This is a genomic window from Burkholderia sp. WTPI3 (assembly GCF_021483755.1).
Taxonomy (GTDB): Bacteria; Pseudomonadota; Gammaproteobacteria; order Burkholderiales; family Burkholderiaceae; genus Burkholderia.
Genome location: NZ_JAGIXF010000040.1, coordinates 1 through 57671 on the forward strand (window position 1 = coordinate 1; position 57671 = coordinate 57671).

The window sequence follows — 57671 nt, forward strand, 5'->3', positions numbered from 1 at the left end:
TTCGCCGCGCACGCCGCGCTCGCGGTGTTCGTCGGCGTGTCGGCCGGCCCCGAATGGCTGTCGCCCGCGCGCTGGTCCGCCGCGCTGTCGGGCCACGATGCCGTCGCGCGGATGCTCATCGACCTGCGCATGCCGAGGTTGCTGTGCGCGCTTCTCGCGGGTGCGCTGCTCGCCGTGAGCGGCGTCGCGATGCAGAGCGTCGTGCGCAACCCGCTCGCCGGCCCCGAAGTGCTCGGCGTCACGCAGGGCGCGGGGCTCGTCACGTTGTTCGCCTTGTCGACGTGGCCGTTGGTGGGGCACGTGACGCTCGCCGCGGCCGCGCTGATCGGCGGCGGCTTGTCGCTCGCGATCACGCTTGCGCTGAATCACCGGCATCGTTATGCGCCGCTGGCCGTCGCGCTGACCGGCATCGCGATCGGCGCGCTGTGGACCACGCTCGCGCAGTGGCTGATCACGCAGCAAAGCGTGCAGCCCGCGCGCTTCGTCGTCTGGCTCGTCGGCGGCACCTATGGCCGCAGCTGGGGCGAGGTGTCGATGCTGCTGCCGTGGTGCGTGCTGGCGGTGCCCGTCTTCGCATGGCTCGCCCGGCCCCTCGACATGCTCGCGCTCGGCGACGACCAGGCGGCCGCGCTCGGCCTGCCGGTCGCCGCGCTGCGGCCGCTCGCGCTGACGATCGCCACGCTCGCCGCGTGTGCGGCCGTCGCGGCCGTCGGTCCGGTCGGTTTCATCGGGCTGATGGCGCCGCACGTCGCGACGATGCTCGGCGCACGCCGGCACCGCACGCGCCTGTGGCTCGCGGCGGCATGCGGTGCGCTGATTCTCGGCTTCGCCGATCTGGCGGCTCGCACGGTGGTCGCGCCGCGCGAAGTGCCGGCCGGCGTGCTGACCGCGCTGATCGGCGCACCGTATCTGCTCGGACTGCTGATTCTCGAGGGGCGCCGCGCCCGGCGCGCGGGCCGATGACGCCGGCGCTCGACGGCACGCGCGCCACGCGGTTCTCGGCGTTCGCGCCTGCGGCGTTCGCCGGGCATCTCGACGTCGTGTGGCTCGGGATGCCCGATGACGCCCATGCGCCGCCGGGGCGCATCGTCGTGCCCGTCAGCGCGTTGCCCGAGCATCGCGAGGCGGTGCTCGACGCGATGGTCCGTCACTATGGCGGCGACCCGGCCCGACATGCGCGTGCGCTGATGTCGCAATGGAGCAAGTACTACTTCGGGCGTGCCGCGCCCGCCGGTGTAATTGCCGCGCTGACGCTCGGCCGGCCGCTCGACATGGCGCCGGAGCACACGTTCGTCGCGCTCGACGACGGGATGCCGGCCGCGCTGTATTTCCCGCGGGACGCGCTCGGCGCGCCGTGCGACGAACCCGCATTGCGTTACGCGGGTCTCGTCGCGCACCTCGGCGCGGTGATCGACCTGCTGGCGGCGATGGGCCGCGTCACGCCGCGCGTGCTATGGAGCAACGCGGGCAACCTGCTCGACTATCTGCTCGACACGTACCGGTCGCTGCCGTGCCGCGCGGACCCGGTGCGCGATGCCGACTGGCTGTTCGGCGCGGCCTGCGTGCACGGCGAGCCGAATCCGCTGCGTCTGCCGGTGCGCGATGCCGTGCCGCGCTCGTCGCTGCTGCCGACGCCGTTTCGCGCGCGCCGCGTGTGCTGCCTGCGCTATGAAATTCCTGGAGAAACGCAACTGTGTGGAAGCTGCCCCCTGCTACTGACGATGGACGACTCGGCGCTGGCTGGGCAGGACGCGATCCGGTGAAGCACGCCGGCCGCCGTCATGCGCTCGGTGCGCTGGCCGCGCTAGGCGCTGCGTGCTGCGGCGCGTTCGTCGCACCGCAGCACGCAGCCGCCGCCGCGGATGATGCGCGCGGCACGGCATCGCAACCGGGTCGCTCTTCGCTCGCCGGCAATCCGGTCGTGTCGCAGGCAAGCAAGACGATGCCCGTGCGCCCGCAACGCGTGGTCGCACTCGACTTCATGTTCGCGGAAAGCGTGATCGCGCTCGACATCGTGCCGGTCGGCATGGCCGATACCGCGTTCTATCCGGGCTGGCTCGGCTACGAGAGCGACCGGCTCGCGCACGTGACCGACATCGGCTCGCGACAGGAGCCGGGGCTCGAGGCGATCGCCGCGGTGAAGCCCGATCTGATCATCGGCGTCGGTTTCCGCCATGCGCCGATCTTCGACGCGCTCGACCGGATCGCGCCGACGATCCTGTTCCAGTTCAGCCCGAACGTGTCGGAAGACGGCGTGCCCGTCACGCAGCTCGACTGGATGCGGCGGATTTTCCGGACGATCGGCGCCGTGACCGGCCGCGATGCGCGTGCGCAGGCGGTCGACGCGCGACTCGACGCGGGCCTCGTGCGCAATGCGTCGCGGCTCAAGGCGGCGGGGCGCAGCGGCGAACGCATCGCATTGCTGCAGGATCTCGGGTTGCCCGACCGTTACTGGGCCTATACGGGCAACAGCACGTCGGCGGGCCTCGCGCGCGCGCTCGGGCTCGAACCGTGGCCGCGCAAGCCGACTCGCGAAGGCACGCTGTACGTGACGTCCGCCGACCTGCTCAGGCAGCGCGACCTGGCCGTGCTGTTCGTCACCGCGACGGGGATGGACGTGCCGCTGTCGGCGAAGCTCGATTCGCCGGTGTGGCGTTTCGTGCCTGCGTTGCGTGACCGCCGGATCGCACTGATCGAGCGCAACATCTGGGGATTCGGCGGCCCGATGTCGGCGCTGAAGCTGGCTGACGTGATGACCGATACGATGCTGAAGCTGCCGGCCGTGCGCTGAATGCGTGATTGAACGCCAGCGGGCGGAGCAGCGGTTTGACGGGAAGGTGGTGCCTCGTCGTGCCGGACGAACCGGCACACCGCCCGCGCACCGCAATCACGGCGCGCGGGCGATAAACCTCTTGCTTACGCGCTCAACGCGTCGACACCATTCTGCGCACGCGAGCGCGCAGGTGTCGTATCGCTGACGATCTGCCCGTTGTCGAGCTTCAGCAACCGGTCGGCGAGACCGAAATAGCGGTCGTCGTGCGTGATCACGATCACGGCCTTGCCGCGCGCGCGCAGTTCGGGCAACAGTTGCTCGTAGAACACGGCCTTGAACGACGGATCCTGGTCGGCCGCCCATTCGTCGAACAGGTAGAACGGCCGGTCTTCCAGATACGCGACAACCAGCGCGAGCCGCTTGCGCTGGCCGGTCGACAGCGCACGGTTCGAGAACGCGCCGTCGACGACCTTCACCTTGTGGTCGAGCGCGAGCTTCGCGACGAGGGCGTTCGCGCGCGCATCGGCCTGCGCACGCTCCGGATCGTCCGGATCGACGATGCCGAGCAGCGCATCGAACAGGTGGAAATCGTTGAACACCGCGCTGAAGCGCTGCCGGTACGCGGCACGCTCGCGCCAGCCGATCGGGCGGCCGTCGACCTCGATCGCGCCTTCCTCGGGCTCGTAAAGCCCCGTCAGCACCTTCGCGAGCGTCGTCTTGCCGCTGCCGTTGCCGCCGACGATGAACACCAGTTCGCCCGGCTGGATCGTCAGGTTGATCGGCCCGATCCGGAACATCCGTTCGTCGCGCTCGTGGAAATACGCATGCGTGACGCCGCGCAGCGTGACCGCGCCGGCCGGCGGCACGTCGGGGGCGTCGCTGGCGGGCGGCACCGTGCGCAGCGCGCCGAATTCGGCCATCACGCCTTCGATCCGGCCGAGCGACACGCGCGCCGCGTTGACGGTCGGCAGGTTGTTCAGCAGCCCGTCGAGCGGCACCAGCATGAACAGGAACACGACGACGTAGCCGGCCGCGGTGCCGGCATCGGCATGTACGCCGAGCTGCGGCCAGAACGCGGCCGCACCGAGGAACACGTAGAACAGGAAGATGATCCAGCCGACCCCGACCGCATACGCGCTGAACGCGCGGCGGCGGTGATCGCGCACCTCGCCGATCGCGGCGCCGAGCTGGCCGTCGACGAACTGGCGCGCGCGCGCGTCATGCAGCTTCAGCTCCTTCGCCCCGGAGAACAGCGAGCCGAGATAGCCGAACAGGCGGTCCTGCGCCTGGCCGGCCGCTTCGAGCGACGCGATCGCGCGACGGTCGCCGGTGTGGTAGCCGAGCGAGCCCGCGACGATCGCGGTGAGCGCCAGCAGGCAAACGGGCCAAGACAGCCATGCGAGGTAGCCGAGGCAGCCGAACACGATCGAGCCGTGCATCACCAGGTTCGGCAGCGCGAAGAACAGCATCGACACGTTGGTCGCGTCGTCGGTCAGCACCGACTGCACGGGGGCGGCGCCGATCCGCTCGATGTCGCGCAGCTCGGCCGCGCCGACGCGCCGCGCGAGGTGCACGCGCAGCCGCGCCATCGTGTCCTGCGACAGCCGCGCGAACAGCGTGCCCGACACGATGCGCGTGACGAGGGCGATCACCGCGCATAGCGCGAAGCGCCACGCGAGCGACGCATCGGCCGCGCCGGGCTGCGCGAGCGCGCGGTTCAGCGTCGCGACGAGCAGCGCGCTCGCGACGCCGTTGAGCACGCAGGCGACGAGCGCAAGCGCGAGTGATGCGCGGCTTTCGCGCAGCAGCGCGAGGATCAGGCGCGCCGCGGGGCGGGCGGGGGAGGCGTCGAGGGACGGCGGGGAAGAAGGCTCGTGGGCGGCTGTCATCGGCAACGTCGGTAATAAGAGGGCAGGCGAAACATGCGGAAACGGAAAAACTGACGCGAAAGCAGCGCGCGAGCACGAGCCCGGTTGCGGCTTTCCTCCCTGATAGACGAACGGGACACGCAAATATTTAGTCGTTCCTTCCAGAAAGCCGCCCCGTGCGCGATTTGCACGCAAAACGGTAAAAAATCGGCCGCGTCGTTCGTCACACCAGTGAAGCCGCCCAAAGCGGCCCCGAGACTTGGCCGAAGCGGCCGGACCGAAGGACTTCACGCACATGACGAGTTTCCCGACTGCGCTGCATCACCGAATCCGCGAACTGGCGCGCGTCGCGCCCGACGCGCCCGCGCTCGCCGCACCTTTCCAGAACGATCTGCGCCTGTCGCGCGGCGTGCTCGACGCGCGCGCGTCGCAGCTTGCCCGGCAATTGCGTGCGGCGGGCGTGGGCGCGGAAGTGCGGGTCGGCGTGTGCGTCGAGCGCTCGTGCGATCTGTTCGTCGCGTTGCTGGCCGTGCTGAAGGCGGGCGGCGTGTTCGTGCCGCTCGATCCGCGCCATCCGGCCGCGCGCCTCGACTGGATCGTCAGGGATGCGCAATTGCGGCACGGCATCGTCGACGCGGCCGGCCGCGTGGCGCTCGGCATGCCGTTCGAGCATGCGTTCGATGCGGCGGCCGTGGCGGCCGATCGCGCGCAGGCCGCAGCCTTCGGCGATGACGACCACGACGACACGCCGGTGCATCCGCGCTCGGCCGCCTACATGATCTATACCTCGGGTTCGACCGGCACGCCGAAGGCGGTCGTCGTCGAGCACGGGCCGCTCGCCGCGCATTGCGACGCGCTTGCGGCCGCGCTGCCGATCGAGCGCGACGACTGCCTGCTGCATTTCGCGTCGGTCAATTTCGACGCCGCGCACGAATGCTGGCTCGCGCCGCTCGCGGTCGGCGCCAGCGTGACGATTGCGCCGCCGCAGCCGTTCGCGCCGGACGCCGCGCATGCGCTGATGGTGCGCGAGTCGGTCAACGTCGCCGCGTTCCCGCCGGCGTATCTGCGCGAATTCGCGGCCGTGGCCGCGCGCGACGGCGTGCCGCCGGCATTGCGCGTGCTCGCGTTCGGCGGCGAGGCGCTGCCGCAGCAGGCGTTCGAATTCGTGCGCCGGATGTTCCCGTCGGTGCGCCTGATCAACGGTTACGGGCCGACCGAGGCCGTGATCTCGCCGATGCTGTGGCCGGTCGAGCCGGGCGAAACGCCGGTGCTCGCGGCGGACGATGTGTATGCGTCGCTGCCGATCGGTCGCGTGATCGGCCCGCGCGTCGCGCGTATCGACGGCGACGAAGCGCGCGAGGGCGGCGAATTGCTGCTCGGCGGCGTGTGTCTTGCGCGCGGCTATCACGGTCGTCCGGCGTTGACGGCCGAGCGCTTCATTCCCGACGCGGATGGCGAGCCGGGCGCGCGCATCTATCGCACCGGCGACCTCGCGCGCTTGCGGGGCGACGGCGCATTCGACTACCTCGGCCGGCTCGACGATCAGGTCCAGGTGCGCGGCGTGCGTGTAGAGCCTGCGGAAATCGCCGCATGCCTGCGCACGCATCCGGCTGTTGCCGATGCAGCGGTGATCGCCGAAACCGGCAACGGGCCGACGCGGCTGATCGCGTGCGTCGCGCTGCGCGCGGCCGCCGACGATGCGCTGCTGAAGGCGCACGTGGGCGCGCAATTGCCCGCGGCGTGGCAACCGCACCGGTTCGTCCGGTGCGACGCGCTGCCGTATACGCTGAACGGCAAGATCGACCGGGCCGCGCTGCGCGAGCGCATTGCCGCCGCCCGCGATACGGCGCAACGCGAGGGTGACGCGCCGCACACGCCGACCGAGCAGCAGATCGCCGGTGTCTGGCAGACGCTGCTGGCTCTCGACGTCATTCCGTCGCGCGCTGATCGCTTCTTCGCGCTCGGCGCCGATTCGCTGGCCGCGATGCAGCTTCAGGCCGCGATTCGTGCTGCATTGCGCGTGAACCTGCGCCTCGACACGCTGTTCGCCGATCCGTCGCTCGCCGATCTGGCCGCGCACGTCGATCGCGCGGAACGCGAGACAGGCGAGCCGCTGGCCGCGATCTCCGCGCGTCGCAGCGCCGCCGTCGTGGCTGCATCGGCCGCGCCGTACGTCGATCGCGCCGCATCGCTCGCACAGCAACGTTTCTGGGTGCTCGCCCAGACGCGCGATGCAAGCGCCGCATATCACATCGCCGCACACTGGACGATCGACGGCGTGCTCGACCGCGACGCGCTGCAGCGCGCGCTCGATCACGTGATCGGACGGCACGAGGCATGGCGCACGACGCTCGTCGACAGCGACGACGGCATCGTGATGCAGCGTATCCACGCACACTTGCCGGTTGCGATCGCCACGCTGGACCTGCGCGCACAACCGCCGGCTGCGCGCGATGCGCAAGCCGCGCACGTGGCTGAACACGATGCGGGTGCGCCGTTCGATCTGTCGGGCGGGCCGCTGCTGCGCGCGACGCTTCTCGTGCTCGCCGACGATCGCCACCGGCTGCTGCTGACTGCACACCACGCGATCACCGACGGCTGGAGCTCGCGCTGCGCGTTCGACGAACTGTCGGCCGCGTACCGTGCGTATGCGCAAGGTCGCGAACCGTCGTTGCCCGGGCTGCCGATCCAGTACGCGGACTATGCGGACTGGCAGCGCGACATGCTTGCCGGCGGCGAGGGCGAACGACAGCTCGACTACTGGCGCGGCGCGCTGCGCGACGTGCCGGGCCCGCTCGCGCTGCCGGTCGACCGTCAGCCGGGCGCGACGCGCACGCTGCAGGGCGCGCGTGCGTCGGTACGCCTGCCCGACGCGGTTGCAGCCGACGTGCGGCGCCTTGCACGCGATGCGCAGGCCACGGTCTTCACGGTGCTGCTGGCCGCGCTCGACGCATGGCTGGCGCGCGTGACCGGCGAGACGGACGTGGTCGTCGCGGTGCCGGTCGCGCATCGCCAGCGTCCGGAAACCCGCGCGCTGCTCGGACTGTTCCTGAATACCGTGGCGATGCGCGTACGCGTGGCGCCGACGCAGCCGTTCCGCGCGCTCGTCGACGCCGCACGTGCGGCGGCGCTCGATGCGGTCGCGCATCAGGACGTGCCGTTCGAGCGCGTCGTCGACGCGGTGAAGCCGCCCGTCAAGCGCGGCGACGAATGGCTGCGCGTGAAATTCGCGCAGCAGTTCGATGCGCGTCACGACAGCGTGCTGCCGGGCGCGACCGCCGTGGCGACGCCGGGCCCCGATCTTGCCGCGCGCTTCGACTTCGCGCTGGATTTCACCGACGACGCGAACGGCATCGAACTGGTCGCCGCATACGCGACCGACTGCATCGATACGGATACCGCACGCGCATGGCTCGACAGCTATGCAGCGCTGGTCGCGGCCGCCGCACATGAACCGCAACGCACGACGGCCGCATTGCCGTGCGATGCGTCGCCGGTGTCGCGCCAGCCGCGTGACGGCCGGGCACTGCGTGTCGAGCATGCGGACATCGTTGCCGCGTTCGCGCGGCAGGCGGCTGCCTATCCGCATCGCGTTGCGCTCGCCGATGCATCGGCAGCGCTGACGTTCGCCGAACTCGACGACGCGTCAAACCGGATCGCGCACGCACTGAAACTGCGCGGCGTAACGGCCGAGGCGTCCGTGATCGTCTGCGTCGAACGTTCGGCCCGCTTCGTCGTCGGTCTGCTCGGTGCGCTGAAAGCCGGTGCGCTGGCCGTGCTGCTCGATCCGGCGCAGCCGGCCGCGCGACTGGCCGCCGCCGCCGCCGATTGCGGCGCGCGCTGGGCGCTCGTCGCGGACGCGGCCGCCTGGCCGGCCGGCACCGACACGCAACCGCTCGACGTCGATACGCTCGCGCAGGACGCGACGCTCGCCCATGCGGCCGGCGTACGTGTCGCGCCGCATCCCGAACAGGGCGCCTATCTGATCTATACGTCGGGCTCGACCGGCACGCCGAAGGGTGTTGTCGTGTCGCACGGCGCACTCGCCGACTATGTGCAGGGCATGCTCGACGAACTCGCGTTCGCACCGGACGCGTCGTTCGCGATGGTATCGACCGTCGCGGCCGACCTCGGCCATACGACGCTGTTCGGCGCGCTGTGCGCGGGCCGCACGCTGCACCTGCTGCCGGCCGCGTGCGCATTCGACCCGGACCTGTTCGCCGACGAAATGCGCCGCCGCGACGTCGGCGTGCTGAAGATCGTGCCGAGCCACCTGCAGGCGCTGCTCGACGCGCGCGCGCCGGCCGACGTGCTGCCGCGCCACGCGCTCGTGACCGGCGGCGAAACGCTGACGTGGGCGCTCGTCGCGCGTCTCGCCGCGCTCGCGCCGGCCTGCCGCGTGATCAACCATTACGGGCCGACCGAAGCGACGGTCGGCGCGATCGCGTGCGACACCGCATCGATCGCCGTCGACGCGCGCGATCCCGCGAGCGGCGTGCCGCTCGGCGCACCACTGCCGAATGCGCGCGCGCTGGTGCTCGATGCGTTCGGCGCATGCGTGCCGGCAGGCGCGACGGGCGAGTTGTATCTGGGCGGGCCGGGCGTGAACGGATCGCCTTCCTCGGGCGTATCGACGACCAGGTGAAAATTCGCGGCTATCGCGTCGAACCGGGCGAAGTGAGCGCGGCCGTACGCGCGGCCGGCCCGATCGCGCAGGCCGAAACGCTCGCGATCGAGTACGACGGCCGCCTGCGGCTCGCGACGTTCGTCGTGATGCGCGACGGCGCGGCATTCGACGAAGCCGCCGTGCGCGCGGCACTCGGCGCGACGCTGCCCGACTACATGGTGCCCGCGCAGTTCGTCGCGCTCGCGCGCCTGCCGGTCACCGCGAACGGCAAGATCGATCGCGCCGCGCTGCGCGAGCTGGCCGCCGTGCCGGTGACGGTCGCCGCGGGCGACGCGCCGCAGGGCCCGGTCGAAACAGCGCTCGCCGAAGTGTGGCAAGCGGTGCTGAAGGCGCCGAGCGTCGGCCGCGACGACAACTTCTTCGAACTCGGCGGCGACTCGATCCTCGTGCTGCAGGTGATCGCACGTGCCCGCAAGCGCGGCGTGCGCTTCACGCCGAAACAACTGTTCGACGGCCCGACGGTCGCCGAGCTCGCGCGCATCGCGAAGACGGTGGAGGCGGTCGCGGCGACGCCGACGCCAGTCCTGGCCGCGCCGGCTGCCGCGGCAATCCTGACACCGGCACAGCAGCGCTTCTTCGCACTCGACGTGCCGCATCCGGGCCACTGGAACCAGTCGGTCGCGTTCGACGTGCGCGGCCCGTTCGACGCCGATGCGTTCGCACGCGCATTCGACGCATTGCTCACGCATCACGACGCGTTCCGCCAGCGCTTTGCGCGCGACGCGAACGGCAACTGGCACGCAAGCGACGCGGCGAAGCCGCACGACGCGCTGCCGTTCGTCGAAGTCTCGGCACGCGACGAAACCGACGCACTGGCACGCTTCGACGCGTTGCAGCGCCGCCTCGACCTCGGCCGCGGGCCGCTCGCGTGCGCATGCGCGGCGCGGCTGCCGGACGGTTCGACGCAACTCTATCTGGCGATTCATCATGCGATCGTCGACGGCGTGTCGTGGCGCATCCTGCTCGACGATCTCGACTCGGCCTATCGGGCCGCATGCGAGCGCACGCCGGTTCGCCTGTCGCAACCGGGCCTGCGTGCGGATGCATGGGCGGCGCGGCTGGCACGAGCCGCGACAGACCCGGCATCGCCGTTCGCCGCCGAAACCGCATACTGGGCCGGGATGGCGCAGGGCGACGACCTCGTGCCCGATCATCCCGACGCACCGGCGACGAATGCCGATGCGGCCGTCGTCGTGCAGACGATCGACGCGGCATTGACCCGCGCGGCGCTGACCGATGCGCACGCAGCATATCGCACGCAGACGATCGAACTGCTGGGCGCGGCGCTCGCACTGGCGCTGACTGAAGCCGACGGCGCCGCTTCGTGCCGCGTCGAATTCGAAGGACACGGCCGCGAGGCGCTGTTCGACGATGCGGACGCGAGCCGTACGATCGGCTGGCTGACGAGCCACTATCCGGTGACGCTGCCGGTCGACGCGAGCGCACGCGACACGTTGTGCGCGGTCAAGGACACGCTGCGCGCGGTGCCGAACAAGGGGCTCGGCTTCGGCGTGCTCGCGCACTACGGCGATGCGGCGACGCGCGCGGCGCTGGCCGCCGTGCCGCGCCCGCGCGTCACGTTCAACTATCTCGGCCAGTTCGACGCGCCGCGCGATGCGACGCTCGTGCCGCGCTTCGGCGGCACCGGCACCGAGCGCGACCCCCAGGGCCCGCTCGGCAACACGCTCGCGATTCACGCATATCTGGATACCGATCGCGACGGCGCCCGCACGCTCAAGGTGCACTGGGTGTACGGCGCACCGCAATTCGAACGCGCGACGATCGATGCTTTCGCCGAACGCTTCGCGAGCGCACTGCGCGCGCTTGCCGATGCCTGCGCGGCACGTGTCGCGCATCGCGGCGGCGGTGCGACGCCGGGCGATTTCCCGCTCGCGCAGACGGCCGGCCTCACGCAGGCCGCGATCGAGCGCGCGCCGCTCGACTGGCGCACGATCGACGATGTCTATCCGCTGTCGCCGATGCAGCAGGGGATCCTGTTCCATGCGTTGTTCGCGCCCGGTCACGCAAGCTACGTGAACCAGCTCGTCGCGACCGCGACAGCGCTCGACGCCGACCGGCTCGCGGCCGCGTTCGCCGCGTCGGTCGCGCGCCACGACATCCTGCGCACCAGCGTGATGCCCGACGAAGCGGCGCCGCTGCAATGCGTGCATCGCCATGCGCAGATGCCGGTCGAACAGCTCGACTGGCGCGCGCACGGCGCCGCGTTCGACGCCGATTTCGACGCATGGCTCGCGGCCGACCGCGCCCGCGGCTTCGACTGGCGCGAGCCGCCGCTGATGCGGCTCACGCTGATCCGCGTGGCCGACGACGCCTGGCGTGTCGTGTGGACGCGCCACCATGTGCTGCTCGACGGCTGGAGCACCGCGCGCCTGCTCGCGGATGTGCTGCGCGACTATCGCGACCCCGATGCGGTGTCGCCGTTCGCGAGCCGCCCGGCGCTGCGCTATCGCGACTTCATCGCCTGGCTCGGCACGCGCGACCGCGACGCGGACGAACGCTTCTGGACCGAACGGCTCGCGCGCCTCGACGCGCCGACGCTGACCGCCGAGCGCGCGGCCGACCGTGCGGATGCCGAAATGGTCACGTGGCGTGCGACGATCGCCGCCGATGCGCTGGCGCGTGTCGCGCACACCGCACGGGCGCTGAAGCTGACCGTGAACACGCTGGTGCAGGGCGCCTGGGCGCTCGCGCTGCAGCGCATGACGCATCAGCCGGCCGTTGCGTTCGGCGCGACCGTCGCGGGCCGTCCCGATGCGCTCGCGGACGTCGACACGGTGCTCGGCCTTTTCATCAACACGCTGCCGGTGATCACGGCACCCGCGCCGCAACAGCGCGCGGCCGACTGGCTGCAGGCGCTGCAACGCGACAACGCAGCCGCTGCCGAGCATGCGCATACGCCGCTTGCCGACATCCAGCGCTGGGCGCGCGGCGCCGGCGGCGCACTGTTCGACACGCTGGTCGTGTTCGAGAACTACCCGGTCGACGACACGGCGCGCGACGCCGATCCGCGCGCACTCGCGCTGAGCGACGTGCGCAGCATCGAAGCGACCGATTTCGCGCTGACACTCGTGATCGAAAGCGGCGCCGAACTGACGATCGACTATGGCTACGACACCGCGCGTATCGATGCGCGGCAGGTCGAAACCTGGCACCGCGCGTTCGCCTGCGCGCTCGACGCGCTGGCCCGCACGCCGGACGCGCTGCTCGGCACGCTGTCGATCGCGGACGATGCGGCACGCGATGCGCTGGTACGCGCGCAGCACACCGCACAGACGTGGCCGCACGCGCAGCGCCAGCCGCTGCATCTGCAATTCGCCGACGCCGCACGCGCGACGCCGGACGCGATCGCACTCGAATACGCGGACTCGCATGGCCGTGTGCAACGCGCAACCTATCGCGAACTCGACCTGAGCACGGCGCGCGTCGCCGCTGCATTGCGCCGGCGCGGCGTGCGGCCCGACACGCCGGTCGCGCTGTGCGTCGAGCGCTCGTTCGACATGGTGACGGCGCTCGTCGGCGTGCTGAAGGCAGGCGCCGCGTACCTGCCGATCGATCCCGACTATCCGGCCGAGCGCATCGCGTACCTGCTGCAGGATGCACGTCCGGCCGTCGCGATCACGCAGGCCCATCTGCGCGCGCAGGTCGAGGCCGCACTCGGCGATGGCGCGGCGACGCAACTGCTGACGGTGGCCGATCTGCTTGCAGACGAACCGGACGAGATGCCCGCCGGCGTCGCAACCGACATCGACGATGCGCAGCTCGCGTACCTGATCTACACCTCCGGCTCGACCGGCAAGCCGAAGGGCGCCGGCAACACGCACGGCGCGCTCGCGAACCGGATCGCGTGGATGCAGCACGCGTACCGCCTCACGCGCGATGACGTCGTGCTGCACAAGACGCCGTTCGGTTTCGACGTGTCGGTGTGGGAATTCGTGTGGCCGCTCGCGATCGGCGCGAAGCTCGCGATCGCCGCGCCCGGCGACCACCGCGATCCGGCACGCCTCGCGGCCGCGATCCATGCGCACGGCGTGACGGTGCTGCACTTCGTGCCGTCGATGCTCGCCGCATTCGCCGCGTATCTCGACGATTTTGCGGCCGCCGCGCAATGCGACAGCGTGCGCCTGATCGTCGCGAGCGGCGAGGCGCTTGCGCCCGAGCTCGTCGCGAAGGTCGCGCGGCTGCTGCCGAACGCGACGCTCGTGAACCTGTACGGGCCGACGGAAGCCGCGATCGACGTGTCGCACTGGACGTGCGGTCCCGACGACGCGAATGCGATCGCGGTGCCGATCGGCCATCCGATCGCGAACCTGCAACTGCACGTGCTCGACGCGGCATGGCAACCGGTGCCGGCCGGCGCGACCGGCGAGCTGTATCTGGCCGGCGCGGGCCTCGCGCGAGGCTATCTCGGCCGCCCGGGGCTGACCGCCGAGCGCTTCGTGCCCGATCCGTTCGTGCCGGGCGCGCGCATGTACCGCACCGGCGACCTCGCGCGGCGTCGCGCCGACGGCGCGCTCGACTACCTCGGCCGCGTCGACACGCAGGTGAAGCTGCGCGGCCAGCGGATCGAGCCGGGCGAAATCGAGGCGTTGTTGCGCGCGGCGCCGGGCGTACACGACGCGGTCGTGATCGTGCGCGACGAGCAGCTGATCGCTTATATCGCACGTGGCGACGCGGGCCCGCTCGATCGCGCGGCGCTGCTCGATGCGTTGCGTGCGCAACTGCCGGCGTACATGGTGCCGTCGCAACTGATCGAGCTCGACGCGTTACCGGTCACGCCGAACGGCAAGTGCGACCGCCATGCGCTGCCCGCACCGGTGCGTGAAATGTCGGCAGCGGTCGAACTCGCCACCGACACCGAGCGCGCCCTCGCGGCGCTCTGGCAGCGCGTTCTGCACGTGGACGCGATCGGCCGCGACGACGATTTCTTCCTGCTCGGCGGCCACTCGCTGCTCGCGACGCAGGCGCATGCGCAGGCGAACCTGCACTGGGGCCTCGCGCTGCCGCTGCGCACGCTGTTCGACACCCGCACGCTCGCACGCTGCGCGGACGCGATCGATGCGGCATGCGCGGCGCGAGGCGAGACCGATGCGGCGAGCGCGATCGACGCGCTGCTCGGCGAACTGGAAACCCAATAAGGACGACGGATGACAAAGGTTCAACCCGACTGGCTCGCGCTCGCGACGCGTTTCGCGCAACTGCCCGACGCGCAGCGCGCCGTCTTCATCGACAAGCTCGATGCGGCCGGCATCGACTTTCGCGTGCTGCCGATCCCGCCGCGCACGCCGCGCAGCGACCGCGTGAGCGCATCGTTCGCGCAGACGCGGCTGTGGCTGCATGCGCGACTGATCGACGCGCCGGACGCGTATCACATCACCGAGCGGCTCGCGCTGACGGGCCCGCTCGACGCGCATGCGCTGCGGCTTGCTTGCGACGCACTGATCGCGCGCCATGAAGCGCTGCGCACGACCTTCGACGAAGCGGAGGACGGTGTCGCGCAGACGATCCATCCACCGCTGCGCTGCCCGTGGCGCGAGACCGATCTCGAAGCGCTGCCCGACGCGCAGCGCGGCGCGCGCGCCGACAGCGTCGCGACCGCCGACGAAGCCATTGCGTTCGATCTCGGCGCGGCGCCGCTCGTGCGTGCCCACCTGATCCGCTTCGACGCGACGCATCACTGGCTCGCGCTGACTGTTCACCACATCGTGTCGGACGGCTGGTCGTCGGGCGTGATGCTCGACGAGCTCGCTGCGTTCTATCGCGCCTATGCGTCGAACGAACCGGTGCCGCTCCCGCCGCTGCCGATCCAGTATGCGGACTACGCGCTGTGGCAGCGCCGCTGGCTCGACGCCGGCGAACGCGACCGTCAGCTCGCGTTCTGGCGCGAGCGGCTCGATCCGCAGCGCGGCGTGCTTACGTTGCCGGGTGCGGCCGCACGGCCCGCACGACGCAGTGCGCGCGGCGCGCGCCAGATGTTTTCGCTCGACGCGCGGATCGGCGCGCAACTGCGCGCCTTCGCGGCCGCGTCGGGTGCGACGCCGTTCGCGGTGCTGCTTGCCGCGCTCGATGCGTTGCTCGCCCGCGCGACGGGCGACGCGCGGATCTGCGTTGGCGTGCCGGCCGCGAACCGCGAACGCGCGGAGACGGGCGGCCTGATCGGGTTCTTCGTCAACACGCTCGCGATCGATGTCGACGTGCCCGCGCATGGCGATTTCTCGTCGCTGGTCGCGCGTACGCAGCGTGCGCTCGTCGATGCGCAAATGCACCAGGACGTGCCGTTCGAACAGGTCGTCGACGCGCTCGGCGTGCCGCGCAGCGCGAGCTACCATCCGCTGTTTCAGGTGATGGCCGCCTATGGCGAGCGCCGCGCGCTGCCCGCCCTGGGCGCGGCGTCGGCCGCGCTGTTGCCGTCCGGCACGCCGTCCGCGAAATTCGACCTGACGCTCGCCGTCGAGGCAACGCCCGACGGCACGTTCGACGCCGCCTTCATCTACGCGCTCGACCTGTTCGACGCGGACGCGATCGCGCGGCTCGCCGCGCGCTTCGCCTGCTCGGCGACGCTCGCGCGCCCCGACATGCCGATCGGCGATCTCGACTGGCTGCCCGCCAATGAACTCGCGCAACTCTTCGCGTGGAACGCGCCGGCGGGTGCGGCCGAGGCCGAACCGTTCGTGCCCAGGATGCAAGCATCGCCGCGCATGCGCAGGCGCGGCCCGGCGCGCGCGGCGTCGCCGACATCGATCGCGCATTCACGCGCGGCGAAGTCGACGCCCGCGCCGCACGCATCGCGCGCAATCTCGTCGCGGCCGGCGTGCGGCCCGAGATGCGCGTCGGCGTCGCGCTGCAGCGTTCGGTCGACCTGCTGGTCGCGCTGATCGCGGTGCTGAAGTCGGGTGCCGCGTTCGTGCCGCTCGATCCGGCCCATCCGCGCGAACGGCTCGCACAGATCGTCGGCGACGCGGGCATCGCGCACGTGCTGACCGACGCCGCGAGCGCCGCGTCGCTGCCCGATCTGCCGCAACTGCGCATCTGGCGAGCGGACCAGGTGGAGGCATTCGACGAAGCCGCTCAGGTCGAGCTGCCGGACGTGCTGCCCGGCCATGCGGCATATGCAATCTACACGTCGGGCTCGACCGGCAAGCCGAAGGGCGTGATCGTCGATCACGCGGCATTCGCGCGGCACTGCGTGGCGATCGCCGAGCGCTACGGCGCGAGCGAAAACGACGTTTTCCTGCTGTTCCAGTCGGTCAACTTCGACGGCGCGCACGAAGGATGGTTTTCGCAATACCTGTCGGGTGCCGCCGTGTCGGTGACGGCCGACGTGCTGTGGCCGCCGGCGCAGACCTGCGCGATGATGGTCCGCGACGGCGTGACGATGACCTACGTGCCGCCCGGCTGCGCCGCGCAACTCGCCGAATGGGCGCTCGCGCACGGCGCACCGCCGACGCTGCGTTCGCTGACCGTCGGCGGCGAGGCGACGTCGCGCGAAGCGTTCGCGATGCTGCGCCGCGCGATGCCGAACGTACGGGTGGTCAACGGCTACGGCCCGACCGAGACCGTCATCACGCCGACGTTGTGGATGTTCCGTCCCGGCGACGATCTCGCGGCACTCGGCGACGCCGCGTACCTGCCGATCGGCACGCTGGTCGGCGCGCGCACCGCGCACGTGCTCGACGAGCGGCTGCATCCGCTGCCGGTGGGCGTGATCGGCGAACTGTATCTGGGCGGCGAGGGAATCGGCGTGGCGCGCGGCTATCTGGACCGTCCGGCGCTGACGGCCGAGCGTTTCGTGCCTGACCCGTACGGCGCGCCGGGCGCACGCCTGTACCGCACCGGCGACCTCGTGAGGCGTCGCGCGGATGGCGTGTTCGACTTCATCGGTCGCGTCGATCATCAGGTGAAGCTGCGCGGGTTGCGCATCGAACTCGGCGAAATCGAGGCCCAGCTCGCCGCGCACGATGCGGTGCGCGAAGCATGCGCGGTCGTGCACGGGCAGGGCGCGCAGGCCCAGCTCGTCGCGTACGTCGAACTGAGCGCAGACGCGCAGGCCGCGGCGCAACCCGTCGAAGCCGCGACGCTCGATGCGCATCTGCGCCGCATGCTGCCCGACTACATGGTGCCCGCGCAACTGATCGTGCTCGACGCGCTGCCGCGCAATGCCAACAGCAAGGTCGACCGCGCGCGGCTGCCCGCGCCGGTGCGCGTCGAACGTGCATACGAAGCGCCGCACGACGGCGACGAGGCCGTGCTTGCGGCGATCTGGCGCGACGTGTTGAACGTCGTGCGCGTCGGCCGTGGCGATCACTTCTTCGACCTCGGCGGCCATTCGCTGGCCGCGGTGCGCGTCGCGACGCGTGTCGCCGAGCGGCTTCGCCGCGATGTGCCGGTACGCGCGCTGTTCGAAGCGCCGGTGCTGGCGCAATATGCGCGGCAGGTTGCCGACGCACCGCGCGCTGCATACGCCGGTGCCGCGGCGCCGGGCATCGCGGTGGTCAAACCCGATGCGCACGGTGTGTGGCCGCTGTCGCCCGCGCAGCTCGGCCTCTGGTTCCTGTGGCGCGCGCAGCCGGACAGCGCCGCGTACAACATTCCGGTCGCGCTGCGCGTGCGCGGTCCGCTCGACGTCGCTGCGCTGCGCGCAGCGTTTTCCGCTGCGGCAGCCGCGCATCCGGCGCTGCGCACACGGCTCGTCGTGCGCGACGGCATGCTGCCGGGCCAGCGGATCGAAGACGCCTCGACCGTCGCGTTGCCGGTCGTCGATCTGTCGGCACAGCCCGATGCGCTCGCTCGCGCGGCAGCGCTGACCGATGCGGATGCACTCGCACCGTTCGATCTCGTCGCCGATGCGCCGCTGTGGCGCGCACGCGTGCTGCGGCTCGGCGCCGATGATCACGTATTGTCGGTGACGATCCATCACATCGTGTCGGATGGCGAATCGATCGAGCTGTGGCTCGATGCGGTGCGCGCTCGCTATGTCGATAGCGTGCGCGGTGAAGCGGCATCGGCATCGACGCCCGCTGTGGAAAACCGCACGCTCGTCTTGCCTGCGCCATGCCACCCGGCCCGCGTCGCATACTGGCGCGACGCGCTGGCAGAGCTGCCGTCGTGCGTGCTGCCGCAGCGTGCGGATGCGCCGGCCGTCCCGCAATGGCGCGCGGCACGCATCGCGTTCGAGTTCGATGCGGCGCTGATCCGTACTGCGCGCGACGCAGCATCGGCCGCGCATGCGACGTTGCCGATGCTGCTGCACGCGGCGCTCAATACCGCGCTGTTCCGCGCGACCGGCGCGGCCGACCAGCCGGTCGGCGTGCTCGCGTCGACGCGCGAGTTGACGGGCGACGCGGCGCGCGATGCGCTGGGACTCTTCATCAATTCCGTCGTCGTGCGCACGCGTATCGGCGCGGCGGCCCGCCGCGCGGACGTGCTCGCCCAGGTGCGCGACACGGCGCTCGCCGCGTATGCGCATGCCGACGTGCCGTTCGCCGACGTCGTCGCGGCACTGCGCGCGCCACGCACGGCGCAGGCCAATCCGCTGTTCCAGGTGATGTTCAACTACCTGCGCCCGACCGGTGCGACTGCGCGCGACTGGGCCGGATTGTCGCTCGCCGAATTCGGCGACGTGCGGCATCGCGTCGTGTTCACGCTGGAGCTCGACGTCGTCGAACATCCGGACGGCCGCTTGAGCGCCGCGTTCTCGTATGCGGACGAACTGCTCGACGGCACGTTCGTCGACACGCTCGTCCGGCTGTATCACGACGAAGTCGCCCGTTTCGCCGGTGCGCCGGAAGCGATGCTCGGTGCGCCTGATGCGCGGGTCGCTGCACCCGCCGCGGACGCAGTCGCGCCGGTGCGCCATGCGGCGCACGGGCACGGCAGCGTCGGCCGCCCCGAACGCCGTTGCATCGCTCGCGGCGTTGTGGTCCGACACTTCGCGACGGCCGCGCCTGCGCCCGACGCCGATCTGTTCGAGGCCGGTGCGACGTCGTTCGACGTCGTGCGCTTCGTCGACGCGGCGAACCGCGCCGGTCGTCCGCTGACGGTGGCCGACGTGTTCGCGTCGCCGACGCTCGCTGCGCTCGGCGCATGCATCGGCACACCGGTCCAAACCGGCCTGGAGGTGCGCGATGCTGGCTGAAGTCCGCCCGGACGGAATCACGATGCCTGACACGCCGCCTCGTATTCGCGGGACGACCTGTTCGCCGCGCGTGACGCGGAGATCCGCGTTGCGCACGGCGATTTCATCGGCGCGCAGTCGCTGCGCGCGTAACTCGCGGACGACGGCACGCTGCGCCTCGTCGCATACAACCATCGCGCGGCGCCGGCCGACCAGCGCCGCGCGCTGCTGGCCGCGCTCGCCGCGGCGTTTTCCGACGATGTCCGCCGCGCGGCGATCCGGCTCGACCCGGCCGCGTGGCCGGCAGTCGCGCCCGACGCGCTGCGCGCGAGCGGCGTGCTCGCCGACGGTGGCCTGTGCATGCGCGAAGGCTGGGCGCAACAGGCGGACTCCAGGCGCGTCGGTGCGCATCTGCCTTGCGCGACGCTGCCGATGCTGACCGACGGCCGGCGTCCTCCGCGCCGCCCGCCGGCGCCGCGCGGCGACGTGTACGCCCGCGACCTGCCGGCGCTCGGCGTGCGCTTCACGCTGCGCGGCTGGCAGCCGGGCGAGGACGCCGCGCGCGTCGCGCGCTGGTTCGACGAGCCGCGCGTGCGCGACGGCTGGCCCGGCACGCAGCCCGGCGCGGACGGCACGGCGCCCGATGCCGATCCGCACGTAACGCCGCTCGTCGGCTGCTTCGACGGCGAGCCGTTCGCGTACTTCGAAGCGTTCTGGCTGAAGGAAGACCCGCTCGCACCGCACGTCGGCGCGCGCGACTACGACCGCGGCCTGCGGATGCTGGTCGGCGAATCGCGCTGGCGCGGCCCGCATTGCGTGGCGGGCTGGCTGCCGTCCGTCGTCCATTACCTGTTTCTCGACGATCCGCGTACCGAAGCGCTCGGCTGCGCGGTCCCGGCCGGCCACGCGCGGGTCGTCGACATCCTCGCGCGGCATGGCTTCGCGCGGCAGCGCCGTCTGGCGCTGGCCGACGCGCAGCCGCTGTGGATGCACGCGCTGCGCGAGACGTTCTTCTCCGGCCGTCATGTCTGACGGGCCGGTTTCACCGACAAGGGAGCTGAGAGACATGCAGAGAGAAACCGTATTCGACCTGATCGGCGTCGGCTTCGGGCCGTCGAATCTGGCGCTGGCCGTGCGCCTTGCCGAGCGCGGCGGTGCGCGCCCGTTCGCGCATTGCTTCGTCGAACGCCAGCCGGAGTTCGGCTGGCATCGCGGGATGCTGCTCGACGACTGCCGGATGCAGATCTCGTTTCTGAAGGATCTCGTCACGATGCGCGATCCGAAGAGCCGCTATACGTTCATCAACTATCTGTTCGAACGGGGCCGGCTGAACGAATTCGTCAACCTGAAGAATTTCTATCCGACCCGCGTCGAATTCCACGACTACCTGAGCTGGGTCGCGGAAGCGTTCGACGAGCACGTCCATTACAGCGAGACCGTCACGGCGATCGAGCCCGTGCGCGGCGACGGCGCGCGCATCGACGCGCTGCGCGTGCTGTCGCGCGATGCCGCGGGCCACGAGCGCCAGCGCGTGACACGCGCGCTGTCGGTCGGCGTCGGCGGCACGCCGGCGGTGCCGGACGCGTTCGCCGCGCTCGGCCGGGACCGCGTGATCCACTCGTCGTCGTATTTGACCGACATCGACCGGCTGGTCGCGTCGCCGGACGGCGAGCGCCGCCGCGTCGCGGTGATCGGCGCGGGGCAGAGCGCGGCCGAGGTGTTCATCGACCTCGCGCGCCGCTTCCCGCACGTCGACGCGAGCCTCGTGATGCGCGCCGGCGCGCTGAAACCGGCCGACGACAGCCCGTTCGTCAACGAGATTTTCAGCCCGGCGTTCACCGATGTCGTTTACGCACTGCCGCAGGACGCGCGCCGCGCGCTGCTCGAGCGCTATCGCGACACCAACTACGCGGTAGTCGACCGGCCGCTGATCGAGCAGATCTACGAAATGCTGTACCTGCAGCGCATCGACGGCACGCCGCGTCATGCGCTGCTCGCGAACAGCGCGATCGAAGCCGCGGTGCGTGCCGCCGACGGCCGCATCGAGCTGACGCTGCGCGACCGGATGAACGGCGCCACGCGCGTCGAGCGCTTCGACGCACTCGTGCTCGCGACCGGCTACCGGCGCGACACGCATTCGGCGCTGCTCGAAGGGCTCGCGCCGTACCTGGGAGACGCGCTCACGCGCGGCGACGTGACGCGCGACTACCTGCTCGCGACGCCCGAGCACTTCGCGCCGCGCATCTACCTGCAAGGCTGCTGCGAAGACAGCCACGGTTTGTCCGACACGCTGCTGTCGGTCCTCGCACGCCGCGCGGACGAAATCTGCGCGTCGCTCGAAGACGGGAGCGCGCCCGGCCATGACGACGGCGCGGCCCGGGCAGTACATGAACAACGACATCAAAACGGGGTGAGCGCGGGCCGGATGGCTTTCGCTCTTTGACAAAGGCGCGGTCGGAGACCGCATAAAAAACTGGAGCAGAGAAAGATGGAGTGGGCAACAGGCACGCGTTTGCGTGCGATCGCAGCCGCGGCAAGCGTGGCGTTCGGGACCGCGGCGGCAGGGCACGCATTCGCCCAGACGGCGCCGGCCGTGAACGCAGGCGCTGCGGCGCCGGTCAGCAGTGCGCAGAACGGCACGGCGGCGAGTGCGGCGGCCGGTGCATCGAGCGGCGCGGCGACCGGCACGCTGCCGGCGATCAACGTCAACGCGGGCTCGGAAGGCGACGGCACGGTCGGGCTCGTCGCGAAGCGCAGCCGCAGTGGCACGAAGACCGACACCCCGATCACCGAAATCCCGCAGACGATCAACGTCGTCACGGCACAGCAGATCGAGATGACGGGCGCGACCGACGTGAACGCGGCGCTGCGCTACGTGCCCGGTTTCTCGTCGTACGGTTCGGACAACCGTTCCGACTGGTACGCGGCGCTGCGCGGCTTCACGCCGACCGCCTACGTGAACGGGCTGCAGGTGCCGAACACGCTCAACCTGTCGAGCTGGCGCGTCGATCCATACATGATCGACAGCATCTCGGTGCTGCGCGGGCCGACCTCGGTGCTGTACGGCGCGGGCGACCCGGGTGCGATCATCGACGTGCAGACCAAGACCGCCGACGGCGAGCGCGTGCGCGAAGCCGGCGTGCAGATCGGCAACTATGCGCGCAAGCAGTTCATGATCGACGTAGGCGACAAGCTCGACCCGGACGGCCAGTATGCGTACCGGTTCGTCGGTGTCGCGCGCGACGGCAACGCGCTGTCCGGCCCGAACAACGACCAGCGCGTGTCGCTCGCGCCGTCGTTCCGCTGGCGCCCCAACGCGGATACGTCGCTGACGCTGTCCGCGACGTACCTGCAGGACTGGGGCGACATCTCGTCGAACTTCCTGCCCGCGCAGGGCACGGTGCTGCCGAACCCGAACGGTCAGATCAACCAGGACATCTACGAAGGCGATGGCAGCTTCAACTACTACCGCAAGAAGCAGTGGTCGCTCGGCTACCAGTTCGAGCAGAAGCTGACGCCGGCGTGGACGTTCCGCCAGAACACCCGCCTGATGCACCTGTCGCTCGACAACGGGTCGGTGTGGGGCGCGGGCTTCGCCGACGACACCCTGACCGACGTCAACCGCTGGGCCGGCGTGTTCCAGATGAACTACAGCCGCTTTGACATCGACAACAACCTCGAGGGCCGCTTCGCGACGGGCCCGCTCCAGCACACGCTGCTGCTCGGTTTCCAGTACAACCGCCAGACCGCGACCGACAGCGAATGGCTGGCCGCCGCACCGACGCTGAACCTGTACAACCCGGTCTATACGCCGGTCACGCTGTCGGTGTTCTCCGATCCGAACACCACGTACCGGACCAACACGTACACGACGATGAACACGTTCGGCCTGTACGCGCAGGATCAGATCAAGTGGAACCGCTGGACGCTGACGCTCGGCGGCCGCGAGGACTGGGTCAACATGCGAATGGACGACCGCGCGGGCGGCACGCAGTCGAAGGCCGACGTGACGGCGTTCACGGGCCGCGTCGGGCTGACGTACGAGGGCGACTATGGCCTGTCGCCGTATGTCAGCTACGCGACGTCGTTCAACCCGCTGATCGGCGTGAGCCTGTACGGCGGCGGCCTGCCGCAGCCGACGCGCGGCAAGCAGATCGAGGCCGGCCTGCGCTGGCAGCCGCCCGGCAAGAACATGATGCTGAACGCGGCGATCTACCAGATCAACCAGACCAACGTGCTCACGCCGACGCCGACGGATCTCGATCCGGCCGGCACGACGCAGATCCAGACGGGTGAAGTGCGCTCGCGCGGGATCGAACTGAGCGCGACCGGCAAGCTCACGCGAAACCTGTCGGTGATCGCGTCTTACGTCTACCAGGACGTGAAGAACGTGAAGGCCAACGACGATTCGCTGAACAACTGGCCGGTCGACATTCCGCGTCCGCGCCAGATGGCGTCGCTGTGGACCGACTGGACGTGGCACACGGGGCCGCTCGCGGGCTTCGGCCTCGGCGGCGGCGTTCGCTATCAGAGCGCGTCGGCCGGTGCGTCCGACAACTCGCTGTCGGTCTCGAGCGTCACGCTGTTCGACGCGGGCGTGCATTACGACATGCGTAACTGGCGCTTTGCCGTGAACGGGACCAACCTGTTCAACCGCCACTACATCAGCGGTTGCCAGTCGGCGAACGTCTGCATTTTCGGCACCGACCGCACGGTGATCGCCACCGCGAAATACAACTGGTGACGCCGCGCGCCGCGGCGTGCCGGCCGGCCTTCGGGCCGGTCCGCGCGAGCCGCGGCGGCGCCGTCCGCTTTTTCCACGACGCCTCCATGCCGAAGAAAAATCTCGTCTATATCCAGTCGCTGCGCAATGGCGCGGCCGATCGCGCCGGCCAGCCGGTCGCTTACCGGGGCGGCACGCGCTACATGAAGGCGCCGCTCGAATTCCTTGTCGAACGCCTGAACGATTCAACGCTCGGCGAGCGCTATGCGCTCCAGGGCGTGATCGTCGACGACGACGAAGGCTCGCCGGCCGACCGCGCGAAGGTCGCAGACTACGGGTTCGCGCGCACGCCGGGCCGCCCGTGGATCCTGCCGGAAGGGCTGACGGTGCAGGGCCGGCTCGTCGACGAACTGTTCTGCACGATTGCGTCGACGTATCGCCGGCTGCCGCGCGATGCGCGTGAGCGCGTGACGGGCAAGCAGGCGTTCGAGCGCCGGCTGCTCGAACGCCTGCTCGAGCTCGACGCCGACGTGGTTGTGCTCGACGGGCTGCTCGTGATCCTCGACGAGCTCGTGCGGCCCGGCGCGCGCTTTCACCGGCGCATCGCGAACATCCACCCCGGCATCACGGCCGACGATTCACCGTACCAGCGGCGCGGCGCATGGGCGACGCTCGATGCGCTGCACGGCGCGCGCGGCGAGCGCGTCGACTGGGCAAGCGGCGCGAGCACGCGCGTCGAACCCGTGACGATGACGGGTGCATCGTTTCACTACGTCGACAACGGCATCGATTCCGGCGAAGTGATCTGCGACGTGCTCGACACGCCGATCGCGCCGGACGACACGATTCTCGAACTGCGCTGGAACAACTTCCAGCGCAGCCTGTTTCCGGCGCTCGAGCGGGGGCTGCACATCCTCGCCGACCGCCACGACGCGGGAGCACTGTGATGGAAGACACGCTGACGAAACCGGCTGGTGCGGCAGATGCCGTCGAAGGCGAGGTGGCCGCGGCGCTCGACGGCGCGGCGCATGCGAGGACGCAGCCGACGTCTCCCGTCGAGCGCGCGCTCGATGCATGGCGGCCCGACGATCCGCCGGCCGCGCTGCTCGCGGAATTCGTCGCGCTGTTCAACACGGATACGCGGCACGATATGGCGACGGTGTCCGTGCCGCTGGGGAGTGCCGATCCGGCGGCCATCGCGTCGTACGTCGACCGCGCGGTGCGCGGGGGCGTGATCGACGGCGCGCAGATCGAAGGCGGCCGGTTGCGCCTGAATGCATCGCGCGCGACGTTCTGGCAGAACCCGCAACCGTGGCTGACGGCGCCCGCATCGAGCGGGATGCCGCTGCGCTACGCGATCACGAACGGCCATCGGCATCCGGTGCGACCGCCGTCGCCGGCCGGCGAGATCTATGCGCGCTACATGCCGCAGGTCGGGATGACGTTCAGCCTGCGCACCGTCGACGTCGACACGCATGCGCAGCTTTTCAGCGACTGGATGAACCTTGATCGCGTCGCGCACTTCTGGGATCAGCGCGGCACGCGCGACGAGCACGCCGCGTATCTGACGGAGCGGCTCGCCGATCCGCACATGCATCCGATGATCGGCTATTTCGACGACACGCCGTTCGGCTATTTCGAGTTCTACTGGGCGAAGGAGGATCGGCTCGCGCCGTTCTACGATGCGCACGACTACGATCGCGGGCTGCACCTGCTGATCGGCGACTCGCGGTTCCAGAGCGCGGGCAAGCTGCATGCGTGGTGGAGCGGGGTGCTGCACTACATGTTCGTCGACGAACCGCGCACGCAGCGGCTCGTGGGCGAGCCGCGGGTTGATCACGTGCGGCATATCGCATACATGCACCGGCTCGGGTTCTACACGCTGAAGGAATTCGATTTCCCGCACAAGCGCGCGGCGCTGACCGTGATGGAGCGCGAAACGTTCTTCGACACTTTCCGGTTGCCGTGACCGGACGGGGACGCGCGGCGGCCGGGTGACGTGCCTCGCGACCTGCCGGGGTGGGCATCGGCCGTTCGGGATATGGATCAGCCGGGCCGCATGAGGAAGAATGGATTTCCTTCCCATCCACGACAGGTCGTGACGATATGGCCAGTACACTCGCCACAGCGCGGGGCGCGCCTCCCGGTCCACGCCCCCGGCATTGACATATGCCAACATATGCCTGGAATGGGCGCATCGAACTCCCGAGGAGTGGCTCATGCGCACCGTTTCCATTTTCAAGACCGCCCGTAACCAGGCAATCCGTATCCCGAAGGACATGGAATTCGAGGGCGTAACCGAGCTCGAGATCCGCCGCGAGGGCGATACGCTGCTGCGTCCGGGGCGACCGACATGGCTGTCGTTCGCGAACGAACCTCTGGCCGATTCCGACTTCCTCATCGAGCGCCCGGCCGTCGTCGAAACCGGCCGTTTCGACCTGTCCGGCGCCGATCACGACGCCTCGCCGGAGTCGGGCCAGTGACGACGCTCTACATGCTCGATACGAACATCCGTTCGTTCATCATGCGCGAGCGGCCGCCCGTGGCGTTGTCCCGGCTGCAGTCGTGCGTCAATGCGCAGCACCGGATCGTCGTGTCGGCGATCACCTATGCCGAAATGCGATTCGGCGCCGTGGGCAAGAAGGCATCGCCCAGGCATGCGGAACTCGTGACGGCCTTCGTCGCAAGGCTGGACGGCGTGCTGTCGTGGGATACGGCCGCAGTCGACGCAACGACCGCGGTTCGAGCCGGGCTCGCGGCACGCGGCACGCCGATCGGCGCAAACGATGCGTCGATCGCCGGCCATGCGATTGCCGCCGGCGCGGTGCTCGTGACGAATAACAGTCGTGAATTCAGTTGCGTCGCGGGGTTGTCCGTCGAAGACTGGACAATGTCGGCCTAACGTGCGTTCCCGCAAGTGAAAAAGTCATGTCCCGGTTCGGGCGGCTGACACGTACATCGGCAGACTCGGAATGGGCTCGAACAACGCCTCGATATCGTCGGCCGAGAACTTGACGTTTCCCGATGCGTTATCGGCGAGTATGGCATCGATGGAAAAGAGGAGTCAGATCGACGACATGCACGGCATTTTACGCCCGCAAGTCTCGAGGGCGCGTCTCGCATCTTGCTGGCGCGCCCCGGACTGTTTGTCGTACTGCCGCTCATCTTCGGCATGCGGATAGATACCCGTGATAGCGATCGACGCATCATGCAGGTTCTTCCGGATGAAGCGCAGGCCGGTGTCGGCGATGCACGTCACGCCCGGGAAACGGGCCGATCCGTGAGGAAGGCGCCGCGGAACGCGTCGAGATACCGGTCTGCGTCGTCGTTGAATTCACCAGGCAACAGCGCGAACGCACGTGCCAGCAGGTCCTGCCCGAGCATCGCGTAAATCGCTTCGTCGGATAACAGCGCGTGAATGGCGTCGCGCGTGGGCGGCAACGCAATTCGCTTTGCATCGCGCGCCAGCAACGCCGCCGCCGCCAGTTCCGGCTGGAAGCCATGCAGTTCCACGAGATCGGGCGCAACGTCCCAAATGCGCTCGCGATTGCCCGCGTCGTGAAAATGCGTGAGCAGGAACAGCAGGTCGTACGCGTCGCTGTTCTGGCGCGCGCGCCGGTCCTTCCACGCAAGCAGTTTCAGCAGCACGAGTGCCGGCAGGCTGGCCACCGGCACCACGACGCCCGCGCCGACCGACACGGGCAGCGCCGTATCGACCGCTTCCTGGAAACCCAGCACGTTCAGCACGAATTCGCCGCCGGGCGGCCACGCGATTTCGCCGGGCGGCGTTTCGAGCGGCCCGAAGGGCACGAGATCGAGCTCCGTGCGAAACCCCTGCGTGCCGCTGTCGAACAGCAGCTTTTGCTGATGCTTCGGCGTGTGCGCGAATTGCCCGGTCGCGACGAGCGCATCGACGAGCTGCGCGTGAAACGGCCAGCTCACCGCGCACACCGCGATGTCGACGTCCCGCGTCGCGCGCACCGGCCGGATGCCGTGGACGTGCCACATCAGGATGTCGCGCGCGGTCGCGCCGGCGACGACGAATGCCGCGTCGAGCCGTGTGCAGGCCGCGCCGACCGCACGCAGCAGCGAGAGCGCGGCCGGCTCGAGCGGCCGGCGCGGGTCGACTTCAAGCGGGCGGATGGGCGAGGTATCGGTCATGGATCTGCTCGGCGGCGGCAAGATTGCGGCCGTCTCCGGACGAGACGAGATCCGCGTAGATCAGGAGCGGCGGCACGAGCGGCACCTCCTGCTCGCGCCAGTCGAGTGCCGGCGACGGCGGCCAGAACGCTTCGAGCAACTCGACGTCGCCGCGCTCGTCCGGACGCAGGCGCGCCTCGAGCAGCAGGCGGTTCGGCACGGTGCGGTGCGTATAGACGGTGATCGCGGCCGGTTTCAGGTCGTGCGTCAGCAGGTCGGCTGCCGGTTCGCCGCCGAGCCGCGCACCGAACGCCGCGAAATCGAAGTCGCGCCACCAGTCGGGCGCAAGCGCGGCAAACCGCCGGGCCGGCAGTTTCGCGCGCAGCCGGCTCGGGTACAGTGCGACCCATTCCTGCACGAAGCGCGGCCAGTCGGGAATCAGGCGCTCGCCGTTGCGCCGCTGCGCGACGAGGCCGCGCGCAATCAGATCGTCCATCGCGAGATTGACGGTGCCGAGCGCGACGCCCGACTCGGCGGCGATCGCGCGATACGGCTGCGCGACAAGCCCCGGCTGCGTGGCGATCGCGAACATCACGGCGAGCCCCTTGGGCGTCGTTGCGCGCGAGGCCTGACGGCGCGGCGTGCGGGCAGGTTTCGGCCGGCCGGCGATCATCACGGTGGCCTCCGGCTGGATCAGGCTCGCATTGCCGGCGGTATCGAGAAACGGAATGTCGTGCTCGGTCAGGCGGGCGGCCAGTTCGGCAGAAAAATAAGGCGCGACCAGCATCAGCGGCCGTTCGCCCGGCGCCGGCGTGCCGCCGCGGCGACGCAGCAGCGCGAGCGCGCCCTGCAGCGATTCGACGCCGACGCTCACGGCCGCCGGCATTTCGAAGGTCTGCCCAGCGATGTCGAAGCGGATCATTGCGTCGGCACGCGCCTGGCCCGCCGCCGGCACGCGCACGGGCCGAGCATTGAAGCGTCGGGTCGCGCGCGCGAACGCGGCGCAGGCCTCGTCGAGCACGTGCTGTTCCGATATCGGGAGAGGAGCGTTCGCGGGCATCACGGAGGATCGCTTGTTCACTGTTTTGTCAGTGTACACAAAAAATGTACAGCTTTCAAAAAATGAACAAATTCTCTCAACCATTTGATGTAAATGAAGTATTCCAGGATGATGGGCAACAGAAAACGACACCCTCCGCATGAAAAATCGATCACGAACGCATGGTGTCGGGTGGACCGATCGAATGCGGCAGTCGTCCGGATGGACAGCGCTTCCGGGCGCCGCGCGCTTCGTCCCGCGCCGGCATGATCAACCAGCAACCAGTAGTTGTCGCCACGACGACTTTATGTCTGTCCGGTTGTCGCTCAACGGACTATCCTTGCCTGCACATTCCCCACTGGACAACAGGAGACGACACCGTGACGCACAGCGTGATCCCCGCAGGCCTCGCCGACGAAATGATCGAGATCCGGCACCGCATCCATGCTCACCCCGAGCTGGGTTTCGAGGAATTCGCGACGAGTGACCTCGTCGCCGAGCAGTTGCAAGGGTGGGGCTACACGGTGCATCGCGGGCTCGGCGGCACGGGCGTCGTCGCGCAGTTGAAAGTCGGCAACGGCACGCAGCGCCTCGGCCTGCGCGCCGACATGGACGCGCTGCCGATCCACGAATCGACCGGCCTGCCGTACCAGAGCACGATCGCCGGCAAGATGCACGCATGCGGCCACGACGGCCACACGGCGATGCTGCTCGCGGCCGCGAAGCACCTGGCGCGCGAGCGCCGTTTCTCCGGCACGCTGAACCTGATTTTCCAGCCGGCCGAAGAAGGGCTCGGCGGCGCGAAGCAAATGCTCGACGACGGGCTGTTCGATCTGTTTCCGTGCGACGCGATCTTCGCGATGCACAACATGCCCGGTTTCCCGACGGGCAAGCTGGGCTTCCTGCCGGGGCCGTTCATGGCGTCGTCGGATACCGTGATCGTCGACGTGCAGGGGCGCGGCGGCCACGGCGCGGTGCCGCACAAGGCGATCGATCCGGTCGTCGTGTGTGCGCAGATCGTCGTCGCGCTGCAGACGATCGTGTCGCGCAACGTGTCGCCGCTCGACATGGCGATCGTCACGGTCGGCGCGATCCACGCGGGCGAGGCGCCGAACGTGATTCCCGATCGCGCGCAGATGCGCCTGTCCGTGCGCGCGCTGAAGCCCGAGGTGCGCGACCTGCTCGAAACGCGCATCAAGGAAGTCATTCACGCGCAGGCGGCCGTGTTCGGCGCGACCGCGACGATCGACTACCAGCGGCGCTACCCGGTACTCGTCAACGATGCGGAGATGACCGCGTTCGCACGCGGCGTCGCGCGCGAGTGGGTCGGCGAAGCGAACCTGATCGACGGGATGGTGCCGCTCACCGGCAGCGAGGATTTCGCGTTCCTGCTCGAGCAGCGGCCGGGCTGCTACCTGATCATCGGCAACGGCGACGGGGAGGGCGGCTGCATGGTGCACAACCCCGGCTACGACTTCAACGACGCGGCACTGCCGACCGGTGCGTCGTACTGGGTCAGGCTGGCCGAGACGTTCCTGGTGTGACGGATGGCGCGTGAGGTCCGGGGCCGTGCATGCGTGCGCTGGTCCCGGCTGCCCGAGACCAATTGGGACATCGGCCAGGCTAGAACGCGTCCCCGCCGAACAACGCCGCCGCCGCATCCGGATTCGACGGCCAGTACATGTGCATGTACGTCGCGACGATCGCGCCCGCGCGATAAACGGCTTCGCCGCTGCCAGCCTCGCCATCGGGCCGGGCGGCGGTCGCGACCGGCACCAGCGGCGTATCCAGCCGAGAATAATGAAACGTATGACCGCGCATCGGCCCGGTGCACGTATCGAGTCGCTGCATGCCGAGCGCCGCGAACCGGCGCTGCATTGTCGCTTGGCCTGACAGCAGTCCGAGCATCGGCGTCGTGACGCCCTCCACGTCGGTCAGCGATTCGCACAGATACACCATCCCGCCGCATTCCGCGACGATCGGCCGACCGGCCGCCGCGTGCATGCGAATCGTCCGCGCGGTCACGGCATTCGCCGCCAGCGTCGCCGCATGCAGCTCCGGATAGCCGCCCGGCAGGAACAGCGCATCGCAATCGTCGGGCACGGGTTCGTCGGCAAGCGGCGAAAAGAACCGCAACTGCGCGCCGAGCGTATCGAGCAGCGCGAGATTGGCCGGATAGATGAACGAGAACGCCGCATCGCGGGCGATCGCGATTCGCTTGCCGGCGAGCGCGCGCGGCAGCAGAGCGACAACGTCCGGTTCCGCGAACGTGACGGCAGGCGGCAACTCGGCAAGCGCGGTGTGCGCGAGCACGTCGGCCGCGCGATCGAGCCGTGCGTCGAGATCGTCGATATCGGCCGGCTGGTGCAGCCCGAGATGCCGCTCCGGCAGCGCGATGCCCGCATCGGCCGGCACGTGCCCGAGCCAGCGCAAGTCGTCGGGCAGCGCCTGCCGCAGCAGTTCCGCGTGGCGCGGCGACCCGACACGGTTCGCCAGCACGCCGTAAAACGGCACCCCGGGCCGGAACCGCGCGAGCCCGAACGCGATCGCCGCGAAGGTTTGCGCCATCGCCTTCGCGGAAATCACCGCGACGACCGGCACGCCGAACGTCGTCGCGAGATCGGCACTGCTCGGCGTGCCGTCGAACAGCCCCATCACGCCTTCGATCAGGATCAGGTCGGCGTCGCGCGCGGCCTCGGCGAGCAGCGCGCGGCATCCGGCTTCACCGACCATTCCGAGGTCCAGCGCATGCACGGGCGCGCCGCTCGCGCGCTCGAGCAGCATCGGATCGAGAAAATCGGGCCCGGTCTTGAACACGCGCACGCGCCGGCCGAGCCGCCGGTGCAGCCGCGCGAGGCCGGCCGTCACCGATGTCTTGCCCTGTCCGGACGCGGGTGCGCTGACGAACAGCGCGGGGCAGGCCGGCATCGGTCAGAACTCCACGCCGCGCTGTGCCTTTACGCCTTGCTCCTTGTACGGATGCTTGACGAGCCGCATTTCGGTGACGAGGTCGGCCGCGTCGATCAGCGCATCGGGCGCATGCCGCCCGGTGACGACGACATGCACCGCATCCGGTCGCGCGGCGAGCGTCGCGAGCACTTCGTCGAGCGGCAGGTATTCGTACTTCAGCACGGTGTTCAGCTCGTCGAGGATCACCATCCGGTATTCGCCGCTTTCGATCATCCGGCGCGCCTCGTCCCAACCCTTGCGGGCGGTCGCGATGTCGGCGTCGCGGTTCTGCGTGTTCCATGTATAGCCGTCGCCCATCGTCACGAAGTCGCACTCCGCGACCGCGCCGAGGAAATCGCGCTCGGACGTGTGCAGCGCGCCCTTGATGAACTGCACGACACCGAGTCGCATGCCGTGGCCGAGCACGCGCACGGCCATGCCGAACGCGGCCGTGCTCTTGCCCTTGCCGTTGCCGGTGTTGACGATCAGCAGGCCCTTCTCGTGCGTGGCGGCGGCCTGCTTCTTTTCATGGCCGGCGCGGCGGCGTTCGGTCATCCGTTGATGGGATTCGGCATCGGTCTTCATCGGGAGTCGTCCTGTCGAAAGCGAAACAAAGGGTTCAGAGCGGGCCGGCGAGTGCAACCGTCACGCCGCCCAGGATGGATTTGGGGCCGAGCAGCCGGCCATGCGGCGCCGCGAGCTGCGCACAGGGTTCGGCCACGCCGGCGACGCCGAAACGCGCAAGCGCGGCCGCCGACGGCACACTCGGCGCCGGTTCGGGACAATGCGCGAGCTGCGCCGCGTCGAATGCGACGAGCGGCCAGCCGCGCCGCGCGCACAGCGTGCGCAGCGCACGCGCGCGGGCCTTGTCGGCGAGCGTCGCGACGACGGCCGGCTCGACGGCCGGGTAACGCGCGAGCGCTGCGCGGATCGCGGCATCGAGTTGTGCGGCCGTCACGCCCGCGCGGAAACCGACGCCGAGCGCGACGCGCATCACGCGCCGCTACCGCCGAGCGCCGCGCGCACCGCCGGGTCGTCGGCAAGCGCCGCGACCCGGCCGATCACGACTGATCGCCGGCGAGCCGACTACCGGTCGCGCCGACGCGTTCGACCACCGTATCGAGCGTCGCGAGCACGTGCCGCTGCCCGTCACGCGTCGCGTTCTCGATCGCCGCGCACGGCGTGTCGCCGGCCAGCCCGCCGTCGCGCAGCGCGGCCGCGATCGCGTCGAGCCGGCGAATGCCCATGTAGATCACGATCGTCATGCGCGTGGCGGCCAGCGCGCGCCAGTCGGGTTCGTCGGCGCCCGCACCGTGGCCCGTGACGAAGATCACGCCCTGCGCGTCGCCGCGATGCGTGACGGGAATGCCGAGCGCGGCCGGCGCGGCGATGCCGGCCGTGATGCCGTTGACGACTTCGACCGGGAACCCGGCCGCACCGAGTGCGAGCAATTCCTCGCCGCCGCGGCCGAACACGAACGGATCGCCGCCCTTGAGCCGCGCGACGCTGCGGCCCGCGCGCAGGTGCGCGAGCATCGCGGCGACGATCGCGTCCTGCGGCGTCGACGCATGGCCACCGCGCTTGCCGACATGCTCGATGCGCGCGTCGGCGCGCGCGTGGCACAGCACGTCGGGGTTCACGAGATCGTCGACGAGCAGCACGTCGGCCGCGGCGATCGCGCGCACGGCCTTCAGCGTCAGCAGATCGGCATCGCCCGGGCCGGCGCCGACGAGCCATGCGCGGCTCATCGCGGGCGGCACGGCGCGCACCGTGTCGAAGCAGTGGAAAGGGGAAAGCGGGCGGCACATCGGCTGCCGACGGACAGGCAAGACATGATCGATCGAGCGAAGCCCGCGCGAGCGCGGGCGGAATACGCACCCCATCCGTCCCCCGCGGACCGGGCGTTCGGCGAGCATCGGGCTCGCCCCTTGCGTCGGCCGGTATCCGGGCTGGCCGCTTGCCAGGCCGCAGCCTTCCCGCCCGCTGAAGGGCAGTGGCATCGCGGGCGGCCTGGGCGCGCGCGCGGCAAGCGCGGCGCGCGGGCGGCGTACCGTTGCGGGGACAGCACAGGCCGGGCGGACATTCGCCTCCTGTTTCCCGTTTGACTGCATGCGCGCAAATGCGCGTGCGAGCACCGAACGCGGCGCATACGATAGCACAGCGACCGATTCGCGCGAACCCGTCACGCGGGCGCCGGATGCGGCTTCCCGCACGGTGCCGCGGCCGTGCCGAACATCCCGCGGTAGCCCGTTTCGCCTTGACGCTCCCCGCACCGCCGCCTACACTCGCACGCGTTTTGGTGCTCGCGCGCGCTCCTCCGGCGCGCGCAGTTAAACGGGAAACAGGGAGCGTGACTGCGCCGCAGTCGAGCCAACCTGTGCTGCCCCCGCAACGGTAAGCGAACGCGTCGCGCCCAGCGCGATGCAGCGCCGCTTCGCCGCATGCCAGCCGCATGCGGACGACCGCCACTGGATGCCGCGTGCATCCGGGAAGGCGAAGCGGCGTGTTCGTCAGCCCGGATACCGGCCGAAACGTTGGGGTTCAGCGCCGCGGGGAGGCGGCGCATCGTCCACGGCCGCAGCACGCCCGACGCCCGAGCGTTTCCCGCTTTCTTCGCCGATTGGCCCGCCGCGCCTGCGCGCCCGGGCCGGCGCGACGAACGGCAGGCAGCGCGGGAGCAGGGCCCACGACGGCCGTGTTGGCATTCACCATGTCGACCGTTCGCAAGGAAGCGTCATGTCCGATTCGTCGTTCCGTCCGTTCCGCGGCCGTCCGTCCGGACTGCGCCACGACCTTCCCGCGATCCGCCAGCTGACATGCCGCGCCGCATCCGACGCGACGATCCCGGCCTGATTCCATTCTCGACACAGGATCTACCATGTCCCTACGCAAGCTTCCCGTCACGATCGTCACGGGCTTTCTCGGCAGCGGCAAGACCACGCTGATGCGCCACATCCTGCAGCACGCCGAAGGCCGCCGCATCGCGGTGATCGTCAACGAGTTCGGCGAACTCGGCATCGACGGCGAAATCCTCAAGGGCTGTGGCATCGGCTGCGAGGACGCAGACGGCGCGGACGGCGCTCAGGGCGAGGCGGCGGGCCAGTTGTACGAACTCGCGAACGGCTGCCTGTGCTGCACCGTGCAGGAAGAGTTCTATCCGGTGATGGAGGCGCTCGTCGAGCGCCGCGCCGACATCGACCACGTGCTGATCGAGACCTCGGGCCTCGCGTTGCCGAAGCCGCTCGTGCAGGCGTTCAACTGGCCGACGATCCGCAACAGCTTCACGGTCGACGCGGTCGTGACCGTCGTCGACGGGCCGGCCGCCGCGAGCGGCCAGTTCGCGGCAAACCCGCAGGCCGTCGACGCGCAGCGTCGCGCCGATCCGAATCTCGACCACGAATCGCCGCTGCACGAACTGTTCGCCGACCAGCTGTCGTCGGCCGATCTCGTGATCGTGAACAAGGCCGACCTCGTCGGCGACGCGCAGTTCGCGGAAGTCGAAGCCGCGATCCGCGAAGACATCCCGCCGCAGGTGAAGATCGTGCGCGCGACGCGCGGCGAACTGGATCTCGCGATGCTGCTCGGGCTCGAATCCGCGTCGGAGGCAACCATCCATCTGCGTCACGACCATCACGGCTCGGCCGACGACGGCGACCACGACCACCATCACGACGATTTCGATTCGGTCGTCGTGTCGGGCGATGCGGGTTCGCGCGAAGCGACGATCGCCGCGCTGCAACGTGTCGTCGAGACGCACACGATCTACCGCGCGAAAGGCTTCGCGGCGCTGCCCGGTGCGCCGATGCGGCTCGTGATCCAGGGCGTCGGCCGTCGTTTCGACAGCTATTTCGATCGTCGCTGGCAGGACGGCGAAACGCGCGCGAGCCGCTTCGTGCTGATCGGCGAGGATCTCGACGCGGCCGCGCTGCAACGCGCGTTCGACGCCGCGTGCGCGGCCCGGACGCAACAGGCGTAACGCACGATGCATCTGCTGCGCACCACGCCGGGCGGCTTCGTCGACGATACGCAGGGTGTCGTCCGGATCGACCAGCAGCCGGCCGACATCGTGATCCTGAGTTCGGCCGACACGACGCTGTCGCTGCTGGCGAGCGTCGTGCCGACGATGCCGGCGGGTTTTCCGAGCGTCCGGCTCGCGAACGTCACGTTCCTGCGGCAGCCGGCGTCGGTCGACTTCTATGTCGACGACGTGCTGCGCCACGCGAAGACGGTCGTGATCGACCATCTCGGCGGCGAAGCGTACTGGCCGTACGGAATCGAGCAGGCCGTGACGCTCGCGTCGAAGCAAAGGCAACGGCTCGCGATGTTCTCGGGCGACCTGCAGGAAGACCCGAACCTCGTCGCGAAGAGCACGGTCACGCCGGACCTGTGCCGGCTGTGGTGGCGCTACCTGCGCGAAGGCGGGCTGCACAACGCCGCCGCGCTGCTGCGCAGCATTGCCTTCCATACGCTCGGCTTCGGCGACGAGCCCGAGCCGCCGCGGCCGCTGCCGGCCGCGGCGCTGTATCACCCGGCACGCGACACGGCGAGCATCGACGACTGGCGTACGCGCTGGACGCCCGGCGCGCCCGTCGTCGCGATCCTGTTCTATCGCGCGCACTGGCAGGCCGCGAACACCGCCGTGTTCGACGCGCTCGCCGATGCGCTCGTGCGCGAAGGGCTCAATCCGCTGCCGATCGCGGTCACGTCGCTGAAGGACGCGGTGAGCCGCGAGGTCATCACGCAACTCTGCGACACGCATGACGTCGCGCTCGTATTGAACACCACCGCGTTCGCGGCGGGCGCGATCGACAGCCCCGAACCCGACGTGCTGGCCGGCGACGCTCCCGTGCTGCAGGTGATCCTGTCCGGCGGCAATCGCGACGCGTGGGTGGCCGACAACCAGGGGCTGCATGCGCGCGACATCGCGATGCACATCGCGTTGCCTGAAGTCGACGGGCGCATCGTCACGCGCGCGGTGAGCTTCAAGGGGCTCGCGTATCGTTGCCCGCACACCGAAGTCGACGTCGTGCGCTATCAGCCGGATGCCGAACGGATCGCGTTCGTCGCGGCGCTCGCGCGCGGCTGGTGCCGGCTGCGCACGCTCGACAATGCCGACAAACGCATCGCGCTGATTCTCGCGAACTATCCGCAAAGCGAAGGGCGGATCGGCAACGGCGTCGGGCTCGATACGCCGGCGTCCGCGCTGCGCGTGCTCGCGGCGTTGCGCGAGGCGGGCTACGCGGTGGCCGAATTGCCGGCCGACGGCGACGCGCTGATCGAGCGGCTCACCGAAGGCGTGACCAACGACCCGGCCGTGCACGCACTGCGCCCGGCGTTCCAGAGTCTCGCGCTGGCCGACTACGTCGCGCATTTCGCGCGGCTGCCGGCCGCGGTGCGCGACGCGCTGAACGAACGCTGGGGGCCGCCCGAAGCCGACCCGACGCTGCGGCAGGGGCGCTTCACGATCGCCGGCTGGCGCGCGGGCAACGTGTTCGTCGGCATCCAGCCGTCGCGTTCGCGCGACGAGAACGACTATGCGAGCTACCACGATGCGGACCTCGTGCCCCCGCACGCGTATCTCGCGTTCTATTTCTGGCTGCGCGATGCCTTCGGCATCGACGCGGTCATCCACCTCGGCAAGCACGGCAATCTCGAATGGCTGCCGGGCAAGAGCGTCGCGCTGTCCGACGCGTGCTGGCCCGACCTGACGCTCGGGCCGCTGCCGCATCTGTATCCGTTCATCGTCAACGATCCGGGCGAGGGCAGCCAGGCGAAGCGCCGCGCGCAGGCCGTGATCGTCGATCACCTGATGCCGCCGCTCACGCGCGCGGAAAACTACGGTCCGCTGCAGGATCTCGAGCGGCAGGTCGACGAATACTACGAAGCGCTGATGGTCGACGCGCGGCGCGCGAAGCTGCTGCGCAAGACGATCCTCGCGACGATCGCCGAGCATCGGCTGCACGACGAACTGAGCGTATCGCCGCCGCGCGACACGGGCGACGAGGACGCGCTGCTCACGCGCGTCGACGCGTGGCTGTGCGAACTGAAGGAAGCGCAGATCCGCGACGGGCTGCACGTGTTCGGCGCGTCGCCGGCCGATCGCCAGCGGCGCGACACGCTGCTCGCGCTCGCGCGCTTTCCGGTCGGCGACGGCAAGGGCGAACGGGCCGGGCTGATCGGTGCGCTCGCGCGCGATCTCGCGCTCGGCGACGATTTCGATCCGCTCGCGGCCGACTGGGCCGTGCCGTGGACCGGGCCGCGGCCGTCGGTCCTGCAGGCGCTCGATGCGTCGCCGTGGCGTCATGCGGGCGATACGCGCGAGCGGCTCGAATGGCTCGCGCAGCGGTGGCTCGACGGGCTGTGCCCGGCCGCTTGCGACGACGACGGCAATTCCGGTGCTTGCGGCATCGACACGACACCGCCCGGCGAATGGCCGCACACGCTCGCGGTGATCGACCGCGTGCGCTCGACGCTGATCCCCGCGCTCGACGCATGCGGCGGCGAGGAAATGCGCCAGTTGCTGCGCGGGCTCGACGGCCGCTTCGTGCCGCCGGGGCCGAGCGGTTCGCCGTCGCGCGGCCGTCCCGACGTGCTGCCCACGGGCCGCAACTTCTACTCGGTCGACACGCGCGCGGTGCCGACGCAGGCCGCCTGGTCGCTCGGGCTGAAATCCGCGCAGCAACTGATCGAGCGCCATCTGCAGGATCACGGCGACTATCCGCGCGCGATCGGGCTGTCGGTCTGGGGCACCGCGACGATGCGCACCGGCGGCGACGATATCGCACAGGCGTTCGCGCTCATCGGCGTGCGGCCGAAATGGGCGCACGGCAGCCATCGCGTGACCGACTTCGAGATCCTGCCGATCGAGATCTTCGACCGGCCGCGCATCGACGTGACGCTGCGCGTGTCGGGCTTCTTCCGCGATGCGTTCCCGAACCTGATGCACCTGTTCGACGCGGCCGTGCAGGCAGTGGCCGCGCTCGACGAGCCGGAGGAACTGAACCCGATCCGCGCGCGCATCGAGCGCGAACGCGAGCAGTGGATCGCGCGGGGCGTGGCGCCCGACGAAGCGCGGCGCCGTGCCGGCTGGCGCGTGTTCGGCGCGCGGCCGGGCAGCTACGGCGCGGGCCTGCAGGACCTGATCGACCGGCGCCGCTGGCAGACCGACGCCGATCTCGCCGACGCATACCGCCAGTGGGGCGGCCATGCCTACGCGCAGAACAGCGCGGGCGATGCCGCGCCCGACGTGTTCGGCGAGCGGCTCGCCACGATCGACGTCGTCGTGCAGAACCAGGACAGCCGCGAGCACGACCTCCTCGATTCGAACGACTACTACCAGTTCCAGGGCGGGATGACGGCGGCCGTGCGGCACCTGTCCGGGCAGCAGCCGAGCATCTACCACGGCGATCACGCGAACCCGGCCGCGCCGAAGATGCGCACGCTGCGCGAGGAAATCGCTCGCGTGATCCGCTCGCGCGTCGTCAACCCGAAATGGCTCGACGGCGTGAAGCGTCACGGCTACAAGGGCGCGGCGGAAATGGCCGCGACCGTCGACTATCTGTACGGCTACGACGCGACCGCGCGCGTGCTGTCGGATCACCAGTACGCGCTCGTTGCCGACGCCTACCTGTTCGACGACGACACGCGCGCGTTCCTCGAACGGCACAACCCGAAGGCGCTGCACGGCATTTGCGAACGCTTCGTCGAAGCGATGCAGCGCGGGCTGTGGCAGCGGCCGGGCGACTATCACGAGCGGATCGAAGTGGTCTGGCTCGCGAGCGAACAACTGCAGGAAGGAGGAAGGCGATGACCGATCCGACGACGCACCGCGCCCGCGCGGTGTTCCCGTTCGCGGCGCTGGTCGCGCAGCAGCCGTTGCAACAGGCGCTGCTGCTCGCGGCGATCGACCCGTCGCTCGGCGGCGTGCTCGTCAGCGGGCCGCGCGGCACCGCGAAATCGACCGCCGCACGCGCGCTCGCGGAACTGCTGCCCGAAGGCGAGTTCGTCACGCTGCCGCTGTCGGCGAGCGACGAGCAGGTGACGGGCACGCTCGACCTCGCGCATGCGCTCGCCGAAAACGGCGTGCGCTTCCGCCCCGGGCTGCTGGCGCGCGCGCACCGCGGCGTGCTGTACGTCGACGAGGTGAACCTGCTCGCCGACGGGCTCGTGGATACGCTGCTCGACGTCGCCGCGAGCGGTGTGAACGTGGTCGAACGCGATGGCGTGTCGCATGCGCACGATGCGCGCTTCGTGCTGGTCGGCACGATGAATCCCGAGGAGGGCGAACTGCGCCCGCAACTGCTCGACCGCTTCGGGCTGATGGTCGAGCTCGAGAACTGCTTCGATGCCGCGCAGCGCGAACGGATCGTGAAGGCGCGGCTGGCGTTCGATCTCGATCCCGACGCGTTTCGTGCGCGTCATGCGACTGAGCAGCATGAACTCGGTGACGGAATTCGTGCGGCGCGGGCGCGGCTGGCGAGGCTGGATTTCGACGATGCGGTGCATGCGCGCGTCAGTGCGCTGTGCATCCACGCGGCCGTTGACGGGCTGCGCGCCGACCTCGTGATGCTGCGCGCCGCGCGTGCCCTTGCCGCGCTGGAGCATGCCGATGCGGTGACGGTGTCGCATGTGGAGCGCGTGGCCGACGCGGTGTTGCGGCACCGGCGCTATGCCGGTGCGCCGCCGTCTTCCGGCGCGTCACCGGCGAATGGCGAGCGCCGCGATCAGCACGATCGATCGCCGCCGGACACCCGTCGGCAGCCTGGCGAACCGGGCGCGGCGAAGCACGACGCCACCGCATCGCAAGGCGACTGGGGCTACCTGCCGCCCGAGCCGGCCGGGCTGCGCGACGTGAAAAGCGTCGTGCCGCTGCCGCTAAAAAAACGCTGAGCCATCGAGCCGACGCCGCCGCGAACGCCGTTCGCGGTCCTCGATGGCACTCAGGCGCGACCGCGCGGGTGCCGGGCACCGCACGCGCGGGCACGGCCGTTGCGTGGCCCGCGACGCTCGCCGCGAAGCGCGGCGGCCCGTTGCATGCGACGCATCTGCGCTTTCGCAAACAGGCCGGCGCGCCGCGTGCGCTGCATTGCTTCGTGCTCGACTGTTCCGCGTCGATGCTCTCGCGCGAACGGCTCGCGCTCGCGAAGGGTTTGATCGTCGCGTATTTCGATCTGGCCGCGCGTGAGCGCATGGAAACCGCGCTGATCTGCTTCGGCGGCAACGGTGCCGCGCGCCGCTTCGGCCCGGCCGTGCCGCGCTGGTGGAATGCGCGCTGGCTCGAACCGGTCGACGGCGGCGGCGGCACGCCGCTGGCCGATGGCATCGCGGCCGCCGCCCAGTTGCTCGCGCGCGACGCGCGGCGCACGCCGGCGCCGGACAAGCAGCGCTGGCTGTGGGTGTTGTCCGACGGGCGCACGCGCGAGACGCCGCCGAAACCGGCGGCCGCCGATCACGTCGTGTTCGTCGACTTCGACGATGCGGCCGTGCGGATCGGACAGGGCGAAAGGCTCGCCGGCGCATGGGGTGCGCAATGGGTGACGGCCGAATCGCTTTGCCGCGGATTGACCGGTTGATCGACGACGCAGGCCGATGGGCGGCGCTGCGCTATGATCGCCGTTTCTGCTTACCGGAATGCCTGCCATGCAAGTACTCGTCGATGCCGACGCGTGTCCCGCCGTCATCAAGGACATGCTGTTTCGCGCCGCGCGTCGTGCCGAGATCTGCGTGACGCTGGTCGCGAACCAGTTTCTGCGCACGCCGCCGTCGCCGTTCATCAAGGCGCTGCAGGTGCCCGCCGGTTTCGACGTGGCCGATGCGCGAATCGTCGAACTCGTCGAGGCGGGCGACCTCGTGATCACCGCCGACATCCCGCTGGCCGCCGCCGTCCTCGACAAGGGCGCGCTTGCGCTCGACCCGCGCGGCAACTGGTTCAGCCGCGAGAACATCGAGGAACGCCTGTCGACGCGCGCGATGATGGATCAGCTGCGCAGCGCGGGGATCGATACCGGCGGCCCGGCGCCGTTCAGCGCACGCGACGGCAAGGCGTTCGCGTCGCAGCTCGACCGCTTTCTTGCGCGCCATGGCAAGCCGTAACGCGCGCGGCTGCGATTCGTTGCCGGTTTCGCGCCGGCGCATTGACGGCGGCAGGGGTGCGGTTTTTCGCCGACGCTGATATCGTGACGCGAACCACTACCCGGAGTGCCAGGATGTCCCCGACCCAACTGCTCGTTCCGACATTGACCCAGATGCTGCGCGCACAAGCCGCGTGGCTCGACAAGGCGGCCGCGCACCGGCAGGCCGCGGGCGACATGCCCGATGCGATGCTGACGCTGAAGCTCGCGCCCGACATGTATCCGCTCGCCGCGCAGGTGCGCTTCTCGTGTTTTCAGGCAATGGAACCCGTGTACCGGCTGCGCGGCGAGCCGCTGCCGGCCGCGCTGCTGGCGTTGCGGGAAGCCGGCTGGAACGCCGATGCGCAACCCGGCACGCTGAGCGACGCGCAAGGCATCGTCGCGGGCGCGATCGCGTTTCTCGGCGAACTCGCGCCCGATGCGCTCGACGGCGGCGCGGCGCTGCCGATCGCCCTAGAACTGCCGAACGGCATCGCGTTCGACATGACGGGCGAGCAGTACGCGCGCGACTGGGCGCTGCCGCAGTTCTACTTTCACACGATCGCGGCCTACGCGATCCTGCGCCATCACGGCGTCGATCTCGGCAAGGCCGATTATGTGCCGCACATGCTCGCGTACGTGCGGCCCGGCACGATTCCGCAAGGGTAAGGAACGGATGAACCAACGCGGCGGCCACCGCCGACCGGCGCACGCATCCGCACACGAGCCGGCATGACCCGCGTGCTCTTCATTTGCAGCCGCAACCGGCTGCGCAGCCCGACGGCTGAGGCCGTGTTCGCCGCGTGGCCGGGCGTCGAAACCGACTCCGCGGGCCTTGCGCTCGACGCGGCACGCCCCTGTGCGCGGACCAGCTCGAATGGGCCGAAATCGTGTTCGTGATGGAGCGCGCGCACGGCGCGAAGCTGTCCGCGCGATTCGGCGCGCATCTGAAGCACCGGAAAGTCATCTGCCTCGGCATTCCCGATCGCTACGCGTACATGCAGCCCGAACTGATCGCGCTGCTCGAACGCAAGGCCGGCCCGTTTCTGCGTGCGTGACCGGGTATGACCGGCGCGGGCGCGTTCAGCGCGAACGCAGCGACCCGTCGGCAAGCACCGAAAAACTATCGAGGTGCAACAGTTCGATGATCTTGCGCGTCGGCACGCTCGCGCGCAGCGTTTCGAGCCGTTCGACGTCGAACCACTTGCAGCGGGCGATTTCGTTGCTGGCGCGCGGCGTCAGGTGTTTGGGCACATCGGCCACGAATACGTGATGAAGCTTCGTGAGCCCGCCGAACTGCACCGCATAGTCGAGCGCGAGCCCCTCCAGCCGCGTTTCCTCCGCCAGCTCGCGCTGCGCGGCCTCCAGCGGCGTCTCGCCGCGCCGGATCGTGCCGCCCGGCAGCGACCAGCGCGCCGCGCTGCGGGCGACCAGCAGCACGCTGCTGCGCTGGCGGCAGACGATCGTGGCACGTTCCTTGATGATGGCGAGGGTATCGGGCCCGGTACTCATGTTCGGCAAAACAGGTGCTGAATCGTGGAGGAAATGCGCGTCGGCCGGTCGTAACCGGCCCCTCACCCGACACTCGGGCGCGACGGCATGCAGGCAGCCGCGCCGATTTTACCGGGCGTTCATGACAGTTCCGTGCGCTGTACCGCGCACCGGCTTTCGCGTCACGCGTGCGTGTAGATTCCCGAGCGCGCAGGCTTGCCGTGCCGCACGTGGCGCCGCTTGTGGACGGTGCGCCGGCGATGTGGCGGCGGTGCCACATGCCGGCGCGGGGGCGCCGGGCGTGCGGTGGGCGAAGCGGCCCCAGGCTGTACCTGGCCTTCACCGAAATGGAATGTCTGGGTTTGCGCGCGGGCGACGCCCAGCGTCGACGCCAGCACGAGGGCCGCGAGCAGCATGCGTTTCATGGATCTTCGCCTTTCTTCATCAGTTCAAATGTGCACTGCCCGCCAGCTTAGCGAACGGCGGCCCCGCGCCGCAACCAGCCTGCGTTCCGTGTCGTCCCCAGTTGCGCGCGGCCGCTTTATCGGCCCGTCGGCCGGGACATTTCCAGCTTGACAATAAAATTCCCAGGTGTGAATATAAATTCACACACAAGAATTATTATTCCAGCCGGGAAAACCGTGCCGCAGTTGCCGGCGCGACGGAACCGGCGGTCCGATCAACCGGAAGCAGGAGCGAGACGCATGGCGGAACACGAGCAGCAGGGCGCGCTGGCAGGGTTGCGCATCATCGATCTGTCGCGGGTGCTGGGCGGCCCGTACGCGACGCAGATCCTCGCCGACCACGGCGCGGAGGTGATCAAGGTCGAGCCGCCGTCGGGCGACGAGACGCGCACCTGGGGGCCGCCGTTCGACGGCGACACCGCGTCGTATTTCCTCGGCGTGAACCGCAACAAGCTCGGCATCGCGCTCGACCTGACGCAGCCCGACGACCGCGAGCGGCTGCTCGGGCTGCTCGAGCGTGCCGACGCGGTGGTCGAGAACTTCAAGATCGGCACGATGGAGCGCTGGGGCCTCGGCTTCGACGCCCTGCACGCGCGCTTTCCGCGTCTCGTCTACTGCCGCGTGTCGGGCTTCGGCGCGGACGGCCCGCTCGGCGGGCTGCCCGGCTACGACGCGGCCGTGCAGGCGCTGGCCGGGCTGATGAGCGTCAACGGCGAGGCGGGCGGTGCGCCGCTGCGCGTGGGCGTGCCGATCGTCGATCTCGTCACCGGGCTGAACGCGGCGCTCGGCGTGCTGATGGCGCTGCGCGAACGCGATGCGAGCGGGCGCGGCCAGTTCGTCGAATCCACGTTGTTCGACTGCGCGCTGTCGATCCTGCATCCGCATACGCCGAACTTCTTCCATTCGGGGAAGGCGCCGGTGCGCACCGGCAACGCGCATCCGAACATCACGCCGTATGACAGCTTCCCGACCGCGGGCGTCGACATCTTTCTCGCGGTCGGCAACAACGGACAGTTCGCGGCGCTCTGCGACGTGCTCGGCACGCGCGACTGGCCCGACGATCCGCGCTTCGCCGACAACCGCGCGCGCAGCGCGAACCGCGCCGCGTTGCGCGCGCTGCTCGAAACGGCGCTGGCCTCGCACGACGGCGCGGCGCTCGCCGAACGGCTGATGCGCCGCGGCGTGCCGTGCGCACCGGTTCTCGGGCTCGATGCGGCGCTCGACCATCCTCACGTCGCGCATCGGCGGATGAAGGTCGAGCTCGGCCGGCATCGCGGCATCGCGTCGCCGATCAAGCTCGGCCGCACGCCGGCCACGTACCGGCGGCCGCCGCCCGCGCTGAACGAACACGCGGCGCAGGTCTTTGCCGACGACGCGCACCACGACGGCAACGGCGATTGCCGGCGCTGACCGGCATCGCGACGGGCGGCCGCACCCCGCACGCCCCTTCGGACAACCCGCCGCACCGCGCACGACGCACGCCGGCGCAAGAGGAGACACATCATGCTCGCATGGATCGGCGCGATTGCGATCGTCGCGCTGTTCGGCCTGATCATCACGAAACGGCTCGCGCCGCTCGTCGCGCTGATCGTCGTGCCGGTGGCCGCATCGCTCGCGGCCGGGTTCGGGCTTCAGACCGGCAAGTTCATCGTGCACGGCGTGCAGAACATCGGCCCGATCGCCGGGATGTTCGTTTTTGCGATTCTATTTTTCGGAATCCTCACTGACGCCGGGATGCTCGATCCGATCATCGCGGGCGTGCTGCGCGTGATCGGCTGCCATCCGCCGCGCATCGTGATGGGATCGGCGCTGCTCGCGCTGCTGATCCATCTCGACGGCTCGGGCGCCGTCACGTTTCTCGTCACGCTGCCCGCGATGATGCCGCTCTATACGCGGCTCGGGATGGACCGGCGGATCCTCGCGTGCGTCGCGTCGATGGCGGCCGGCGTCAACTTCCTGCCGTGGGTCGGGCCGATGCTGCGCGCGTCGGCGGCATTGCACATTCCCGGCTCGGCGATCTTCATGCCGATGATTCCGGTGCAGATCGTCGGGCTCGTGTTCGTGTTCGGCACCGCGTATGTGCTCGGCGTGCGCGAGGCGAAGCGGCTCGGGCTCGATCGCGCGGGCGCGGCAGCGCTCGCGATTGCGCCGCGCGAGCTGACCGACGCCGAGCGCGCGTTGCGCCGGCCCGGGCGTTTCGGGATCAACCTTGCACTGACGCTGGTCGTGCTCGTCACGCTGGTGTCCGGCATCGTCGATCCGATGGTGATGTTCATGCTCGGCACGGTGGCCGCGCTCGTGATCAACTATCCGGACGTGCAGGCGCAGCGCGAGCGGATCGACGCGCATGCGAAGGCCGCGCTGATGATGGCGAGCGTGCTGCTCGCAGCCGGCGCGTTCACCGGGATCATGTCCGGCACCGGGATGCTCAAGGCGATGGCCGAGGTCGTCGTCGCTCACGTGCCGGTCGAGCATGCGCGCCACATGCCGTTCGTGCTCGGCCTGCTGTCGATGCCGCTCAGCCTGCTGTTCGATCCCGATTCGTTCTACTTCGGCGTGCTGCCGGTGCTCGCGGAAAGCGCGAAGCTGCTCGGCGTGCCGCCGATCCAGATGGCGCAGGCCGCGCTGCTCGGCCAGATGACGACCGGGTTTCCGGTGAGCCCGCTCACGCCCGCGACGTTCCTGATCGTCGGGCTGACCGGCGTCGAGCTCGCCGAGCACCAGAAATTCACGATTCCGTTCCTGTTCGCCGCCACCGTGCTGATGGTCTTCGCCGCGGTCGCGACGGGCGTGTTTCCGTTATGAGCGCCCGCGGGCCTGTCGCTTTGCGCCAGGCCATGGAGGTGCCATTCAACCTTGGGGCGGCCCGGCGCCTCGTTGCACATGCCGCGGGCCGTTCACGTTTTCCGGGAGAGCAGTCCATGCAGTTCGACCTGACCGACGACCAGCGCGCGATCGAAAGCGCGATCGAGAAAATCTGCGAACGCTTCGGCGACGATTACTGGCTCGAGCGCGATCGCGCGGGCGGGTTTCCGTCCGACTTTCACGCGGCGCTCGCCGAGGCCGGCTGGCTCGGCATCGCGATGGACCCGGCGCACGGCGGCGCCGGGCTCGGGATGACCGAGGCCGCGCTGATGATGCGCACGATCAGCGCATCGGGCGCCGGCCTGTCGGGCGCGTCGGCCGTGCACATGAACATCTTCGGGCTGAACCCGGTGCAGGTGTTCGGCAACGACGCGCAGAAGGCGCGCTTCCTGCCGCCGCTGATCGCCGGGCGCGACAAGGCCTGCTTCGCGGTGACCGAACCCGACGCGGGCCTCGACACGACGCACCTGAGCACCCAGGCACGCCGCGACGGCAACGATTACGTGCTGAGCGGGCGCAAGATCTGGATCTCGACCGCGCAGGTCGCCAACAAGATGCTGATCATCGCGCGCACGACGCCGCTCGACCGGGTCGCGAAGCCGACCGACGGGCTGAGCCTGTTCTATACCGATCTCGACCGTTCGCGCGTCGAGGTGCGCGAGATCGAGAAAATGGGCCGCAAGGCCGTCGACTCGAACATGCTGTTCATCGACAACCTGCGCGTGCCGCGCGACGACCTGATCGGCAACGAGGGCGACGGCTTCCGCTATCTGCTGCACGGGCTGAATCCCGAGCGGATCCTGATCGCCGCCGAGGCGATCGGCCTCGGGCAGGCCGCGCTGCGGCGCGCGACGAAGTATGCGTGCGAGCGCGTCGTGTTCGGCCGGCCGATCGGGCAGAACCAGTCGATCCAGCATCCGCTCGCGCAGGCGTGGATGCAGCTCGAGGCTGCGTGGCTGATGGTGATGAAGGCCGCGACGCGCTACGACGCGGGGCAGTCGTGCGGCGCGGAGGCGAACGCCGCGAAGTACCTCGGCGCGGAAGCCGCGTTCCAGGCGTGCCAGACCGCGGTCGCGACGCACGGCGGGATGGGCTACGCGAAGGAATACCATGTCGAGCGCTACCTGCGCGAGTGTATGATTCCGAGGCTCGCGCCCGTGAGTCCGCAACTGATCCTGTGCTACATCGCGGAAAAGGTGCTCGGGCTGCCGAAGTCGTACTGACCGTACCGACCGGCGGCTCGCCCGGCGCGCGGCTTCCCGTTCCGAATCAAGCGCTCGTCATGGACGTCAAACTCGTTGCCCGCACGCTCGACCTGTTCGAGCTGTTCGCCGCCGAACGGCGGCCGCTGCCGCTCACCGAGCTCGCGCGCCTGCTCAACGTGCCGGCGTCGAGCTGCCTGGCGATGGCGCGCACGCTCGTGAGCCGCGGCTATCTGTACGAAGTGCGCAAGCGCGGCGGCTACTATCCGACGCGGCGCCTCCAGACGATCGCCGCCGCGATCGACGCGACCGACCCCGTCGTCGACCTCGTGCATCCGCATCTCGTCGCGCTGCGCGACGCGAGCCGCGAGACGGCCGTGCTCGGCAAGATCCAGGGCACGTCGGTCACGTATCTCGACGTCGTCGAGTCCGAGCAGGCGATCCGCTATACGCGCCAGCCCGGCGAGCTGCGCCCGCTGCATGCGAACTCGATCGGCAAGGCGATCTTCGCGGAACTTGCCGGCGATGCGCAGCAGGCGCTCGGCGCGCAGTTGTCGTTCGAACGCTTCACCGACGCGAGCGTCGCCGACCTGCCGGCGCTCGTCGCGCAAGCCGCGCGGTTTCGCGAACTCGGCTGGGCCGAGAATTTCGGCGAGAGCGCGCCCGAGCTGTCGGCGATCGCGGTTGCGGTGACGCTCGACGGCGACTGGTACGGGCTGTCCGTCGTCGGGCCGACCGAGCGGATCCGTCAGCATCGCGACGCGCATGCGGCGCTGCTGGTCGATGCGAAGGCGCGGTTGCTGGCCGAGCAGGGGCGCGGCTAGCGCCACGGCCTGGCACGCCGCGCGTCAGAGATTCAGCGATACCAGCGCGGCGTATAGACCCACTCGCGGCCGCCGTCGATCGCAAAGCGCCGCGTCGTCGACGAACCGACGATCACCATCGTGCGCATGTCCACCTGATCGCTGCGCAGCGCGCCGAGCGTCGTCGTCGCGAGCGTCTCGCCGGGGCGGCCGATGTCGCGGCCGAGCACGACGACCGTATCGGCCGCGCGATGCGTGCGCACGACGTCGAGCGCACGATCGAGCTGCCACGGCCGCGCACGCGAGATCGGGTTGTAGAACGCCATCACGAGATCGGCTTGCGCCGCATGCCGCAAGCGCGTCTCGATCACGTCCCACGGTTTCAGGTTGTCCGACAGCGAGATCGCGCAGAAGTCGTGGCCGAGCGGCGCGCCGGCCTGCGCGGCCGTCGCGAGCGACGCCGAGATGCCCGGTTCCACGCGCAGGTCGACCGCCGCCCATTGCGGGTCGCGCGCTTCGTCGAGCGCTTCGAGCACGGCCGCGGCCATCGCGAACACGCCCGGATCGCCCGACGATACGACCGCGACGCGCCGGCCTTGCGCCGCCAGTTCGAACGCATGGCGGGCACGCTGCATTTCCTCGCGGTTGTCGGTGCCGTGCACGCATTGATCGGCGCGGAACGGGCCGGCCATCGTCACGTAGGTCGTGTAGCCGAGGATGTCGGTGGCTTCAGCGAGCGCGCTGCGTGCGGCCGGTGTGAGCCACGCGGCGGCGCCGGGGCCGAGGCCGAGCACGGTCAGGCGGCCACGGGCGCGACCGAGCGTGGCCGGATCGATCGGGTGTGAAGCAACGGCGCAGGCAAGACCGTCGGCGGCGGCGCGCAGCGTATGCGCGACGCGCAACGTGCGGCCGAGCAATACGGCGGCATCGGTGTCGTTCGCGTGAGCGCCTCCGACTTCGGCATCGGCATCGGCAAAGCGCAGCGGCACGCCGAGTGCTTGCGCCGCTTCCTCCAGTCGAACGTTGCCGAGCAATGTTGCGGGCGCAACGAGTGCGGCGAGCGCCGGTCGTGCGAGCCCCTGCGCGTCGAGCAACGCTTCGACCCGCGCGGCAACCGGCGGCGACGCATCCGCCCGCGCACCATGCACGTCGATACCGACCACCACGCTACGCGGATGAATCACGAGCTCGTCGCGCGCGCCGCGCCACGCCTCGGGCGTGACGCGAATCGCATGCGCTGCCGCCGCGTCGCGCGGCAGCGCGACGTCGTCGAGCCACGGCGCCGCGCCGTCGATGCGCGTGGCCGCGCCCGCAAGCAGGTCGGCCACGAAGCGCTTGCCCTGCGCGAGATCGGCGAGCGCATAGCCTTCGGGCGGATTGAGCACGCACGCGGAAGCGCAACGGACCGCGCGTCGGGGGCGCGGGCGGGAGGCCGACGGAGGCGGCGATTTCCCGCGCGATCACGTTCACGCCGGTCAGCCCGCCGAGCAGCGGCACGACGGCCGAGCCGTCTTCCGCGACGGCGAGCACGGGCGGCTCGACACCCTTATCGGCCAGCGCCGGCGCGATGCAGCGGATCACGATGCCGGCCGCGCACAGCGCGACGATCGGCAGCCCGCGCGCATAGAGCTCGCGCAGGTGCGCGCCGAGTTCGTCGAACGGCACGTCGGCAGCGACACGGGACGCGAGCCCGTGCACGAGGGCGCCCGGATAGCGCGCCTGGATGCGCCGCGCTGTGTCGAGCGCGCCGGCGCCGAGAATCACGATCGCGGGCGGAGTCGTCATCCTTGCCATTTTTCCCCCGGCACCACGAGCAGCGAGAAATACGGGGACGCCATCGGATCGACTTCGTCGAGCGGCACGATGCGCTGGGCCGCCATCGTCGCGCGCTCGACGTACAGCGCGCGCTTCGCGAGCCCCAGGTCGTCGAGCACGCGCCGCACCTTGTCGAAGTTACGGCCGAGCTTCATCACGACGGCCGCGTCGGCCTGCGCGAGCCGCGCGCGCAATTCGTCCTCCGGCAGCACGCCGGACAGCACCGACAGGCTCTGGTTGCGGTACACGAGCGGCTGGCCGAGCACGGCCGTGCCGCCGAGCATCGCGCACACTCCCGGGATCACCTCGGTGTCGTAGCGCGGCGCGAGCCGATCGTGCAGGTACATGTACGAACCGTAGAAGAACGGATCGCCTTCGCAGATCACCGCGACGTCGCGCCCCGCATCGAGGTGCGATGCAACGATCCCGGCGGCCGTGTCGTAGAAGTCGGCGATCACCGTTTCGTAGCACAGCGGCGGCGGCAGCGCCTCGGTCGTCACCGGGTAGACGAGCGGCAGTTGCGTCTGCGTATCGAGCATGTGTGCCTCGACGATCCCGTACGCGTTGCCCTTCTTGCCCTTCGCGACGAAATACGCGACCACCGGCGCGGCCTGCAGCACCCGCAGCGCCTTGATCGTCATCAGTTCAGGGTCGCCGGGGCCGACACCCACGCCGAACAGGCGCCCGCGCGCGGCCGTCATTCGGCCTCCGTCGCAAGCGCGTTGACCGCGGCGGCGGCCATCGCGCTGCCGCCGCGCCGGCCGAGCAGTGCGACGTACGGCACGCCGCGACTGTCGGCGGCCAGCATCGCCTTCGATTCGGCCGCGCCGATGAAGCCGACCGGAAAGCCGAGGATCAGCGCGGGGCGCGGGGCGCCGGCGTCGATCATGTCGAGCAGGTGGAACAGCGCGGTCGGCGCGTTGCCGATCACGACGATGCTGCCGGCCAGCTGCGGGCGCCACAGTTCGAGCGCCGCGGCCGAGCGCGTGTTGCCGAGATGGCGCGCGAGATCGGACACTTCCGGCTCGCCGAGCGTGCAGATCACGCGATTGCCGGCCGGCAGCCGCGCGCGCGTAATGCCTTCGGCCACCATCTTCGCGTCGCACAGGATCGGCGCGCCGGCCGCGAGCGCGGTGCGCCCGGCCGTGCCGGCGCCCGCCGAGAAGTGCAGATCGTGGACGACGTCGACCATCCCGCACGCATGGATCACGCGCACCGCGAGTTTCTCGAGATCGGGCGGAACCTGCGACAGGTCGGCCTCGGCGCGGATCGTCGCGAACGACTGGCGGTAGATTTCCTGCCCGTCGCGAATGTAGTCAAGCATCGGTGGTGTCCTGGCTGTGCCGCGCGCCCGTCAGTCGGGCCGCGGCCTGGTCAATCGTCAGATGGCGCGCGAGCGGGGCGCCGAGGCCCGCGGCAGCGTCGCGCCGGTAAAGGTCGTAGCGCCCGGTCGCGACCGCGACGAGCGTGTGCGTCGCCGCGTGCGGCAGCGCGCAATGGCGCTCGCACCCGGTCAGGTGCACGTCGAGCGGACGGCCGATGCGCGCGGCCAGCGCGAGCGCGTCGCGTTTCGTATCGGCACGCGATTTCGTGCAGCCCGCGCTGCCCGTGCACGCGGCGAGCGACGCGAGCGGATCGGTCATCGCGCACACGAGGCCGAGCGACGCGAGCGCGTCAAGCACGGCCGGCGCGCGATCATGTGCCACGCCGTGCACGAACACGCCTTGCCATGGCGTCATCGACAGCGTGCCGTCGCCGTCGGCTTCGGATATTTCGGCGAGCCGCTCCAGTTGCATCGCGTCGAGCCGGCCGAGCGCGAATTGCGCGCCGACGCTGCAGCGGGCCGCGTCGAACGACGGCCGCGCGCCGAAACGCAGCGCGGCATCGGAGTGCGCGCGTCGCCAGCCGGCGAGCGCTGGATCGGCTGCCAGCGGGAAGGGCAGGTAGTGTTGTGCGCGTTCGAGCAGCGCGCGTTCGCCGCAGCTCGCGAGCAAGGCGCGCATCCGCGCGACGTCGGCAGGCGCGAGATCGAGGAACGCGAGCAGCAACGCACGCACAAGCGCGGCGGCCTGGTCGGGCGAGACGCCGATCAAGGCGGGCGTGTCGTCGGGGGCGACCGGCACGCAGCCGGCCACGCCCGCGGCGATGCGCAGCGCGCCGTCGCCGCGACGCCATGCGGCCAGCCAGATGTCGTGCGGATGATCGAGCGCCGCGACCGATTCGCCGCCATCGAGCTGGATCGAGAATTTCGGTGACAGTTCGCCGCGACGCGGCTCGCGAGCCAGCATGTCGAAGAGGGCGGGCGCGAGTGCGCGGCTGTCGAGCAACGCGTCGGGATCGTGCCCGGCGAGCGGGCTGAGCATCAGGTTGCGGACGTCGTCGCTCATGGCGAGCGCGGTCCGGTCGTCTGCGGCATCGGCGGCGCTCGCGCGCGGGCCGAGGCCCGCGGCGAGCAATGCGCTGGCCAGCGGATCGGCCGCGCCGTCGCGAATGCCGCGCAACTGGAGATTCGCGCGATTGGTCGCGTCGATCGCACCGGAACCGCAGGCGCGCGCCGCGGCGGCGATCGCGCGCGCCTGCCGCGCGTCGAGCCGGCCGCCGGGCAGCTTGATGCGGCACAGTCCGCCGTCGGCGGCCGCGACGACGCGCACGAGCCCCGGGCAGGCCGACGGGCGCACGGCGGGCGACACAGGAATCGAGACGGGGGCGGAACTCAACGGAATACGGGACAGTGTCGCGCAGCGGCCAACGCATCGGTACACCCCGCCCGACGCCGACTGGCACGCACGCACTTTCAGGCCGGCAGGTCTCCTGGCTGACAGGTCGGCGCCTGCTCCCGGCCTTCCCGGTAAAACCAGTGGCGTGAAGGGGAGATCGGCTCGCTGTCTACAGTTGCGGGGGCAGCCACGGCGGCGCGACGCGCGCCCCGTGTTCCCTCTTCGGCCCCGAAGGGCACCGGCGATCGAACGGCCGTAGGATACCCGATTTCGACGGCGCTTCGCGACCGCCCGGCCATGCGCCGGAGCCGGGGCAAAGCACGGTGCGGGGCGGCAGCCAGGCAGATGAAACGCGCGGTGGAACACGGTACCATGCCGACTTTCGCAATGCGGACGGCCGTACCGGCGCCTTCACGGCCGCCGCGCGGCAACTCGATGGAATCGAACGATGGGGAAGGGTGCATGACGGCGTGGCTGACGGTGGTGGGCATCGGCGACGACGGTTACGCGGGGCTCGGACGCAGCGCGCGGCGCGCGCTGCGCGTCGCGACGCAGGTGGTCGGCGCGAAGCGGCACCTCGACATGCTGCCCGCGCGGCTGCCGGCCGCGCGCGAATCGTGGCCGTCGCCGTTCGACCTGTCGGGCCTGCTCGCGCGCCGCGGCTCGCCCGTTTGCGTGCTCGCGAGCGGCGATCCGATGCTGTTCGGCGTCGGCGCGACGCTCGCGCGCGAACTGTCCCCCGACGAGTGGCGCGTGCTGCCCGCCCCGTCGTCGCTGTCGCTCGCGGCTGCGCGGCTCGGCTGGGCGTTGCAGGACGTCGGCGCGGTGTCGCTTGTCGGCCGCCCGCTCGCGACGCTCGCGCGTCACCTGTTGCCGGGCCGGCGCCTGTTCGTGCTGAGCGCGGACGGCCGCACGCCGGCCACGGTCGCCGCCGAGCTCACGGCACGCGGCTTCGGCCCGACGCGCATCAGCGTGTTCGAACATCTCGGCGGCCCGCTGGAGCGGTGCATCGACAGCCTCGCGCAGGACTGGAACGTCGGCGAAACGGCCGCGCTCAATCTCGTCGCGCTCGACTGCCGGGCCGGCCCCGACGCACCACGCCGCGTGCTCACGCCCGGCTTGCCCGACGACGCGTATCGCCACGACGGCCAGCTCACCAAGCGCGACATGCGCGCGCTCACGCTCGGGCGTCTTGCGCCCGCACCCGGCGAACTGCTGTGGGACGTCGGCGCGGGCAGCGGCTCGATCGGCATCGAATGGATGCGCGCGCATCCATCGTGCCAGACGATCGCAATCGAATCGCACGCCGAGCGGCAGCGCTTCATCGAACACAACCGCGACGCGCTCGGCGTGCCGGGCCTGCAACTCGTCGCGGGGCGCGCGCCCGCTGCGCTCGCGGGACTCGCCGCGCCGGACGCGATCTTCATCGGCGGCGGCGCGACCGCGCCCGGCGTGCTCGACGCATGCTGGTCGGCGCTGAAGCCCGGCGGCCGGCTCGTCGCGAACGCGGTCACGCTGCAGGGCGAGATGGCGCTGGCCGCGTGGCGCGATGCGCACGGCGGCACGCTCACGCGCGTGTCGCTCGCACATGCGGAGCCGCTTGGCCGCTTCGACACATGGCGACAACCGTTGCCCGTCACGCTCTACGACGTGCGCAAGCCGGATGCCACGGCAACGCACCTGTCGAATCTCGCGGACCTCGCGTGATGCGCGACGAAACCCCCGAACAACCGGCGCCGCTGCGGTTCGGCTACACGACCGGCAGCTGCGCGACCGCAACGTCGCTCGCCGCTGCGCGCCTGCTGCTCGCGGGCCGCGCGGACGATGCGGTCGAAATCGTGCTGCCGAAGGGGCAGCGCGCGATGATGCGGCTCGAGTTCTGCCGGACCACGGCCGACGGCGCCGAAGCCGGCACGCTCAAGGACGCCGGCGACGATCCCGACGTCACGCACGGCGCGCTGATCTTCGCGCGCGTCGCGCTCGCCGCGGCGCCTGGCGTGCGCTTTCATGCGGGGCCGGGCGTCGGCACGGTCACGCGCGCGGGGCTCACGCTGCCGGTCGGCGAACCGGCGATCAATCCGGTGCCGCGCCGGATGATGACGACCCACCTCGACGCGCTTGCCGCCGAATACGGCTATACGGGCGGCTTCGACGTGACGATCGGCGTCGAGGGCGGCGAGGCGCTCGCGTTGAAGACGATGAACCCGCGCCTCGGGATCGTCGGCGGGCTGTCGATCCTCGGCACGACCGGCATCGTGCGGCCGTTCTCGTGTTCCGCGTACATCGCGTCGATCCACCAGGGCATCGACGTCGCGCGCGCCAACGGCATCGCGCACATCGCCGCGTGTACCGGCAACGCGAGCGAGGACGCGATGCGCGCGCACTACGGCCTGCCCGACATGGCGCTGATCGAAATGGGCGATTTCGCGGGCGCGGTGCTGAAACACCTGCGCCGCGCGCCCGTCGCGCGCCTGTCGATGTGCGGCGGTTTCGGCAAGCTCAGCAAGCTCGCGGCCGGCCATCTCGACCTGCACAGCCGTCATTCGAGCATCGACTTGCCGCTGCTCGCGCAGTGGGCGGCGGAGGCCGGCGCGAACGACGCGCTGCAGGCCGCGATGCGCGCGGCGAACACGAGCCAGGAAGCACTGAAGCTCGCGCAGGCCGACGGCGTACCGCTCGGCGACATCGTCTGCGCACATGCACTGCGCGTCGCGCGCGACATCGTGCCGGCCTCGGTCGCCGTCGAGATGTTCGCGATCGACCGGCAGGGCCGCTTCGTCGGAGACGCGCGATGAACACCATGAACACCCGCATCCTGTTGCTCGGCGGCACCGGCGACGCGCTGAAGATCGCACGCGCACTCGGCCCGCAACACGTCTACAGCCTCGCGGGCCTCGGCAAGGCGCCAGACGATTTGCGCTGCGACGTGCGCGTCGGCGGCTTCGGCGGGGCGGCGGGGCTTGCCGCATATCTGCGCAGCGCCGGTATCGGTCTCGTGATCGATGCCACGCATCCGTATGCCGCGCAAATCAGCGCGAACGCGGCGGCCGCCGCGCGCGACGCCGGCGTGCCGCTGTGGGCGCTGCGCCGCGCACCGTGGACACCCGGGCCCGGCGACGACTGGCGGATGGTCGACGACTGGGCCGGCATCGAAGCCGCGCTCGCGCCGTTCCGGCGGCCGCTGTTCACGCTTGGCCGCGAACCGCTCGCGCATCTCGACGATATCCCGCCGCACCAGTTCTGGCTGGTGCGCTGCCTCGATACGCATCCCGGCAACGCCCGCGCGCAGGTCGTCGCCGCGCGCGGGCCATTCACGCTCGACGGCGAACGCGCGCTGTTCGCACTCGCGGGCATCGACGTCGTGGTCAGCAAGAACAGCGGGGGCGCCGCGACCGAGGCCAAGCTCGAGGTTGCACGCGAACGCCGGCTGCCGGTCGTGATGCTGCGCCGGCCGCCGCTGCCCGACGCCGATCGCGCGTTCGACTCGGCCGCCGCGCTGCTCGATGCGCTCGATCCGGCCGCGCGCGCGTGACGCGGCGCGACCGGCTGCACAATGAATTGACGGAGAATTTTCGATGACGGTGTATTTCATCGGCGCGGGCCCCGGCGACCCGGAACTGATCACGGTGAAAGGCCAGCGCCTCGTGCGCTCGTGCCCGGTGATCCTGTATGCCGGTTCGCTCGTGCCGCGGGCCGTGCTCGGCGGCCATCGCGCGGAACGGGTCGTCGATACGGCCGAGCTCGACCTCGATACGATCGTCGCGCTACTCGCCGACGCGCATGCGAAAGGGCAGGACGTCGCGCGCGTGCATTCGGGAGATCCGTCGCTGTACGGCGCGATCGGCGAGCAGATTCGCCGGCTGAAAGCGCTCGGGATTCCCTATGAAATCGTGC

At 70.3% G+C, this 57671-nt stretch carries 35 protein-coding genes, 6 pseudogenes and 3 riboswitches (1 of these 44 running past the window's edge); of the genes and pseudogenes, 28 read left to right on the top strand and 13 right to left on the bottom strand.

Features of this window, described 5'->3' with window-relative positions; genetic code table 11:
* From J7024_RS21270 to J7024_RS21280, 3 genes are all read left to right on the top strand, one after another.
* Window positions 1-963 (top strand): iron chelate uptake ABC transporter family permease subunit (locus J7024_RS21270; RefSeq protein WP_234745447.1); only part of this gene is annotated, 963 nt, incomplete at its 5' end.
* Window positions 960-1763: a siderophore-iron reductase FhuF gene (gene fhuF, locus J7024_RS21275; RefSeq protein ID WP_124825740.1), complete on the top strand. Its 804-nt coding sequence runs from the start codon at window positions 960-962 to the stop codon at window positions 1761-1763. The genes J7024_RS21270 and fhuF, both read left to right, overlap by 4 nt.
* On the top strand, window positions 1760-2791 hold the full coding sequence (locus J7024_RS21280; protein ID WP_175770126.1) for an ABC transporter substrate-binding protein: 1032 nt from the start codon (window positions 1760-1762) through the stop codon (window positions 2789-2791). Before fhuF ends, J7024_RS21280 begins: the two co-directional genes overlap by 4 nt.
* Window positions 2792-2916: 125 nt before the next feature.
* Here the strand turns inward: J7024_RS21280 and J7024_RS21285 are convergent, their stop codons facing one another.
* Window positions 2917-4662, bottom strand: coding sequence for a cyclic peptide export ABC transporter (locus J7024_RS21285; protein WP_234745449.1), 1746 nt, complete (start codon window positions 4660-4662; stop codon window positions 2917-2919).
* A 274-nt stretch (window positions 4663-4936) separates the two neighbouring features.
* Between J7024_RS21285 and J7024_RS21290 the strand changes: the two are divergent.
* The 9 genes and pseudogenes from J7024_RS21290 to J7024_RS21335 all read left to right on the top strand — a co-directional run bounded on the left by J7024_RS21290 (window position 4937) and on the right by J7024_RS21335 (window position 27085).
* A pseudogene (locus J7024_RS21290) lies at window positions 4937-14484 on the top strand (amino acid adenylation domain-containing protein).
* 9 nt (window positions 14485-14493) lie between these two features.
* A pseudogene (locus J7024_RS21300) lies at window positions 14494-19481 on the top strand (amino acid adenylation domain-containing protein).
* Window positions 19471-20492: pseudogene (locus tag J7024_RS37360) on the top strand (GNAT family N-acetyltransferase). The pseudogenes J7024_RS21300 and J7024_RS37360 overlap by 11 nt, the downstream one beginning before the upstream one ends.
* Before the next feature lie 34 nt (window positions 20493-20526).
* The gene (locus tag J7024_RS21310; RefSeq protein ID WP_234745455.1) at window positions 20527-21903 is read left to right on the top strand and encodes a lysine N(6)-hydroxylase/L-ornithine N(5)-oxygenase family protein; all 1377 of its coding nucleotides are present in this window, start codon (window positions 20527-20529) and stop codon (window positions 21901-21903) included.
* A gap of 45 nt (window positions 21904-21948) precedes the next feature.
* The gene (locus J7024_RS21315; RefSeq protein ID WP_124825733.1) at window positions 21949-24204 is read left to right on the top strand and encodes a TonB-dependent siderophore receptor; all 2256 of its coding nucleotides are present in this window, start codon (window positions 21949-21951) and stop codon (window positions 24202-24204) included.
* Between the two features lie 86 nt (window positions 24205-24290).
* Window positions 24291-25130 carry a formyltransferase family protein gene (locus J7024_RS21320; protein WP_124825732.1) on the top strand — a complete coding sequence of 280 codons (840 nt, stop codon included), beginning with the start codon at window positions 24291-24293 and terminating at the stop codon, window positions 25128-25130.
* Window positions 25130-26152: a GNAT family N-acetyltransferase gene (locus tag J7024_RS21325; RefSeq protein ID WP_124825731.1), complete on the top strand. Its 1023-nt coding sequence runs from the start codon at window positions 25130-25132 to the stop codon at window positions 26150-26152. Before J7024_RS21320 ends, J7024_RS21325 begins: the two co-directional genes overlap by 1 nt.
* A 250-nt stretch (window positions 26153-26402) precedes the next feature.
* On the top strand, window positions 26403-26666 hold the full coding sequence (gene vapB, locus J7024_RS21330) for a type II toxin-antitoxin system VapB family antitoxin (RefSeq protein WP_175750848.1): 264 nt from the start codon (window positions 26403-26405) through the stop codon (window positions 26664-26666).
* Window positions 26663-27085 carry a type II toxin-antitoxin system VapC family toxin gene (locus tag J7024_RS21335; RefSeq protein WP_234745456.1) on the top strand — a complete coding sequence of 141 codons (423 nt, stop codon included), beginning with the start codon at window positions 26663-26665 and terminating at the stop codon, window positions 27083-27085. The genes vapB and J7024_RS21335 overlap by 4 nt, the downstream gene beginning before the upstream one ends.
* 353 nt (window positions 27086-27438) lie before the next feature.
* On the opposite strand, the gene J7024_RS21340 is transcribed toward J7024_RS21335, so the two are convergent.
* Window positions 27439-28344 (bottom strand): nucleotidyl transferase AbiEii/AbiGii toxin family protein, encoded by a 906-nt coding sequence (locus J7024_RS21340; protein ID WP_175750850.1) that lies wholly within the window; start codon window positions 28342-28344, stop codon window positions 27439-27441.
* Window positions 28313-29383: a type IV toxin-antitoxin system AbiEi family antitoxin gene (locus J7024_RS21345; protein WP_234745466.1), complete on the bottom strand. Its 1071-nt coding sequence runs from the start codon at window positions 29381-29383 to the stop codon at window positions 28313-28315. Before J7024_RS21345 ends, J7024_RS21340 begins: the two co-directional genes overlap by 32 nt.
* 359 nt (window positions 29384-29742) lie before the next feature.
* Here J7024_RS21345 and J7024_RS21350 point away from each other — a divergent pair, with 359 nt between their 5' ends.
* Entirely contained in the window at window positions 29743-30906 is a 1164-nt protein-coding gene (locus tag J7024_RS21350; RefSeq protein ID WP_124825728.1) for a M20 aminoacylase family protein, read from the top strand.
* A gap of 79 nt (window positions 30907-30985) precedes the next feature.
* Here J7024_RS21350 and J7024_RS21355 read toward each other — a convergent pair whose 3' ends face one another.
* The 4 genes and pseudogenes from J7024_RS21355 to cobA all read right to left on the bottom strand — a co-directional run bounded on the left by J7024_RS21355 (window position 30986) and on the right by cobA (window position 34059).
* Complete coding sequence (locus J7024_RS21355; RefSeq protein WP_175760607.1) at window positions 30986-32290, bottom strand: cobyrinate a,c-diamide synthase; 1305 nt, start codon at window positions 32288-32290, stop codon at window positions 30986-30988.
* Window positions 32291-32293: 3 nt separating this feature from the next.
* Window positions 32294-32896 (bottom strand): cob(I)yrinic acid a,c-diamide adenosyltransferase, encoded by a 603-nt coding sequence (cobO, locus tag J7024_RS21360; RefSeq protein WP_124825726.1) that lies wholly within the window; start codon window positions 32894-32896, stop codon window positions 32294-32296.
* A 34-nt stretch (window positions 32897-32930) separates the two neighbouring features.
* Window positions 32931-33305 (bottom strand): cobalamin biosynthesis protein, encoded by a 375-nt coding sequence (locus tag J7024_RS21365; RefSeq protein ID WP_124825725.1) that lies wholly within the window; start codon window positions 33303-33305, stop codon window positions 32931-32933.
* Window positions 33305-34059, bottom strand: a pseudogene (cobA, locus tag J7024_RS21370) (uroporphyrinogen-III C-methyltransferase). Before cobA ends, J7024_RS21365 begins: the two are co-directional and overlap by 1 nt.
* A 170-nt stretch (window positions 34060-34229) precedes the next feature.
* Window positions 34230-34466: riboswitch (cobalamin riboswitch) on the bottom strand.
* A 125-nt stretch (window positions 34467-34591) separates the two neighbouring features.
* Window positions 34592-34856: riboswitch (cobalamin riboswitch) on the top strand.
* A gap of 333 nt (window positions 34857-35189) precedes the next feature.
* Here cobA and cobW point away from each other — a divergent pair.
* The 7 genes and pseudogenes from cobW (at window position 35190) to J7024_RS21405 (ending at window position 43478) form a co-directional block, all read left to right on the top strand.
* On the top strand, window positions 35190-36287 hold the full coding sequence (cobW, locus tag J7024_RS21375; protein ID WP_124825723.1) for a cobalamin biosynthesis protein CobW: 1098 nt from the start codon (window positions 35190-35192) through the stop codon (window positions 36285-36287).
* Between the two features lie 6 nt (window positions 36288-36293).
* Window positions 36294-40121: a cobaltochelatase subunit CobN gene (gene cobN / locus J7024_RS21380; RefSeq protein WP_175770130.1), complete on the top strand. Its 3828-nt coding sequence runs from the start codon at window positions 36294-36296 to the stop codon at window positions 40119-40121.
* Window positions 40118-41200, top strand: coding sequence for an ATP-binding protein (locus tag J7024_RS21385; protein WP_234745460.1), 1083 nt, complete (start codon window positions 40118-40120; stop codon window positions 41198-41200). Before cobN ends, J7024_RS21385 begins: the two co-directional genes overlap by 4 nt.
* Window positions 41201-41268: 68 nt before the next feature.
* The gene (locus J7024_RS21390; RefSeq protein WP_124825720.1) at window positions 41269-41883 is read left to right on the top strand and encodes a vWA domain-containing protein; all 615 of its coding nucleotides are present in this window, start codon (window positions 41269-41271) and stop codon (window positions 41881-41883) included.
* A gap of 67 nt (window positions 41884-41950) precedes the next feature.
* The gene (locus J7024_RS21395; protein ID WP_124825719.1) at window positions 41951-42403 is read left to right on the top strand and encodes a YaiI/YqxD family protein; all 453 of its coding nucleotides are present in this window, start codon (window positions 41951-41953) and stop codon (window positions 42401-42403) included.
* Between the two features lie 113 nt (window positions 42404-42516).
* Entirely contained in the window at window positions 42517-43089 is a 573-nt protein-coding gene (locus J7024_RS21400) for a DUF1993 domain-containing protein (RefSeq protein WP_124825718.1), read from the top strand.
* A 63-nt stretch (window positions 43090-43152) separates the two neighbouring features.
* A pseudogene (locus J7024_RS21405) lies at window positions 43153-43478 on the top strand (low molecular weight protein tyrosine phosphatase family protein).
* A 25-nt stretch (window positions 43479-43503) separates the two neighbouring features.
* Here the strand turns inward: J7024_RS21405 and J7024_RS21410 are convergent.
* Both J7024_RS21410 and J7024_RS21415 read right to left on the bottom strand, forming a co-directional pair.
* A complete protein-coding gene (locus J7024_RS21410) occupies window positions 43504-43932 on the bottom strand; it encodes an NUDIX hydrolase (RefSeq protein ID WP_234745461.1) in 429 nt (142 codons plus the stop codon).
* 161 nt (window positions 43933-44093) lie between these two features.
* On the bottom strand, window positions 44094-44336 hold the full coding sequence (locus J7024_RS21415) for a hypothetical protein (RefSeq protein ID WP_124825716.1): 243 nt from the start codon (window positions 44334-44336) through the stop codon (window positions 44094-44096).
* Between the two features lie 279 nt (window positions 44337-44615).
* Here J7024_RS21415 and J7024_RS21420 point away from each other — a divergent pair, with 279 nt between their 5' ends.
* From J7024_RS21420 to J7024_RS21435, 4 genes are all read left to right on the top strand, one after another.
* Window positions 44616-45785 (top strand): CaiB/BaiF CoA transferase family protein, encoded by a 1170-nt coding sequence (locus tag J7024_RS21420; protein WP_175750853.1) that lies wholly within the window; start codon window positions 44616-44618, stop codon window positions 45783-45785.
* 93 nt (window positions 45786-45878) lie between these two features.
* Window positions 45879-47180 (top strand): CitMHS family transporter, encoded by a 1302-nt coding sequence (locus tag J7024_RS21425; RefSeq protein WP_175750854.1) that lies wholly within the window; start codon window positions 45879-45881, stop codon window positions 47178-47180.
* A gap of 116 nt (window positions 47181-47296) precedes the next feature.
* A complete protein-coding gene (locus tag J7024_RS21430) occupies window positions 47297-48463 on the top strand; it encodes an acyl-CoA dehydrogenase family protein (protein ID WP_175750855.1) in 1167 nt (388 codons plus the stop codon).
* Window positions 48464-48522: 59 nt separating this feature from the next.
* On the top strand, window positions 48523-49266 hold the full coding sequence (locus tag J7024_RS21435) for an IclR family transcriptional regulator (protein ID WP_175750856.1): 744 nt from the start codon (window positions 48523-48525) through the stop codon (window positions 49264-49266).
* 32 nt (window positions 49267-49298) lie between these two features.
* Here the strand turns inward: J7024_RS21435 and cobJ are convergent.
* From cobJ to cobG, 4 genes and pseudogenes are all read right to left on the bottom strand, one after another.
* A pseudogene (cobJ, locus tag J7024_RS21440) lies at window positions 49299-51030 on the bottom strand (precorrin-3B C(17)-methyltransferase).
* Entirely contained in the window at window positions 51027-51761 is a 735-nt protein-coding gene (locus tag J7024_RS21445; protein WP_124825710.1) for a precorrin-2 C(20)-methyltransferase, read from the bottom strand. The pseudogene cobJ and the gene J7024_RS21445 overlap by 4 nt, the downstream one beginning before the upstream one ends.
* Entirely contained in the window at window positions 51758-52384 is a 627-nt protein-coding gene (locus tag J7024_RS21450) for a precorrin-8X methylmutase (protein ID WP_124825709.1), read from the bottom strand. The genes J7024_RS21445 and J7024_RS21450 overlap by 4 nt, the downstream gene beginning before the upstream one ends.
* Window positions 52377-53738: a precorrin-3B synthase gene (gene cobG, locus J7024_RS21455; RefSeq protein ID WP_279607700.1), complete on the bottom strand. Its 1362-nt coding sequence runs from the start codon at window positions 53736-53738 to the stop codon at window positions 52377-52379. Before cobG ends, J7024_RS21450 begins: the two co-directional genes overlap by 8 nt.
* Window positions 53739-53844: 106 nt before the next feature.
* A riboswitch (cobalamin riboswitch) is annotated at window positions 53845-54035 on the bottom strand.
* 204 nt (window positions 54036-54239) lie between these two features.
* On the opposite strand from cobG, the gene cbiE reads away from it, so the two are divergent.
* The 4 genes in view from cbiE to cobM are tightly spaced (at most 43 nt apart) and all read left to right on the top strand, a layout consistent with a single transcriptional unit that may run on beyond the window.
* Complete coding sequence (cbiE, locus tag J7024_RS21460) at window positions 54240-55484, top strand: precorrin-6y C5,15-methyltransferase (decarboxylating) subunit CbiE (RefSeq protein WP_175750875.1); 1245 nt, start codon at window positions 54240-54242, stop codon at window positions 55482-55484.
* The gene (locus tag J7024_RS21465) at window positions 55484-56572 is read left to right on the top strand and encodes a cobalt-precorrin-5B (C(1))-methyltransferase (RefSeq protein WP_124825706.1); all 1089 of its coding nucleotides are present in this window, start codon (window positions 55484-55486) and stop codon (window positions 56570-56572) included. The genes cbiE and J7024_RS21465 overlap by 1 nt, the downstream gene beginning before the upstream one ends.
* Window positions 56573-56577: 5 nt before the next feature.
* Window positions 56578-57309, top strand: coding sequence for a cobalt-precorrin-6A reductase (locus J7024_RS21470; protein WP_124825976.1), 732 nt, complete (start codon window positions 56578-56580; stop codon window positions 57307-57309).
* Window positions 57310-57352: 43 nt separating this feature from the next.
* Window positions 57353-57671 carry the beginning of a precorrin-4 C(11)-methyltransferase gene (gene cobM / locus J7024_RS21475; RefSeq protein ID WP_124825705.1) on the top strand. It continues 410 nt past the right edge of the window, so the window shows 319 of its 729 coding nt (coding positions 1-319); the start codon lies at window positions 57353-57355; the stop codon falls past the right edge of the window.

Excerpts from the sequence above, each read along its gene's own strand:
- fhuF (WP_124825740.1), top strand. The coding sequence starts at position 960 with ATGACGCCGGCGCTCGACGGCACGCGCGCCACGCGGTTCTCGGCGTTC.
- J7024_RS21285 (WP_234745449.1), bottom strand. The coding sequence starts at position 4,662 with ATGACAGCCGCCCACGAGCCTTCTTCCCCGCCGTCCCTCGACGCCTCC.
- J7024_RS21310 (WP_234745455.1), top strand. The coding sequence starts at position 20,527 with ATGCAGAGAGAAACCGTATTCGACCTGATCGGCGTCGGCTTCGGGCCG.
- J7024_RS21315 (WP_124825733.1), top strand. The coding sequence starts at position 21,949 with ATGGAGTGGGCAACAGGCACGCGTTTGCGTGCGATCGCAGCCGCGGCA.
- J7024_RS21320 (WP_124825732.1), top strand. The coding sequence starts at position 24,291 with ATGCCGAAGAAAAATCTCGTCTATATCCAGTCGCTGCGCAATGGCGCG.
- J7024_RS21325 (WP_124825731.1), top strand. The coding sequence starts at position 25,130 with ATGGAAGACACGCTGACGAAACCGGCTGGTGCGGCAGATGCCGTCGAA.
- vapB (WP_175750848.1), top strand. The coding sequence starts at position 26,403 with ATGCGCACCGTTTCCATTTTCAAGACCGCCCGTAACCAGGCAATCCGT.
- J7024_RS21340 (WP_175750850.1), bottom strand. The coding sequence starts at position 28,344 with ATGACCGATACCTCGCCCATCCGCCCGCTTGAAGTCGACCCGCGCCGG.
- J7024_RS21345 (WP_234745466.1), bottom strand. The coding sequence starts at position 29,383 with ATGCCCGCGAACGCTCCTCTCCCGATATCGGAACAGCACGTGCTCGAC.
- J7024_RS21355 (WP_175760607.1), bottom strand. The coding sequence starts at position 32,290 with ATGCCGGCCTGCCCCGCGCTGTTCGTCAGCGCACCCGCGTCCGGACAG.
- cobO (WP_124825726.1), bottom strand. The coding sequence starts at position 32,896 with ATGAAGACCGATGCCGAATCCCATCAACGGATGACCGAACGCCGCCGC.
- J7024_RS21365 (WP_124825725.1), bottom strand. The coding sequence starts at position 33,305 with ATGCGCGTCGCGCTCGGCGTCGGTTTCCGCGCGGGCGTGACGGCCGCA.
- cobW (WP_124825723.1), top strand. The coding sequence starts at position 35,190 with ATGTCCCTACGCAAGCTTCCCGTCACGATCGTCACGGGCTTTCTCGGC.
- cobN (WP_175770130.1), top strand. The coding sequence starts at position 36,294 with ATGCATCTGCTGCGCACCACGCCGGGCGGCTTCGTCGACGATACGCAG.
- J7024_RS21385 (WP_234745460.1), top strand. The coding sequence starts at position 40,118 with ATGACCGATCCGACGACGCACCGCGCCCGCGCGGTGTTCCCGTTCGCG.
- J7024_RS21395 (WP_124825719.1), top strand. The coding sequence starts at position 41,951 with ATGCAAGTACTCGTCGATGCCGACGCGTGTCCCGCCGTCATCAAGGAC.
- J7024_RS21400 (WP_124825718.1), top strand. The coding sequence starts at position 42,517 with ATGTCCCCGACCCAACTGCTCGTTCCGACATTGACCCAGATGCTGCGC.
- J7024_RS21410 (WP_234745461.1), bottom strand. The coding sequence starts at position 43,932 with ATGAGTACCGGGCCCGATACCCTCGCCATCATCAAGGAACGTGCCACG.
- J7024_RS21415 (WP_124825716.1), bottom strand. The coding sequence starts at position 44,336 with ATGAAACGCATGCTGCTCGCGGCCCTCGTGCTGGCGTCGACGCTGGGC.
- J7024_RS21420 (WP_175750853.1), top strand. The coding sequence starts at position 44,616 with ATGGCGGAACACGAGCAGCAGGGCGCGCTGGCAGGGTTGCGCATCATC.
- J7024_RS21425 (WP_175750854.1), top strand. The coding sequence starts at position 45,879 with ATGCTCGCATGGATCGGCGCGATTGCGATCGTCGCGCTGTTCGGCCTG.
- J7024_RS21430 (WP_175750855.1), top strand. The coding sequence starts at position 47,297 with ATGCAGTTCGACCTGACCGACGACCAGCGCGCGATCGAAAGCGCGATC.
- J7024_RS21435 (WP_175750856.1), top strand. The coding sequence starts at position 48,523 with ATGGACGTCAAACTCGTTGCCCGCACGCTCGACCTGTTCGAGCTGTTC.
- J7024_RS21445 (WP_124825710.1), bottom strand. The coding sequence starts at position 51,761 with ATGACGGCCGCGCGCGGGCGCCTGTTCGGCGTGGGTGTCGGCCCCGGC.
- J7024_RS21450 (WP_124825709.1), bottom strand. The coding sequence starts at position 52,384 with ATGCTTGACTACATTCGCGACGGGCAGGAAATCTACCGCCAGTCGTTC.
- cbiE (WP_175750875.1), top strand. The coding sequence starts at position 54,240 with ATGACGGCGTGGCTGACGGTGGTGGGCATCGGCGACGACGGTTACGCG.
- J7024_RS21465 (WP_124825706.1), top strand. The coding sequence starts at position 55,484 with ATGCGCGACGAAACCCCCGAACAACCGGCGCCGCTGCGGTTCGGCTAC.
- J7024_RS21470 (WP_124825976.1), top strand. The coding sequence starts at position 56,578 with ATGAACACCCGCATCCTGTTGCTCGGCGGCACCGGCGACGCGCTGAAG.